Source organism: Serratia sp. TSO36, assembly GCF_057808395.1.
Genome location: NZ_JBJZOU010000015.1, coordinates 1 through 55,679, shown reverse-complemented (window position 1 = coordinate 55,679; position 55,679 = coordinate 1). Strand labels below are relative to the sequence as shown.

Annotated in this window: 55 protein-coding genes (1 of these 55 running past the window's edge); 29 read left to right on the top strand and 26 right to left on the bottom strand. The window is 59.4% G+C overall.

All coding sequences use genetic code 11. The features are described from left to right. On the top strand, nucleotides 1–390 hold the final stretch of the coding sequence (dacD, locus tag ACK3CV_RS13730; protein WP_033634700.1) for a serine-type D-Ala-D-Ala carboxypeptidase DacD. Its footprint begins 780 nt before the window's first position; only the last 390 of its 1,170 coding nucleotides appear in the window; the start codon falls outside the window, past its left edge; the stop codon is at nucleotides 388–390. A 64-nt stretch (nucleotides 391–454) separates the two neighbouring features. Next, entirely contained in the window at nucleotides 455–1,360 is a 906-nt protein-coding gene (locus ACK3CV_RS13725; RefSeq protein WP_033634699.1) for a LysR family transcriptional regulator, read from the top strand. Nucleotides 1,361–1,448: 88 nt separating this feature from the next. Here the strand turns inward: ACK3CV_RS13725 and ACK3CV_RS13720 are convergent, their stop codons facing one another. The 7 genes from ACK3CV_RS13720 to sapA form a co-directional block, all read right to left on the bottom strand. Continuing rightward, complete coding sequence (locus ACK3CV_RS13720; RefSeq protein ID WP_164040391.1) at nucleotides 1,449–1,997, bottom strand: inclusion body family protein; 549 nt, start codon at nucleotides 1,995–1,997, stop codon at nucleotides 1,449–1,451. A gap of 455 nt (nucleotides 1,998–2,452) precedes the next feature. Continuing rightward, nucleotides 2,453–3,637 carry a CMD domain-containing protein gene (locus ACK3CV_RS13715; protein ID WP_164040394.1) on the bottom strand — a complete coding sequence of 395 codons (1,185 nt, stop codon included), beginning with the start codon at nucleotides 3,635–3,637 and terminating at the stop codon, nucleotides 2,453–2,455. A gap of 424 nt (nucleotides 3,638–4,061) precedes the next feature. Next, complete coding sequence (gene sapF, locus ACK3CV_RS13710; protein WP_033634693.1) at nucleotides 4,062–4,874, bottom strand: putrescine export ABC transporter ATP-binding protein SapF; 813 nt, start codon at nucleotides 4,872–4,874, stop codon at nucleotides 4,062–4,064. Nucleotide 4,875: 1 nt separating this feature from the next. Beyond that, entirely contained in the window at nucleotides 4,876–5,868 is a 993-nt protein-coding gene (sapD, locus tag ACK3CV_RS13705; protein ID WP_004930587.1) for a putrescine export ABC transporter ATP-binding protein SapD, read from the bottom strand. Beyond that, complete coding sequence (gene sapC / locus ACK3CV_RS13700) at nucleotides 5,868–6,758, bottom strand: putrescine export ABC transporter permease SapC (RefSeq protein WP_004930580.1); 891 nt, start codon at nucleotides 6,756–6,758, stop codon at nucleotides 5,868–5,870. Before sapC ends, sapD begins: the two co-directional genes overlap by 1 nt. Next, nucleotides 6,745–7,710, bottom strand: coding sequence for a putrescine export ABC transporter permease SapB (sapB, locus tag ACK3CV_RS13695; RefSeq protein WP_004930575.1), 966 nt, complete (start codon nucleotides 7,708–7,710; stop codon nucleotides 6,745–6,747). The genes sapC and sapB overlap by 14 nt, the downstream gene beginning before the upstream one ends. Continuing rightward, entirely contained in the window at nucleotides 7,707–9,356 is a 1,650-nt protein-coding gene (gene sapA / locus ACK3CV_RS13690) for an ABC transporter substrate-binding protein SapA (protein ID WP_033648454.1), read from the bottom strand. Before sapA ends, sapB begins: the two co-directional genes overlap by 4 nt. 204 nt (nucleotides 9,357–9,560) lie before the next feature. Here sapA and folE2 point away from each other — a divergent pair, with 204 nt between their 5' ends. Genes folE2 through zigA form a run of 3 tightly spaced genes read left to right on the top strand, consistent with a single transcriptional unit; the run spans nucleotide 9,561 to nucleotide 12,235 of the window. After that, nucleotides 9,561–10,487 carry a GTP cyclohydrolase FolE2 gene (folE2, locus tag ACK3CV_RS13685; protein WP_086579916.1) on the top strand — a complete coding sequence of 309 codons (927 nt, stop codon included), beginning with the start codon at nucleotides 9,561–9,563 and terminating at the stop codon, nucleotides 10,485–10,487. After that, on the top strand, nucleotides 10,477–11,037 hold the full coding sequence (locus ACK3CV_RS13680; RefSeq protein ID WP_025303003.1) for an LbetaH domain-containing protein: 561 nt from the start codon (nucleotides 10,477–10,479) through the stop codon (nucleotides 11,035–11,037). The genes folE2 and ACK3CV_RS13680 overlap by 11 nt, the downstream gene beginning before the upstream one ends. Before the next feature lie 10 nt (nucleotides 11,038–11,047). Further along, the gene (gene zigA / locus ACK3CV_RS13675; RefSeq protein WP_164040396.1) at nucleotides 11,048–12,235 is read left to right on the top strand and encodes a zinc metallochaperone GTPase ZigA; all 1,188 of its coding nucleotides are present in this window, start codon (nucleotides 11,048–11,050) and stop codon (nucleotides 12,233–12,235) included. Between the two features lie 47 nt (nucleotides 12,236–12,282). Here the strand turns inward: zigA and ACK3CV_RS13670 are convergent, their stop codons facing one another. Next, entirely contained in the window at nucleotides 12,283–12,516 is a 234-nt protein-coding gene (locus ACK3CV_RS13670) for a hypothetical protein (protein WP_164040399.1), read from the bottom strand. 93 nt (nucleotides 12,517–12,609) lie between these two features. Between ACK3CV_RS13670 and ACK3CV_RS13665 the strand changes: the two genes are divergently transcribed. Both ACK3CV_RS13665 and ACK3CV_RS13660 read left to right on the top strand, forming a co-directional pair. Beyond that, nucleotides 12,610–13,569, top strand: coding sequence for an SDR family NAD(P)-dependent oxidoreductase (locus ACK3CV_RS13665; protein WP_033653049.1), 960 nt, complete (start codon nucleotides 12,610–12,612; stop codon nucleotides 13,567–13,569). 31 nt (nucleotides 13,570–13,600) lie between these two features. After that, nucleotides 13,601–14,731: an MFS transporter gene (locus tag ACK3CV_RS13660; RefSeq protein ID WP_049234348.1), complete on the top strand. Its 1,131-nt coding sequence runs from the start codon at nucleotides 13,601–13,603 to the stop codon at nucleotides 14,729–14,731. 157 nt (nucleotides 14,732–14,888) lie between these two features. On the opposite strand, the gene pspF is transcribed toward ACK3CV_RS13660, so the two are convergent. Beyond that, complete coding sequence (pspF, locus tag ACK3CV_RS13655; protein ID WP_164040401.1) at nucleotides 14,889–15,896, bottom strand: phage shock protein operon transcriptional activator; 1,008 nt, start codon at nucleotides 15,894–15,896, stop codon at nucleotides 14,889–14,891. A gap of 184 nt (nucleotides 15,897–16,080) precedes the next feature. On the opposite strand from pspF, the gene pspA reads away from it, so the two are divergent. The 7 genes from pspA (at nucleotide 16,081) to tyrR (ending at nucleotide 22,080) form a co-directional block, all read left to right on the top strand. Then, nucleotides 16,081–16,746 (top strand): phage shock protein PspA, encoded by a 666-nt coding sequence (pspA, locus tag ACK3CV_RS13650; protein ID WP_033634686.1) that lies wholly within the window; start codon nucleotides 16,081–16,083, stop codon nucleotides 16,744–16,746. A gap of 63 nt (nucleotides 16,747–16,809) precedes the next feature. Beyond that, nucleotides 16,810–17,037, top strand: a complete 228-nt coding sequence (pspB, locus tag ACK3CV_RS13645) for an envelope stress response membrane protein PspB (RefSeq protein ID WP_004930553.1) — start codon at nucleotides 16,810–16,812, stop codon at nucleotides 17,035–17,037. Next, nucleotides 17,037–17,396 (top strand): envelope stress response membrane protein PspC, encoded by a 360-nt coding sequence (gene pspC, locus ACK3CV_RS13640; RefSeq protein WP_033643233.1) that lies wholly within the window; start codon nucleotides 17,037–17,039, stop codon nucleotides 17,394–17,396. The genes pspB and pspC overlap by 1 nt, the downstream gene beginning before the upstream one ends. Before the next feature lie 97 nt (nucleotides 17,397–17,493). Beyond that, complete coding sequence (gene pspD / locus ACK3CV_RS13635; protein ID WP_031299672.1) at nucleotides 17,494–17,760, top strand: phage shock protein PspD; 267 nt, start codon at nucleotides 17,494–17,496, stop codon at nucleotides 17,758–17,760. Continuing rightward, the gene (locus ACK3CV_RS13630; RefSeq protein WP_033653054.1) at nucleotides 17,741–19,138 is read left to right on the top strand and encodes a YcjX family GTP-binding protein; all 1,398 of its coding nucleotides are present in this window, start codon (nucleotides 17,741–17,743) and stop codon (nucleotides 19,136–19,138) included. Before pspD ends, ACK3CV_RS13630 begins: the two co-directional genes overlap by 20 nt. Beyond that, nucleotides 19,135–20,196: a YcjF family protein gene (locus ACK3CV_RS13625; RefSeq protein WP_004930545.1), complete on the top strand. Its 1,062-nt coding sequence runs from the start codon at nucleotides 19,135–19,137 to the stop codon at nucleotides 20,194–20,196. The genes ACK3CV_RS13630 and ACK3CV_RS13625 overlap by 4 nt, the downstream gene beginning before the upstream one ends. A 312-nt stretch (nucleotides 20,197–20,508) precedes the next feature. Further along, a complete protein-coding gene (gene tyrR, locus ACK3CV_RS13620; RefSeq protein WP_033648446.1) occupies nucleotides 20,509–22,080 on the top strand; it encodes a transcriptional regulator TyrR in 1,572 nt (523 codons plus the stop codon). Between the two features lie 57 nt (nucleotides 22,081–22,137). On the opposite strand, the gene tpx is transcribed toward tyrR, so the two are convergent. Continuing rightward, nucleotides 22,138–22,641 (bottom strand): thiol peroxidase, encoded by a 504-nt coding sequence (gene tpx / locus ACK3CV_RS13615; RefSeq protein WP_004930536.1) that lies wholly within the window; start codon nucleotides 22,639–22,641, stop codon nucleotides 22,138–22,140. A gap of 225 nt (nucleotides 22,642–22,866) precedes the next feature. Between tpx and ycjG the strand changes: the two genes are divergently transcribed. Next, complete coding sequence (gene ycjG, locus ACK3CV_RS13610) at nucleotides 22,867–23,841, top strand: L-Ala-D/L-Glu epimerase (RefSeq protein WP_103773618.1); 975 nt, start codon at nucleotides 22,867–22,869, stop codon at nucleotides 23,839–23,841. Nucleotides 23,842–23,844: 3 nt separating this feature from the next. Here the strand turns inward: ycjG and mpaA are convergent, their stop codons facing one another. Beyond that, on the bottom strand, nucleotides 23,845–24,552 hold the full coding sequence (gene mpaA / locus ACK3CV_RS13605; protein WP_033648445.1) for a murein tripeptide amidase MpaA: 708 nt from the start codon (nucleotides 24,550–24,552) through the stop codon (nucleotides 23,845–23,847). Between the two features lie 206 nt (nucleotides 24,553–24,758). On the opposite strand from mpaA, the gene ACK3CV_RS13600 reads away from it, so the two are divergent. Together ACK3CV_RS13600 and ACK3CV_RS13595 are read left to right on the top strand one after the other, a co-directional pair. Further along, nucleotides 24,759–25,109 carry a hypothetical protein gene (locus ACK3CV_RS13600; RefSeq protein ID WP_015378006.1) on the top strand — a complete coding sequence of 117 codons (351 nt, stop codon included), beginning with the start codon at nucleotides 24,759–24,761 and terminating at the stop codon, nucleotides 25,107–25,109. Between the two features lie 157 nt (nucleotides 25,110–25,266). Beyond that, the gene (locus ACK3CV_RS13595; protein WP_033648444.1) at nucleotides 25,267–26,901 is read left to right on the top strand and encodes a peptide ABC transporter substrate-binding protein; all 1,635 of its coding nucleotides are present in this window, start codon (nucleotides 25,267–25,269) and stop codon (nucleotides 26,899–26,901) included. Nucleotides 26,902–27,059: 158 nt separating this feature from the next. Here the strand turns inward: ACK3CV_RS13595 and ACK3CV_RS13590 are convergent, their stop codons facing one another. From ACK3CV_RS13590 to ACK3CV_RS13580, 3 genes are all read right to left on the bottom strand, one after another. Beyond that, a complete protein-coding gene (locus ACK3CV_RS13590) occupies nucleotides 27,060–27,308 on the bottom strand; it encodes a hypothetical protein (protein ID WP_077038575.1) in 249 nt (82 codons plus the stop codon). A 194-nt stretch (nucleotides 27,309–27,502) separates the two neighbouring features. Next, entirely contained in the window at nucleotides 27,503–28,540 is a 1,038-nt protein-coding gene (locus ACK3CV_RS13585) for a hypothetical protein (RefSeq protein ID WP_424540214.1), read from the bottom strand. 5 nt (nucleotides 28,541–28,545) lie between these two features. Beyond that, nucleotides 28,546–29,355, bottom strand: a complete 810-nt coding sequence (locus ACK3CV_RS13580) for a hypothetical protein (RefSeq protein ID WP_239504655.1) — start codon at nucleotides 29,353–29,355, stop codon at nucleotides 28,546–28,548. 50 nt (nucleotides 29,356–29,405) lie between these two features. Between ACK3CV_RS13580 and zntB the strand changes: the two genes are divergently transcribed. Next, a complete protein-coding gene (gene zntB, locus ACK3CV_RS13575; protein WP_033634675.1) occupies nucleotides 29,406–30,389 on the top strand; it encodes a zinc transporter ZntB in 984 nt (327 codons plus the stop codon). Between the two features lie 219 nt (nucleotides 30,390–30,608). Here the strand turns inward: zntB and ACK3CV_RS13570 are convergent, their stop codons facing one another. The 3 genes from ACK3CV_RS13570 to nifJ form a co-directional block, all read right to left on the bottom strand. Next, a complete protein-coding gene (locus tag ACK3CV_RS13570; protein WP_164040405.1) occupies nucleotides 30,609–31,007 on the bottom strand; it encodes a VOC family protein in 399 nt (132 codons plus the stop codon). 146 nt (nucleotides 31,008–31,153) lie between these two features. Continuing rightward, nucleotides 31,154–32,092 carry a tRNA 2-thiocytidine(32) synthetase TtcA gene (gene ttcA / locus ACK3CV_RS13565; RefSeq protein WP_164040407.1) on the bottom strand — a complete coding sequence of 313 codons (939 nt, stop codon included), beginning with the start codon at nucleotides 32,090–32,092 and terminating at the stop codon, nucleotides 31,154–31,156. Nucleotides 32,093–32,318: 226 nt separating this feature from the next. Continuing rightward, a complete protein-coding gene (gene nifJ / locus ACK3CV_RS13560) occupies nucleotides 32,319–35,852 on the bottom strand; it encodes a pyruvate:ferredoxin (flavodoxin) oxidoreductase (protein ID WP_164040538.1) in 3,534 nt (1,177 codons plus the stop codon). 238 nt (nucleotides 35,853–36,090) lie between these two features. Here nifJ and ssmE point away from each other — a divergent pair, with 238 nt between their 5' ends. Together ssmE and ACK3CV_RS13550 are read left to right on the top strand one after the other, a co-directional pair. Continuing rightward, a complete protein-coding gene (gene ssmE, locus ACK3CV_RS13555) occupies nucleotides 36,091–36,423 on the top strand; it encodes a multidrug efflux SMR transporter SsmE (RefSeq protein WP_033634669.1) in 333 nt (110 codons plus the stop codon). A gap of 499 nt (nucleotides 36,424–36,922) precedes the next feature. Then, entirely contained in the window at nucleotides 36,923–37,177 is a 255-nt protein-coding gene (locus ACK3CV_RS13550; protein ID WP_015377999.1) for a DUF333 domain-containing protein, read from the top strand. A 29-nt stretch (nucleotides 37,178–37,206) separates the two neighbouring features. Here ACK3CV_RS13550 and hslJ read toward each other — a convergent pair whose 3' ends face one another. The 3 genes from hslJ to ACK3CV_RS13535 all read right to left on the bottom strand — a co-directional run bounded on the left by hslJ (nucleotide 37,207) and on the right by ACK3CV_RS13535 (nucleotide 39,111). Continuing rightward, complete coding sequence (gene hslJ / locus ACK3CV_RS13545; protein ID WP_039565951.1) at nucleotides 37,207–37,635, bottom strand: heat shock protein HslJ; 429 nt, start codon at nucleotides 37,633–37,635, stop codon at nucleotides 37,207–37,209. Between the two features lie 50 nt (nucleotides 37,636–37,685). After that, nucleotides 37,686–38,678 (bottom strand): 2-hydroxyacid dehydrogenase, encoded by a 993-nt coding sequence (locus tag ACK3CV_RS13540; protein ID WP_016927571.1) that lies wholly within the window; start codon nucleotides 38,676–38,678, stop codon nucleotides 37,686–37,688. 142 nt (nucleotides 38,679–38,820) lie between these two features. Beyond that, complete coding sequence (locus ACK3CV_RS13535; protein ID WP_033648435.1) at nucleotides 38,821–39,111, bottom strand: putative quinol monooxygenase; 291 nt, start codon at nucleotides 39,109–39,111, stop codon at nucleotides 38,821–38,823. A gap of 139 nt (nucleotides 39,112–39,250) precedes the next feature. Between ACK3CV_RS13535 and ACK3CV_RS13530 the strand changes: the two genes are divergently transcribed. The 5 genes from ACK3CV_RS13530 (at nucleotide 39,251) to ACK3CV_RS13510 (ending at nucleotide 43,659) form a co-directional block, all read left to right on the top strand. Then, the gene (locus ACK3CV_RS13530) at nucleotides 39,251–40,081 is read left to right on the top strand and encodes a LysR family transcriptional regulator (RefSeq protein ID WP_060438613.1); all 831 of its coding nucleotides are present in this window, start codon (nucleotides 39,251–39,253) and stop codon (nucleotides 40,079–40,081) included. Between the two features lie 317 nt (nucleotides 40,082–40,398). Further along, nucleotides 40,399–43,008 (top strand): YdbH family protein, encoded by a 2,610-nt coding sequence (locus tag ACK3CV_RS13525; protein WP_074025893.1) that lies wholly within the window; start codon nucleotides 40,399–40,401, stop codon nucleotides 43,006–43,008. After that, a complete protein-coding gene (locus tag ACK3CV_RS13520; RefSeq protein WP_025302979.1) occupies nucleotides 43,008–43,205 on the top strand; it encodes a YnbE family lipoprotein in 198 nt (65 codons plus the stop codon). Before ACK3CV_RS13525 ends, ACK3CV_RS13520 begins: the two co-directional genes overlap by 1 nt. Before the next feature lie 8 nt (nucleotides 43,206–43,213). Beyond that, nucleotides 43,214–43,537 carry a YdbL family probable chaperone protein gene (locus ACK3CV_RS13515; RefSeq protein WP_033634662.1) on the top strand — a complete coding sequence of 108 codons (324 nt, stop codon included), beginning with the start codon at nucleotides 43,214–43,216 and terminating at the stop codon, nucleotides 43,535–43,537. Further along, complete coding sequence (locus tag ACK3CV_RS13510; RefSeq protein ID WP_107685448.1) at nucleotides 43,522–43,659, top strand: hypothetical protein; 138 nt, start codon at nucleotides 43,522–43,524, stop codon at nucleotides 43,657–43,659. The genes ACK3CV_RS13515 and ACK3CV_RS13510 overlap by 16 nt, the downstream gene beginning before the upstream one ends. Here the strand turns inward: ACK3CV_RS13510 and azoR are convergent. Beyond that, nucleotides 43,656–44,261, bottom strand: coding sequence for an FMN-dependent NADH-azoreductase (gene azoR, locus ACK3CV_RS13505; RefSeq protein WP_033634661.1), 606 nt, complete (start codon nucleotides 44,259–44,261; stop codon nucleotides 43,656–43,658). The two genes, ACK3CV_RS13510 and azoR, sit on opposite strands and share 4 nt — an antisense overlap. Before the next feature lie 269 nt (nucleotides 44,262–44,530). Here azoR and hrpA point away from each other — a divergent pair, with 269 nt between their 5' ends. Then, a complete protein-coding gene (gene hrpA, locus ACK3CV_RS13500; protein WP_164040536.1) occupies nucleotides 44,531–48,418 on the top strand; it encodes an ATP-dependent RNA helicase HrpA in 3,888 nt (1,295 codons plus the stop codon). A gap of 362 nt (nucleotides 48,419–48,780) precedes the next feature. Here hrpA and ACK3CV_RS13495 read toward each other — a convergent pair whose 3' ends face one another. Continuing rightward, nucleotides 48,781–49,404 carry a TetR/AcrR family transcriptional regulator gene (locus ACK3CV_RS13495; protein ID WP_164040534.1) on the bottom strand — a complete coding sequence of 208 codons (624 nt, stop codon included), beginning with the start codon at nucleotides 49,402–49,404 and terminating at the stop codon, nucleotides 48,781–48,783. A 243-nt stretch (nucleotides 49,405–49,647) separates the two neighbouring features. Between ACK3CV_RS13495 and ACK3CV_RS13490 the strand changes: the two genes are divergently transcribed. Continuing rightward, on the top strand, nucleotides 49,648–50,313 hold the full coding sequence (locus tag ACK3CV_RS13490) for a DUF3313 domain-containing protein (RefSeq protein WP_047567285.1): 666 nt from the start codon (nucleotides 49,648–49,650) through the stop codon (nucleotides 50,311–50,313). 604 nt (nucleotides 50,314–50,917) lie between these two features. After that, nucleotides 50,918–52,414: an aldehyde dehydrogenase family protein gene (locus tag ACK3CV_RS13485; RefSeq protein WP_204280381.1), complete on the top strand. Its 1,497-nt coding sequence runs from the start codon at nucleotides 50,918–50,920 to the stop codon at nucleotides 52,412–52,414. Between the two features lie 293 nt (nucleotides 52,415–52,707). Here the strand turns inward: ACK3CV_RS13485 and ACK3CV_RS13480 are convergent, their stop codons facing one another. From ACK3CV_RS13480 to asr, 3 genes are all read right to left on the bottom strand, one after another. After that, nucleotides 52,708–53,520, bottom strand: a complete 813-nt coding sequence (locus ACK3CV_RS13480; RefSeq protein ID WP_033634660.1) for a trypsin-like serine peptidase — start codon at nucleotides 53,518–53,520, stop codon at nucleotides 52,708–52,710. A gap of 127 nt (nucleotides 53,521–53,647) precedes the next feature. Further along, nucleotides 53,648–53,728, bottom strand: a complete 81-nt coding sequence (gene ydgU, locus ACK3CV_RS13475) for a small membrane protein YdgU (RefSeq protein WP_455677416.1) — start codon at nucleotides 53,726–53,728, stop codon at nucleotides 53,648–53,650. An 85-nt stretch (nucleotides 53,729–53,813) separates the two neighbouring features. Further along, nucleotides 53,814–54,089, bottom strand: coding sequence for an acid resistance repetitive basic protein Asr (asr, locus tag ACK3CV_RS13470; protein WP_033634659.1), 276 nt, complete (start codon nucleotides 54,087–54,089; stop codon nucleotides 53,814–53,816). A gap of 185 nt (nucleotides 54,090–54,274) precedes the next feature. On the opposite strand from asr, the gene ACK3CV_RS13465 reads away from it, so the two are divergent. Then, nucleotides 54,275–55,180: an alpha/beta fold hydrolase gene (locus ACK3CV_RS13465; protein ID WP_164040532.1), complete on the top strand. Its 906-nt coding sequence runs from the start codon at nucleotides 54,275–54,277 to the stop codon at nucleotides 55,178–55,180. Nucleotides 55,181–55,364: 184 nt separating this feature from the next. Here ACK3CV_RS13465 and ACK3CV_RS13460 read toward each other — a convergent pair. Then, on the bottom strand, nucleotides 55,365–55,679 hold a 315-nt coding region (locus ACK3CV_RS13460), incomplete at its 5' end, for a transposase (protein WP_489009864.1).

Genomic DNA, 55,679 nt, shown 5'->3' with positions numbered 1-55,679 from the left:
GGCGGCAAAAGCGCTAAGGGGCGTGAGGAGCAGGCGCGTAAGCTGTTGACCTGGGGGCTGCGCGACTTTACCACCGTACACCTGTTCAGCGCCGGGCAGAGCCTGGGGGAAGAGCCGGTCTGGTACGGCGAGGATCACCGCTTGCCGGTCGGCAGCGCGCAGAACCAGTCGCTCAGCCTGCCAAAAAACGAAGCGGACAAGCTGAAGGCGCAGTACGTGATCACTGCCGCGCGGCTGGAAGCGCCGATAGGCAAAGGGCAGACCGTCGGCGAGATCCGCATCAGCGACAATGGCCAGGTGGTGAAAACCCTGCCGCTGGTGGCGCTGCAGGCGGTGCCGCAGGGCGGCGTGTTCTCGCGCCTGGCGGATTACGTGAAGCTGAAGCTCTGACTCGCCGGGCGGGCGACGGCGCCCGGTGGTATACTGATGCGAATGCCGATCATTGAGCCGCGCTATGGATATTAAACAACTGATTTATTTGTGTAATTTAGAACGGGAACGCCACTTCGGCCGGGCGGCGGAAGCCAGCTTCGTTAGCCAGCCGACGCTATCCATGCGATTGAAAAATCTGGAGAAAGAGCTGGGCGTTTCGCTGATTAACCGCGGCAACCATTTCGGCGGTTTTACCGCCGAAGGCGAGCGGGTGCTGGCGTGGGCGCGTGAGATCGTCTCGGTCTACCAGGGGCTGAAGCTGGAGGTGGAGTCGCTCAAGCACGGCTTGCACGGCACGCTGCGCCTTGGCGTGGTGCCGCAGTGCAGTATCTCGGTATCGGAAATGCTCAAGGCGGTCAGCGAGCGTTACCCGCATCTCGATTACCGGCTGGCGGTGCTGAGCGCCGATCAGCTGCTGGAGGCGCTGACGGCGCATACCGTCGACATCGGCATCGGCTTTTTCGAGCTGTCGACCTTAAAGGAACTGCATTTCCAATCGCAACCGCTGGTGGAAACCGGCGTCGAGCTGGTATTTCATCCGCAACACTTCCCTAAGCTGGTGGGCGACACGCCGTTGCCGCTGGAGGCGGTGGCCGCCTTGCCGCTGTGCCTGGCCGAGCCGACGCGTTATTTCCGCCGCTATCTCGATCAACACTTCCGCGACGCCGGGTTGACGCTGCACACGCGGCTGGAAACTGCCTCGATCTTCCAACTGCTGGAGGGAATTTTCGTCGGCCTGGGCTGCGGGCTGTTCCCGCGCGGCCAGCTGCAATCGCCGCTGATGCCGGCGTTGCAGCGGCGCCCGGTGGCCATCGGCGCCATGCCGCGTCATGCGGCGGTGGTGGTCGATATGGCGGAGCGCGCCACGCCGTTGGCGCAAAAATTCTTCGACGCCGCCAGCGAGTGGCTGCGTCGGCAAAATGAATAGAGACGTTTAAGTTTACCCGATGTTTCCGCAACGATTATGGCCCCATGGGGCCATAATCATGTGGTGCCTAACGGTCGACGGAATAAGGTTAATTGCTGATGGTAATGGTCGGATCCCAATAGAAATAACCCAGTAATTTCTGATCGCCGCCGTTTGGCCGATAATAAAGGCCAAATTGGATGCAATAATTTTCCGTGCCGGTATTGCTGATGTCCGCCTGGATGAACCAATAGGTTTGGTTGGTGAAGGTGACGGGGAACACGGTATTTTGCGCCGGCATCATCGAGCAGCGGGTGTACATTTTGAAGGTCGGGTTGGAAAAGACCTGGGTGCCGCTGCCGAACTGCGGCAGCCCGTAGATCAGCACGCCGGCGTCGAAATTGGCGGATTCTGAGGTGCCGGTCCAGCGAATGACGTCGCCGACATTGGCTTTAAAGTTCAAGTCCGCCGTGCCGGAGCCGCCGATCACCTGCTCGGAGGTGACGACCATATAAGCGTATTGATGGCCGATACCTGTTGGGTTGCCGGAGTCCTGACTGGGGTTGTTATTCTCGAATGCTTCTATCAGAGCATCGGTATCGATGACGACAATCACGTTAACGATACTGTTGCTGGATTTAAGTTCTTGCTCAGACATGGGGTTACCTCACAATATTTTTTTGCTGTGATGGAAAATCAAAAAATAATGGGGTTGACGGCGAGCGTTTATTTTTAGTGAATATTTGAAATGGAAATCACAACGTCGCTATCGGCTTAATCATAGAAACTAAACAGCAAGGCCACCACTGCTGAAAAGTTAGAGGCGTTAATGTGTTTCTCTATTAATTAGCAGGGTTAAAACCTTGTTTTACTGCTTCTGCGATGAGAACGGTTACATAATTGAGCGAGGGCGCAATCTTTCTATTGCTTTGTTTGCAGACATAATTTTGACGAGTCGTTATTTTCGCGAACGGCAGGAAAAAACGAATTATAATTCTCACAAATATTACTTTTTCGGATTTTTACTTTATCAGTTCATCTTTTGGCGAAGTTTTTAGCCAAAATAGATCAAAGAGAGTTAACGGCGAAATTAGCCGTCAACTCAGTGATAGGTCACTGCGCCGGCTGTGCCGGCTCCGCATCGCCCAGCGTTTGGCGCAGGCGGTTTTCCCAGGCGTAGAGCGCGGCGGTGAGGATCACTTCCAGCGCCTGCGCCTGGTTCAGGCCGCTGTTGAACAACGGCTGCACGCTCTGCGGGGTGAATTTCTCCGGAGCGCGCGTCAGCTCGGCGGCGGTGTGGATCACCGCGCGTTTAACGGCATCCTCGGTAAAAGCCAGCCCCTGAGGCAGCCCGGCGAACAGCGCCTGGGCCAGCCCGTCGTCCTGTAGCTCTTGCGCCACCGTAGCCGCGCAGTAGCGGCTGCCGTTGATGCGCGAGACCGCCAGCGTCGCCAGCGCTTTCAATCGGCTCGATAACCCATATCCTTCGGCATTGATGCCGTTAAACACGCCGTTACGCTCGCGCAGCGCGGCGGCATCATGCGCCAACAGCAAATAATAAGATTCGGCGCGCGCCTGCGGGTGGCTCTGATCCAGCACGTCAAGCTGTTCGGCGGCGGCGGCTTCCGTGTCGATTGTCGGCAGACGCGCAGCCCAGCTCAACTCGTCGGCGCTGAAAGCGACGCCATCGGCGTCTTCGACGTTCGGGAAGCCGGGCACCACCACCGCCGGGCGGCCGGCCAACGCCGCCACACCCGCCACTACACGCGCCTGATAGCTGACAAAACCGATCGTCTGAGAGAAGGTTACGATATCCGCCGGGCTCAGCCCGACGTCGCCGAGCTGTTGCAGCGCCCTGCGGCAAATCAGCGTGGGCTGGCTGGCGAGCTGGCGGGCATATTGGGTGATCTGAGCAAGGCGGATATTGCTTTCCCGGGAGGCGTCCGGGCTGTGCAGCGGGGCGAGGCGGGCGGCGTAGTGGCTACAAAGCGATTGCACGCCCGTCACCTGAGCGACGGTCAACGCGGTGCTGAGGCGATCGTAGGGTGACAATGTCACGTATCGTGACAGCGACACCTGGTCGGGAAACAGCGCGTGGTAACCGGCCAGCGAGGCGTTGAATACCCCGGCGCGGGCGCTGAGCGCAGCATTTAGCGCTTCGTCGGCGAAGGCGCCCAGCCCCAGCAGAAAACGATCGCGCAGGGTGGCCGCCTGCGGCTCCAGCGGCGCATCGCCCCGTACGCTGCTTTGGGTTTCGTGATACCACTGGGCATTATGTTGTCGACGGAGTCGTTCCATAGGGTCAATCCTTAATCGTGATCAACAGCCAACGCTGCGTACGGCAGCGGCGGCTGGACAAAGAGGCAACATGCCCGCTGGCGGGGCGAAAGGTGGATTCAGCGCAGCTCATCGCAGCACAGCGCGTGGCCGTAAACAGAGAAACCGGCGGCCAGCGTAAGCAGAAACTGCGAGAGGCGGCGATGGCGAAGGCTGTTCATCAGTGCGATATCCTGTCGTATGAGAGGCTCAACGTAGGGGATATCCTCACCGATCGCCCTGGCGAGATAAAATAATGTTACGGACTAATCAATAACTGAAAGGAATAAAATATAAGGATATATAACAAGAATGTAATTTGTATTTGCGTTTTCTGGCGTAGCGGCAGGCGCGTGCGGCAATAAAAAACCCGCCGCAGCGGGTTTATTGCAGGCCAGGACGGGCCTCAAAAACGGCCGCCGTCGCGCCGCCAGGCGTCGGCGGTCAGCGCCTCGCCGAAATGGCTGGCGATAAGGCGCTTGGTCAATTCGTGCAGCGGCGCCGCCAATACCTCGGCGGTGCTGCCGCGTTCGACGATTTCCCCTTCGTGCATCACCAGCACCTGGTCGCTGATATGCTTCATCATGCCGAGGTGCTGAGTGACGTAGATATAGGAAATACCGTGTTTTTCCTGCAGTTCCAGCATCAGGTTGATGATTTGCGAGCGCATCGACATGTCCAGCGAGGCCAGCGCCTCATCGGCGACGATCACCTTCGGCTGCAGGATCAGCGCACGCGCCAATGCGACGCGCTGTTTCTGCCCGGAAGCCAGCATGTGCGGATAGTAGTAGGCGTGATCCGGCAACATGCCGACCTGGCGCAGCGTCTGGTTGATGCGCTGCTCGCGTTCGGCGGGTTCCAGACTGGTGTTCAGCCGCAGCGGCGCGTCCAGCAGTTGGCCGATGCGCTGGCGCGGGTTGAGCGAGGTGCTCGGATCCTGAAAAATCATGCGAATGCGCTGGCTGCGGTAGCGATAATCGCCGAATTCCAGCGGATGATCGTCGATCAGCAGTTCACCGCCGGTCGGTTCCACCATGCCGGAGAGCATCTTCGCCAGCGTGGATTTGCCGGAGCCGTTCTCGCCGATCACCGCCAGCGTCTGGCCTTCGCGCAGGGTAAAGCTGACGGATTTCACCGCCTCGACGTGCTGACGGCGGAACAGCCCGGTGCGGTAGCGGTAGGTTTTGCTCAGGTTGCGCACTTCCAACAGCGTTTCCATGTTATTGCTCCTCCATGTTCAGCGGGAAGTGGCAGGCGAAGAAGTGGTTTTTGACCGGGCGCAGGCGCGGCGTTTCGATGCACTTCTTCTGCGCGTAAGGGCAGCGCGGCCCCAGACGGCAGCCGATCGGCAGGTGTTCCAGCGAAGGAATGGCGCCCGGCAGCGTGTTCAACCGGCTCTTGTGCGGCAGCGAGCGGCCGAAGTCCGGCATGGCGCGGATCAGCGCCTGGGTGTAAGGGTGGTGCGGCGCCGCCAGCAGCTCTTCGCACTGGGCGCTTTCCACCGTTTGCCCGCAGTACAGCACGTTCACCCGGTCGGCCCATTTACTCATCATCTGCAAATCGTGGCTGATCAGCAGGATGGTGGTGTTGTTGTTCTGATTGAGGCGCGCCAACAGGCGGAAAATCTGCGCCTGGGTGGTCGGCTCCATGGCGTTGGTCGGCTCATCGGCGATCAGCAGGCGCGGCTGGTTGGCCAGCGCGATGGCGATCATCACTTTCTGACACTCGCCTTCGGTCAGCTCGTACGGGAAGCTGCCCATGATGTCGTCGTGATCCTTGATGCCGACGCGGTGCAGCAATTCGATGGCGCGGCGTTTGCGCCAGTTGAAGCGCTGCCACCAGTGGCCTTTATAAGTCCAGCCCGGGATCGCCTGCGCCAGCTGGCGGCCGATGCTCTCGGAAGGATCGAGACAGGACTGCGGCTCCTGGAAAATCATCGAGACGTTGTGGCCCACCAGCCTGCGCCGCTCGCGCGGGCTCAGCTGCAGCAGATCGATGTCGTCGAAGCGGAAACGGTCGGCGGTGACGCGCCAGTTGTCTTTGGTTACGCCGCAGATGGCCTTGGCGATCAGGCTCTTGCCGGAGCCCGATTCACCCACCAGGCCGCGCACCTCGCCCTCGGTCAGCGTCATGCTGACGCGATCGACCGCCTTGACCGGCCCTTCGGCGGTCATAAATTCAATCGTCAGATTGCGGATATCGAGTAACGGCATTATTCCACCCCGGCATTGATTGCGCGGCGCATACCGTCGCCTAACAGGTTAACCAGCAGCACGCTGACGAGGATGGCCGCGCCGGGCAGCATCACCGTCCAGGGGGCGACGTACACCAGCTCGAGCGAATCGCCAAGCATCGCTCCCCATTCCGGCGAAGGCAGCTGCGCGCCGAGATCGAGGAAGCCGAGTGCGGCGATGTCCAAAATGGCCATCGACAACGCGCGGGTGAACTCGGTCACCAGCACCGCGGCGATGTTCGGCATGACGGCGTACCACAGGATCTGCAGCGTGGAAGCGCCGTCGAGCCGCGCCGCCACCACGTACTCTTTCTCCAGCTCGTCGTGCACCGCGCTGTAGATGGTGCGCACCATGCGCGGCAGCAAGGCGAGCCACACCGCCAGCATGGCGTGTTCAAGTTTGGGGCCGATAAACGCCACCACCACGATCGCCAGCAGCAGCGAGGGAATGGACAGCAGGGTATCGAGGATGTGGTTGAGCACCGCCGAGCGCAGCCCGTGGGTGACGCCGGCGAACACGCCGAGGATCACTCCGCAGAACGCCGCGGCCAGCGTCACCGCCAGCGCCGAGCCGAAGGTGGCGGCAGTGCCGGTCAACAGGCGGCTGAGGATGTCGCGCCCGAGATCGTCGGTGCCGAGAAAGAACGACACGTTGCCGTAGCGTGACCAGGACGGCGGCAGCAGCTGATAGCCGAGGAACTGCTGATCCAGCGCGTAGGGCGCCAGCAGGCTGCCGAACAGCGACAGCAGCAGCAGGGCGATCACGCCGTAAAAACCGATCATCGCCAGCGCGTCGCCGTAGAAAATCCGCCAGGTGTAGCGCAGCGGGCTCGGCATTTTTTTCTCGCGGTATACGTTATCGAAGGGCATACCATTCCTTATGTTTCAGCGGGTTGGTTGCCGCACCCAGAATGTCGGCCAGGACGTTAATGGTGATCACCAGCGTGCCGACCACCATGACGCCGGCGGAGATCGCCGCATAGTCCTGCTGGCGAATGGCGTTGATCAGCCAGCGGCCGAGGCCCGGCCAGCTGAACACCACTTCGGTGATCATCGCCAGCGTGAGCATGGTGGAGAACTGCAGCCCCAGTTTGGGCACGATCGGCGGCAGCGCGTTGTGCAACACGTGGCGGCGAATGATGGTGAAGCGCGACAGACCGCGGGTGGCGGCGGCCTTGATGTAGTTTTGGCTCAGCACGTCGTCGGTGCTGATGCGCATCAGGCGCACCACTTCGGTGGTGGGCGCCACCGCCAGCGCGGCGATCGGCAGGATCATGTGGCGCAGGGCGCTGCCGATCATCTCGGCGCGGTACGGCGAGTCCGACAGCCAGGCGTCAATCAGCGCGAAACCGGTGATCGGCTTCACCTGATACAGCAGGTCGAAACGGCCGGAAACCGGCAGCCAGCCCAGGTGCAGCGAGAAGAACAGCATCAGCAGCAGCGCCAGCCAGAACACCGGCATCGAAAAGCCCAGCAGCGCGAAGGTGCTGATGGCGGTGTCCTGCCATTTGCCGCGCAGCACGCCGGCGATGATGCCCAGCGGAATGCCGATAAACAGCGCCAGGGCGAAGGCCAGCAGGCACAGTTCCATGGTGGCCGGGAACACTTCGCGCAGCTGTTCGCTGATCGCCTGGCCGTTGATGCTGGAGACGCCGAAGTCCCAGTGCAGCAGGCTGACGAAGTAGAACTGATAGGCGTCCAGCAGGGCGGCGCCGTTCAGCGGCGCGCGCGGCGTGAAATAGCTCAGGCTGAAGCTGACCAGCGTCAAGAAGAACAGCGTGATCAGCAGCAGCAGAATGCGGCGCAGGGTAAAGATAATCACTTTTTCACCTCCGGCGCGGATTCACGGTACACCCCGGCGAACGAGGCGTTGCCGAACGGGCTCAGCACCAATCCCTTGATGTCGTAGCGGTAGGCCTGCAGCCGCAGGGAAGAGGCCAGCGGCAGCACCGGCAATTGCTGCTCGAGGATCTTCTGCGCCTTGCGGTAGTTGTCGATGCGCTGAGACAGCTGCTGCGACAGCAGCGCGTTCTGCAGCACTTCGTCGAAGCCCGGGTCACACCAGTGAGCATAGTTGGTTTGTGAACGGATTGCCGCGCAGCTCAGCAGCGGCCGGAAGAAGCTGTCCGGGTCGTTGCTGTCGGTGGCCCAGCCGGTCAGGGTCAGATCGTGGTTCATCTCCATCAGGCGCGCTTCCTGGAAGCGGCCTTCCACCGGCACAATGGTGACGTTGATGCCCACCTGGCCGAGATCGGCCTGGATCAGCTCGGCGGTCTTCAGCGGGCTCGGGTTGTAAGACTGCGAGGCGGTCGGCACCCACAGCTTCAGGTTCAGCTGGCCGACGCCGGCCTGCCGCAGCATTTCGCGCGATTTGGCCGGATCGTACTCGGTGACGTGCGCGTCGTTGTCATAGGCCCAGGAGGCGCGCGGCAGGATCGAGGCGGCGGTTTCCGCCGTGCCGTAATAGATCGATTGCATCAACCGCTGGTTGTTGATCGCCAGCGAGATCGCCTGGCGCACGTTGAGGTTGTCGAGCGGCGGTTTGCGGGTGTTGAACGCCAGATAGGCGATGTTCATCCCCGGGCGCAGCGTCAGGCGCAGGCGCGGATCGTCGCGCAGGATAGACAACTGGCTGGCCGCCGGATAGGCCAGCACGTCGCATTCGCCGGTCAGCAGCTTGGAGAGGCGGCCGGTACCACCTGCGCCCAGATCGATCACCACCTGCGGCATGCGCGGCAGGCCTTTCCAGTAGGCGGCGTTGCGCGCCAGGCGAATATATTGCCCCGAGCGGTATTCATTGAGCAGGAACGGGCCGCTGCCGACCGGCTCGCGGTCGATCAGCTCCTGGTGGCCTTCGCGCGTCAGCGTGTCGGCGTATTCGGCGGACAGCACCGGCGCGTAGTGGGTCGCCAGGTGCCACAGGAACGAGGCGTCCGGCGACTGCAGGCGGATCTCCACCGTGTAGTCGTCGAGCTTTCTCACGCTCTGCACCGAATCGCCGAACTGCAGGCTGTCGAAATAGGGGTATTCGCCGCCGTTGACGTCGTGATACGGGTGTTTTTGGTCAAATACGCGCGCGAAGCTGAACACCACGTCGTCGGCGTTCATCTTGCGGGTGGGCGTGAACCAGGCGGTGGTCTGGAACGGCACGTCCTTGCGCAGATGGAAGCGGTAGGTGGCGCCGTTGTCCAGCACCTCCCAGCTTTGCGCCAGCTCGGGGATCAGCCGGTAGGTGTAGGGATCGACATCCAGCAGGCGATCGTACAGCTGGGCGGCCAGGGTATCCACCGTCAGGCCGCTGCTGGCCATTTGCGGGTTGAAGGTATTCAGTATGCCGCTGACGCAATAGACAAAGCCGCTCTGGCGAATGTCCGGCAGCGGCGCCGCGGCGGGCGCGGGCGGTGTTGTTGTGGCCAGGGCGGAGCCGGTAAAGCACAACGACACTATCCAAAGGGGTAAACCACGCATAGAGGCTCATGGGTTAATCAGCAATAGCGTTAGTGTATCGCACTCTGACCGGCAGCCCAATCCATTGAGCAAAATCGCTGAGTTTTCTGCGACTTGATTAACCAGCCCGTTCAGCGGCAAGAAAAAATTTTTTCATGTTATGTTATAATATAACAAAATCATGATACCGTTCCCCGGCAAAGTCACAATAACGCAAGGGGATGTATGAACGAAGTTGCGCTTCCACCACGCCGTTCGCTGCCAGACGCTCAGGCATGGCGCGGCGAAATGAGTGATGTCGGGCTCGATTGGGTCGGGATGCAAGGGATCGCGCTGCCGCTTGAGCTGGCCGGCAAGCCACTGATGGCCAAGGTCGACGCCGGCATCAACCTGCGCGCCGAAGCGGCGGGCGAACGCGGCATTCACATGTCGCGGCTGTATCTGGCGCTGGACGAATTGACGCAGGGCGAGCTGACGCCGCAGCGCCTCGGCCGAACGCTGCAGGCCTTTCTGGATTCGCAGCCGGAACACAGCGATCGCGCCAGCCTGACGCTCAGCGGCGAGCTGCTGCTGTCGCGCCCGGCGTTGCTGTCGCCGCAGCGCGGCTGGAAGGCTTACCCGCTGCGCATCGAGGCCACCCTGACGGACAGGCTGACGCTGGCGCTGACCGTCGGCGTACCTTACTCCTCGACCTGCCCGAGTTCGGCGGCGCTCAGCCGCCAGCTGGCGCAGCAACAGTTTCAGTTTGATTTCGAACAGGCGGCGGAGCGGATCAGCCAACGGCAGGTGAGCGAGTGGCTGTTGGAGCAGGGAATGCCGGCTACCCCCCACAGCCAGCGCAGCTGGGCCTGGGTCACCGTAACGCCCGAGAATGAACGGGCGTTCGAACCGGTGAAATTGATCGACCGCATCGAACACGCGCTGGGCACGCCGGTACAAACGCTGGTGAAACGCCGCGACGAACAGGCCTTCGCGCTGGCCAACGGTCAGAACCTGATGTTTTGCGAGGACGCGGCGCGGCGTCTGTATCGCATGCTGCGCAGCCAGTGTGATTACCGCACCTTCTCGCTGCGCGTCGAGCATCAGGAGAGCCTGCATGCCCACAATGCGGTGGCGGAGCTGAGCTGGCGGGGAGAAAATCATGCTGCGTAAAAATCCCAGCGGCCACCTGCCGCAGGTCTCGCCGCTGGCCTACATCGATCCCACCGCCATTATTTGCGGCCGGGTGATCGTCGAAGATTTCGTTTACGTCGGCCCGTATGCGGTGATCCGCGCCGACGAGTTGAACGCCGCCGGCGACATGGAGCCGATCGTCATCGGCTCGCACTCCAATATTCAGGACGGCGTGGTGATCCACTCCAAGAGCGGGGCGGCGGTCACCATTGGCCGTTACAGCTCGATCGCCCACCGCGCCATCGTCCACGGCCCGTGTCGCATCGACGATCGGGTGTTTATCGGTTTCAACAGCGTGCTGTTCAACTGCCACATCCAGTCCGGCTGCGTGGTGCGTTACAACGCGGTGGTGGACGGCGTGACGCTGCCGGAAAACCGCTATATCCCCTCGACCGAGCGCGTAGGGCCGGACAGCGACCTGTCGCGCTATCGCCAGGTCGATCGCGGCGCGCTGCAGTTTTCGGAAGAAGTGGCCGCCACCAACGTCGAGCTGGTGCGCGGCTATCAGGCATTACGCAATGAATTTTAATGAGGCTCCCATGAAACAACTTCCCGTGACCGTGCTTTCCGGCTTTCTCGGCGCCGGCAAGACTACGGTGCTGAACCACATCCTGAACAACCGGCAGGGCATGCGCGTGGCGGTGATCGTCAACGACATGAGCGAAGTGAACATCGACGCCGCGCTGGTGGAAAATGCCGTGCATCTCGATCGCCAGGAAGAGAAGCTGGTGGAGATGAGCAACGGCTGCATTTGCTGCACGCTGCGCGAAGACCTGCTGGTATCGGTGCGCGAGCTGGCGCAGGACGGGCGCTTTGATTATCTGTTGATCGAATCGAGCGGCATCTCCGAGCCGCTGCCGGTGGCGGAAACCTTTACCTTCGAGGATGAACAAGGGGAAAGCCTGTCGCAGTTCGCCCGGCTGGATACCCTGGTGACGGTGGTCGACGGGGTGAATTTCATCCAGCAGTACCAGCAGGCGCAAAGCCTGCAGGAGGCCGGCCAAAGCCTGGGCGAGGACGATCTGCGCAGCGTGGCGGATCTACTGATTGAGCAAATTGAGTTCTGCGACGTGATCCTGGTCAGCAAGACCGATCTGTTGACGCCAGCCCAGCAGGGCGAAGTGATGGCGCTGTTGGCCAGCCTGAACCCCGATGCCCGCATTGTGCCGATCGCGCCGGGTAAGCTGCCGCTGGAGGCGGTGCTGAATACCGGCAGCTTCAGCTTTGAAAAGGCGCAGCAGGCGCCCGGCTGGCTGAAAGAGCTGCGCGGCGAACACGTGCCGGAAACGGAAAACTACGGCATCAGCAGCTTCGTCTATCAGGCGCGGCGGCCGTTTGCGCCTGACAAGTTTTACCGCGTGATCAACGGCGACTGGGGCGGCGGCAAGCTGCTGCGCTCGAAAGGCTTTTTCTGGCTGGCGACGCGGCCGCGCCAGGCCGGACAGTGGAGCCAGGCCGGCGGCATCGCCCACTACGGCCTGGCGGGCACCTTTTGGCGCGCCATCCCGCAAAAGAACTGGCCGCAGGATCCCGAAGCGCGGGCGCATATTCAGGAAAAATGGGTGGAGCCGTTCGGCGACATGCGCCAGGAGCTGGTGTTTATCGGCCAGCATCTGCAGCAGGCGACGATCGTGCGTTTGTTGGACGACTGCCTGCTGAGCGACGATGAAATGGCCGCCGGCGTGGACTACTGGCTGGATATGGCTGACCCGTTCCCTGAGTGGTAATTGCGCAATCTTCGTGTGGAAATGAGAAAAATTCTCAACAAAGTGCTTTACAGACGATACTGATAACTATTATCATCGCCTGGCAGTTCACGGAAGGCCACAGTTTGCGGCTCTGATGTGGAAGGCACGACATTGCTCACATTGCTTCCAGTGTTTTTTAAGCCAGCTCGGGTGCTGGCTTTTTTTTTGCCTGCCTCAGACCGGAAACCTCGCCAGGCAAACAGCATATCCGCACTCTGCTGTTCAACCTGGACGATCTCGACAGAAGTTCGGGCTTTCATACATTCACAGTCCCGCGACGGAATTTCATACTCCTCCTCATCGACGCGCCGGCTGCGTTTGGCCTGCCACTGTTAACCGCGAGGAGAAAGCCTGTGATTATCCAACAAACCCCCATCAACTCAGGATTCGGGCCCAAAACGACCGCCGGCGAGGTGCTAACGGGCCTGGATCTGTCAGGCACTCAGGCCATCGTCACCGGTGGTCATTCAGGTCTCGGTCTGGAGACGACGCTGGCGCTGGCCGACGCCGGCGCACGGGTCATCGTCGCTTGCCGGGCACCGGCGGCAGCCAAAGAGGTGTTAGGGCAGAGCGCCGGCGTCGAGATCGCCGAACTCGATCTCGCCGATTTAAACAGCGTGCGCCGATTCGCCGCAGACTTTACCGCATCGAGCCTACGGGCGGATATTGTCATCAACAACGCCGGAGTGATGGCATGCCCGGAGGCGCGGGTGGGGCGCGGTTGGGAAAGGCAGTTCGCCACCAACCATCTCGGCCACTATGCGCTGACCAATTTGCTGTGGCCGGCCATTGCCGATGGCGGGCGGGTGGTCAGCGTTTCCTCCGCCGGGCATCACCATTCGGCGATCCGCTGGGAAGATGTGCAGTTCGAACGCGGTTACGACAAGTGGCTGGCGTACGGTCAGTCGAAGACGGCGAATGCCCTGTTTGCCGTCCGGTTGGATCTTCTTGGCCGCTCGCGGGGGATCCGCGCATTTAGCCTGCATCCTGGCAGCATCGCCACGCCGCTGCAGCGGCACATATCGAGAGAAGAGATGATAGCCCTAGGCTGGATGGACGAAGACGGCAATCCGGCCGATCCCGACGCCCTTAAAACGCCTCAGCAGGGGGCCGCGACTCAGGTGTGGGCCGCCACCTCACCGCAGTTGCAGGGTTTGGGAGGACTTTACTGTGAGGATGGCGATATTGCCGGTATCGCCGCACACGACAGTCAGGCGCTGGTCGGCGTGAAGGAATACGCGATCGATCCGGAACAGGCGCAGCGTCTGTGGGCGCTTTCGGCGTCGCTGACCGGTGTCGATGCCTTCGCCTGAGCAGGCCGCTAATCGGATAAGAGGAGCGTCCATGATGTCGATGATGAAAGAAAAAAACCTGGCGATATCCAGCATGTTTTTCATGCTGGGGTTGTGTTTCGGCAGTTTGAGCTCAAGGATGGCGACGATCAAGGGAGGGCTCGCGTTGTCTGACGGCGTATTCGGCAGCGTACTGTTCGCCATGTCGGCCGGGGTGGTCTTGTCGCTGCCGATATCGGGATGGGCGATCGCCAAACTCGGCAGCAGGATGGTCGGCGTCGCGGCCATTCTGATCAACGCCATGCTTTTGCTTCTGGTGCCCTTTGCCGCGACGGTCCCTCAATTGGCGGCGTTGCTGTTTTTCTCCGGGTTCGCTTACAGCGCGGTCAATGTCTCTAACAACATGCAGGCCAGTATCGCCGAGGCGGTCAGCGGTAAAACGCGGCTGCCGTTCTTTCACGGTATATGGGGCGTGGCCGGGTTCGTCGGCGCAGGGATCGGGGCGCTAATGATCGGTCGGGATGTCGCCTTGCCGCTGCACTTTACTGGCATAGCGGCGGTGGCTCTGGTGTCCGCCTTGCTGTGTCGGCGGGCATTGTTCGACAAACCGGAGTTGGAACAGACCGGGCGCGCTTTCGCCATCCCGGACCGCTCGCTGTTCAACTATGGCCTGATCGTTTTCTGCTCGATGGCTTGTGAGGGCATCATGTATGACTGGAGCGTCGTTTATTTTCAGAATGTCGTCTCGGTCGATCGAAAATACATCGGCCTGGGTTTTACGGTATTTATGGCGGCCATGACGATCGGTCGGCTCATGTTGAACCGGTTCGTTGATCGGATCGGAGTGAGAAGAACGTTGCAGTGGGGCGGAATGCTGGCGTTCACCGGCATGACGCTAACGACCTGGTTGCCGGGGTTGGTGACATCGATAATCGGTTTTTTCCTGGTTGGGCTTGGCATTTGCGTCATTATTCCGCTGGTTGCGGGGGCGGCCGCAAGGTCTTCTTCCATGGCGCCAAGCGCCGCCATCGCGGCGGTGTTGACCATCGGCTTTCTGGGCACGCTGATCGGGCCGCCGTTAATCGGGTTCTTATCCGAAACTGTCGGTCTGCGCTATGCCTTTCTGGTCTGCGTCGCGTTGTCGCTCGGCGTCATTTATCGGGCAGGGAAAATACCGCAGTGATCTTGCAAGAAGGTGATTCATCGGCGGGAAAATCCCGCGCAGTGAAGTGACCGTCGGGAAAGGCCGACATCTCCAGGCGGCCGTCCTCAGGCCACATCTCCCAACCTGGGGCTAATAGCTGACGGCCGGGAAAGACCGGCACCCAATCCCTGCGTTACTAATCCTCGTCTTGCTCGCCGTTTTGCAGCAGCGCATGTTTTTTCAGCATGCCGCGCAGCTGATGATAGGTGAGCCCCAGCAGCTGCGCCGCCTTGCGCTGGTTGAAACGCCCCTGCTGCAGCGCCGCTTCGATCAATACCTTCTCCTGCTCCAGCTGCCAGTTTTTCAAATCCAGCGGCAGCGCCGGTAACGCGCAGACGCCTTCAGGGGCGGGCGCGACCGGCGCCGCCTCACGCGGCGCAAACGGGTTGATGACGATCTCATCCAGCGGGCTGTCGCTGTCGCCGTGACGATAGACCGAACGTTCGACCACGTTTTTCAGTTCACGCACGTTGCCCGGCCAGCCATATTCGAGCAACGTTTGCCTGGCGCGTTCGGTAAAGCCGGGAAACAGCGGCAGCGCCAGTTCGCGGCACATTTGAATGGCGAAATGCTCGGCCAGCAGCATGATATCGGGCCGCCGTTGGCGCAGCGGCGGCAGCTGCACCACGTCGAACGCCAGCCGATCCAGCAGATCGGCGCGGAACTTGCCCGCCGCCGCCAGCGCCGGCAGATCGTCGTTGGTGGCGCACACCAGGCGCACATCCACCCGTAGCGGCTGGCTGCCGCCCACGCGCTCCAGCTGGCCGTATTCGATCACCCGCAGCAGCTTCTCCTGCACCAGCATCGGCGCGGTCGCCAGCTCATCGAGAAACAGCGTGCCGCCATCGGCGCGCTCGAAGCGCCCCAGATGGCGTTTTTGCGCGCCGGTAAAGGCGCCGGCCTCGTGGCCGAACAGTTCGGAATCCAGCAGGTTTTCATTCAGCGCCGCGCAGTTGAGCGAGATGAACGGCCCTTGCCAACGGTTGGAAAGGTAGTGCAGGCGGTGGGCGATCAGCTCCTTGCCGGTACCGCGCTCGCCGATCACCAGCACCGGTTTGTTAAGCTTTGCCACCTGGGAGACTTGCTCCAATACGTCGACAAAGGCGTTTGCCTCGCCCAACAAATTCTCTGGCTGCTCGTTCATGATGAAATTCGCCAATGTTTGGTGAAAATAATCACTCTACAGCAAGCACGCAGAGAGTCAAAAAATAATATCCATTATTTATCAATGATATAAAAGTTGGCACGGGTTTTGATTATATCTTCAGGCAAGCTGTACGACTTAACGCGGCGCTTCAGACGCCATCAGAACCAAGAGGAAGTGAATTATGGGTATTTTTTCTCGTTTTGCCGACATCGTGAACGCCAACATCAACACCCTGCTGGACAAGGCGGAAGATCCGCAGAAGCTGGTGCGGTTGATGATCCAAGAGATGGAAGACACGCTGGTTGAAGTTCGCTCTACGTCGGCGCGTGCGCTGGCGGAGAAAAAGCAGCTGCTGCGTCGCATTGAGCAGGGCGAAAGCCAGGTAGGCGACTGGCAGGAAAAAGCCGAACTGGCGCTGCGCAAAGATAAAGAAGATTTGGCCCGTGCGGCGCTGATCGAAAAACAAAAGGTGGCCGATCTGATCGCCACGCTGACGCAAGAAGTGGCGACCGTAGAAGAAACGCTGGCGCGCATGAAGAGCGAAATCGGCGAGCTGGAAAACAAGCTGACCGAAACCCGCGCGCGGCAGCAGGCGCTGGCGCTGCGTCATCAGGCCGCGTCTTCCTCCCGTGAAGTGCGCCGCCAGCTCGACAGCGGCAAGCTGGATGAAGCGATGGCGCGTTTCGAACAGTTTGAGCGCCGCATCGACCATATGGAAGCCGAAGCGGAAAGCATCAGCATCGGTAAAAAGAAGTCGCTGGATCAAGAGTTTGCCGAGCTGAAAGCCGACGACGCCATCAGTGAGCAGCTGGCGGCGCTGAAAGCCAAGATGAACCGCTCCGAGTAAGGTGAACCGCGGCCACACGTCGGAGGTGGCCGCCTATCCAGGACCCGATAAGAAGGAATAACAATGAGTGCTTTATTACTTGCCATTCCGCTGACAATTTTCGTGTTGTTTGTCGCGCCGATTTGGCTTTGGCTGCATTACAGCAATCGGCAACAGACCGGCATCCAGCTGAGTCAGCAAGAAATGCAGCGCCTGGCGCAGCTGGCGGAAGACGCCAAACGCATGCGTGAACGCATTCAGGCGCTGGAAGAGATCCTTGATGCGGAACACCCGAACTGGAGACAGTCCTGATGAGCATGACGCTGGGCAGTAAAAAGCTTTATCGCGTTCCCGAAGAAGGCATGGTGAAAGGCGTCTGCGCCGGGTTGGCCCACTATTTCGACGTGCCGGTGCGCCTGATCCGCGTGATGGTGGTGCTGTCGCTGTTCTTTGGGCTGTTTTTCTTCACGCTGGTGGCCTATATCGCGCTGGTGTTCGTGTTGGACGAAGCGCCGGCCAGCCGTTTCGAAGGCGAGCATCAGAAGACGCCGCGCCAGCTGCTCGATCAGCTGGAATATGAGTTGGGCAGCGGCGAGCAGCAGCTGCGTCAGGTCGAGCGGTACGTAACGTCCGATACCTTCGGCGTGCAGAGCCGTTTCCGCAAGCTGTAACCCTTCTTGCGATGCCCGGCCTGCGCAGGCCGGGCATCTTCGCCGCCGTTATCCCGTTGAATGTGAAATTAATCGTCTTGTGCCGGAGGGCATTGTCATGAATAAAATCGATGTTGCGAACACCGCCAGAACGGGTGGATTTAAACGAGGAGCGGCGGCAATGTTGAAGACATTGGCTAAAGTCATCATCATAGCGTTATTGAACTATGGCCCGGCGGGCGCCGCCGGCTGGCTGTTGAAGACCGTCGGCCGCAAACCGGTGCGCTTCGTGCTGGCGCTGGTGCTGGAACCGCTGTTCCGTAAAGGCCTGAACAAGGCATTCGGGCGTTACGTCAAGGAGAGCAATGAAACGACTGCAAAATGAGTTAACCTCGCTGGTCAACCGCGGAATGGATCGCCATCTGCGCCTGGCGGTGACCGGCCTGAGCCGCAGCGGCAAAACCGCCTTTATCACCGCCTTCGTCAACCAACTGCTGCATGTGCACAGCGGCGCGCGCATGCCGCTGTTTTCACCGGCGCGCGAAGAGCGCCTGCTGGGCGTCAAACGCATCCCGCAGCGCGATCTCGGCATCCAGCGTTTCACCTATGACGAAGGGCTGGCGCAGCTTTACGGTACGCCGCCGGCCTGGCCGACGCCGACGCGCGGCGTCAGCGAAATTCGTCTGGCGCTGCGCTACCGCTCCAACGACTCGCTGCTGCGCCACTTCAAAGACACCTCCACGCTGTACCTGGAGATCGTCGATTATCCCGGAGAATGGTTGCTGGATCTGCCGATGCTCGAGCAGGATTACCTGGCCTGGTCGCGCCAGATGGCCGGGCTGCTGCAGGGCGAACGCGCAGAATGGGCCAAACCCTGGCTTGAGTTGTGCAAAGCCTGTGATCCGCTGGCCCCGGCCGACGAAAACCGCCTGGCGGCGATCGCCCAGGCCTACACCGATTATCTGCTGCGCTGCAAAAGCGAAGGGCTGCACTTCATTCAGCCGGGGCGTTTCGTGCTGCCGGGCGACATGGCCGGCGCGCCGGCGCTGCAGTTTTTCCCGTGGCCCGACGTGGCCGCGATCGGCGAATCTAAGCTGGCGCAGGCCGACAAACACACCAACATCGGCATGTTGCGCGCTCGCTTCAACTACTATTGCCAGTCGATCGTCAAAAACTTCTACAAAGAACATTTCGTCCGTTTCGATCGGCAAATCGTGCTGGTCGACTGCCTGCAGCCGCTCAACAGCGGCCCGCAGGCGTTCAACGACATGCGTCTGGCGCTGACCCAACTGATGCAGAGCTTCCATTACGGCAAGCGCACGCTGTTTCGCCGCTTGTTCTCGCCGACCATCGACAAACTGATGTTCGCCGCCACCAAGGCGGATCATATCACCGCCGATCAGCACGCCAATCTGGTGTCGTTGCTGCAACAGCTGGTGCAGGAGGCGTGGCAGAACGCGGCGTTCGAGGGCATCAGCATGGATTGCGTCGGCCTGGCCTCGGTGCAGGCGACCGAGAGCGGCATCGTCGATCATCAGGGGCAACGCATTCCGGCGCTGAAGGGCAACCGCCTCGGTGACGGCGCGCCGCTGACGGTGTTCCCCGGCGAAGTGCCCGCGCGCCTGCCGGGGCCGGCGTTCTGGCAGAGCCAGGGGTTCCACTTCGATGAATTTCGTCCACGCGCCATGAGCGTGGACAGTCCGTTGCCGCACATCCGTCTGGATGCGGTGATGGAGTTTTTATTGGGAGACAAATTGCGATGAGCGAGCCGATCAAACCGCGTATCGATTTTGACGAGCCGCTGCAGCCGCCGCAGGAGCCGGCGTTGCGCGCCGGCGTCGCGTTCGATGCCGAACAGGCGGAAAGCTTTTTCCCGGCTGCGCCGGAGCTGCAGCAGGAAGAGGAAGAAGGGCGCGCCGAAGGCATCATTAACGCCGCGCTGAAACCGAAACGCAGCCTGTGGCGCAAAATGGTCACCGCTGGCCTGGCGCTGTTCGGCGTCAGCGTGGTGGCACAGGGCGTGCAGTGGGTGCATACCGCCTGGGTGCAGCAGGACTGGATCGCCATGGGCGGCGGCGTGGCCGGCGGCCTGATCGTGTTCGCCGGCGTCGGTTCGGTGGTCACCGAGTGGCGGCGTTTGTATCGGCTGCGCCAGCGCGCGGAAGAGCGCGACGTGGCGCGCGAGCTGTTGCACAGTCACGGGCTGGGCCAGGGGCGCGAATTCTGCGAGAAGCTGGCGCGTCAGGCCGGGCTGGATCAGGGGCATCCGGCGCTGCAGCGCTGGCAGGCCTCGCTGCATGAAACGCAAAACGATCGTGAAGTGGTGGAGCTGTACGCCAAACTGGTGCAGCCGGTGCTCGACAACCAGGCGCGGCGCGAAATCAGCCGCTCCGCCGCCGAATCGACGCTGATGATCGCCGTCAGCCCGTTGGCGCTGGTGGATATGGCGTTTATCGCCTGGCGCAACATCCGTTTGATCAACCGCATCGCCGCGCTGTACGGCATCGAGCTGGGCTACTTCAGCCGCATTCGTCTGTTCCGGCTGGTGCTGTTGAACATCGCCTTCGCCGGCGCTTCCGAGCTGGTGCGTGAAGTGGGCATGGACTGGATGTCGCAGGATCTGGCGGCGCGGCTGTCGGCGCGCGCGGCGCAGGGCATCGGCGCCGGCTTGCTGACCGCGCGGCTGGGCATCAAGGCGATGGAACTGTGCCGCCCGCTGCCGTGGCTGGAAGGGGAAAAGCCGAAGCTTGGCGATTTCCGCAGCCAGCTGATCGGCCAGTTGAAAGACACGCTGAAAAAGAGCGACGGCAAGGCCAAATAATCCCGCACGGCGCTCTGAGGAGCGCCGCTTTCTCAATGGCGCCGACGCCGGACGTAATCGAGACTTGACGACAGTCGATCCCCCTGCGAGTGCGTGATAAATCTCTGCAAAATTAATTCTGGTTGTGATAACTCTCTGTTTGTAGTCTAAAATGACGCCGATGCTGTTATTCGCTTGCGTTTAAAATCAGCAACCACGGCAATAAATCAGAGTTCTGTCAACTTTTGCTGACAGATCGCTTCTACCGCCCGGTGCGAGGGAGTATCATCATCGTCAACGATCCCCGCACCTGCAGAGATAAGGCCAACACTGATGCGTTTGGAAGTATTTTGCGAAGACCGCCTCGGTCTCACTCGAGAATTACTCGATCTTTTGGTATCGCGCAGCATTGACTTACGTGGCATCGAGATCGATCCCATCGGCCGCATTTACCTCAATTTCTCCCAGCTGGAGTTCGATACTTTCCGCGCGCTGATGGCGGAGATCCGCCGCATCGCCGGCGTGACCGACGTGCGCACCGTCAGCTTTATGCCTTCCGAACGCGAGCACCGCGCGCTGCGCGCGCTGCTGGAATCGATGCCGGAACCGGTGTTCTCGATCGACATGAAGGGCAAGGTCGAGCTGGCCAACCCGGCAGCGCAGGCGCTGTTCAGCCTGAACGAAGACAAGATCCGCAACCAGACCGCCGGGGCGCTGATCGGCGGCTATAACTTCAGCCGCTGGCTGGAGAGCGAGCATACGGCGCCGCACTCGGAGCGGGTGGTGATCCGCAGCCAGGACTTCCTGATGGACATCACGCCCATCTATCTGGAAGACGAACAGCAGCAGCCGGCCGCGGTCGGCGCGGTGGTGATGCTGAAGTCCACCGCGCGCATGGGCCGCCAGCTGCAAAATCTGTCGGTGAACGACGATACCGAATTCGACCACATCGTTGCGGTAAGCGCCAAGATGCGTCACGTGCTGGAGCAGGCGCGCAAGCTGGCGATGCTCGATGCGCCGCTGCTGATCGTCGGCGATACAGGTACCGGCAAAGATATTCTGGCCCGCGCCTGCCATTTGCGCAGCCCGCGCGGCAAACAGCCGTTCCTGGCGCTGAACTGCGCTGCACTGCCGGATGACGTGGTGGAGAGCGAGCTGTTCGGCCATGCGCCGGGCGCTTATCCCAACGCGCTGGAAGGCAAGAAGGGCTTCTTCGAGCAGGCCAACGGCGGCTCGGTGCTGCTGGATGAGATCGGCGAAATGTCGCCGCGCATGCAGACTAAATTGCTGCGTTTCCTCAACGACGGCACCTTCCGCCGGGTCGGCGAAGAGCATGAGGTGCACGTCGACGTACGCGTGATCTGCGCCACCCAGAAAAACCTCACCGAGCTGGTGCAGCGCGGAGAATTCCGCGAAGATCTCTATTATCGCCTCAACGTGCTGACCATCACCATCCCGCCGCTGCGCGAACGTCCGCAGGACATCATGCCGCTGACCGAGCTGTTCGTGGCGCGCTTCGCCGATGAGCAGGGCGTGGCGCGGCCCAAACTGGCGAGCGATTTGGGCGGCTTCCTCAGCAAGTACGGCTGGCCGGGCAACGTGCGCCAGCTGAAAAACGCCATCTACCGCGCGCTGACGCAAACCGAAGGCTACGAACTGCGGCCACAGGATATCGTGTTGCCGGAGTTCGAGGTGGAGATGTCGCTGGGCGACGAGGTGCTGGACGGCTCGCTGGACGACATCAGCAAGCGTTTCGAGCGCTCGGTGCTGACGCGTCTGTATCGCACCTATCCCAGCACCCGCAAGCTGGCGAAGCGCCTGGGCGTTTCCCACACCGCCATCGCCAACAAGCTGCGCGAGTATGGCCTGAGCAGCCGCAAAGGCGGCGCCGAGGGCGAAGAATAAGAAAGGCGCCTTGCGGCGCCTTTAATGGGTATCCAAAGCCGGCGTTCGCCGGCTTTATTATTTCAGCGCAGCCAGCGCCGCGTCGTAGTCCGGCTCGGTGGTGATTTCGTTCACCAGCTCGCTGTACAGCACGTTGTCCTGGCCATCCAGCACCACGACTGCACGCGCGGTCAGGCCCGCCAACGGGCCTTCGGCGATTTCGACGCCGTACGCCTGCTTGAACTCGGCGCCGCGCAGGGTGGACAGGGTGACCACGTTGCTCAGGCCTTCCGCGCCGCAGAAGCGAGACTGCGCGAACGGCAGATCGGCGGAGATGCACAGCACCACGGTGTTATCCAGGCCGCTGGCCAGCTGGTTGAATTTACGCACCGACGTCGCGCAGACGCCGGTATCGATGCTTGGGAAGATGTTCAGGACTTTGCGTTTACCCGCGAAGCTGCTCAGCGCTACGTCTGACAGGTCTTTGGCAACCAGTGAGAAGGCCTTGGCCTGTTCGCCCTGCTGTGGCAGTTTGCCCGCTACGCTGACCGGATTGCCTTGAAAATGTACTGTCTGAGTCATTGCTAGATTCCTTTTACAGGTGTTTATACAAAGGGTATGAACCTGATGAAACGGCGCACCGGCAACGGCATTTAACATCAGGTTCACACCCTGGCGCCAGTTTATGACAACCGGGGCGGATTGGATATCAAAGTTTGCTAAATAGTTGTATATATTAGGCTGTTCTATAAAACATCACCGGCGCATCAGCCTGGCTGAATGCGCAGTTTTCGCTCAGGAGCCGTTATGAGAGACATGCGTTTTTACCCGGAAGCCTGGCCGCTGCATACCGCCTTCGTGATTGCGCGCGGCAGCCGCACCGAAGCCCGGGTGGTGGTGGTCGAAATCGAACAGCAGGGCGTGCGCGGCACCGGTGAATGCACGCCGTACCCGCGTTACGGCGAGAGCGAGGAATCGGTGATGGCGCAGCTGGCAGAGATGGCGCCGGCGATCGCACAAGGCATAACCCGCGAGCAGCTGCTGGCGCAGATGCCGGCGGGTGCCGCCCGCAACGCGCTGGATTCGGCACTGTGGGATCTGGAGTGCCGCCTGCACGGGCAGAGCCTGTGGCAGCGCAGCGGCGTGGCGGCTCCGGCGCATATCCGTATGGCGCAGACCGTCAGCATCGGCACGCCGGAAGCGATGGCCTTCGCCGCGCGCGAACTGGAGCGGCAGGGTGCCACGCTGCTGAAGATCAAACTCGACGATCACTATATCAGCGAACGACTGGTGGCGATCCGCGCTGCGGTGCCGCAGGCGACGCTGATCGTCGACGCCAATGAGTCCTGGCAGGCGGAAGGGCTGGCGGCGCGCTGCCAGCTGCTGGCCGATCTCGGCGTGGCGATGCTGGAGCAGCCGCTGCCGGCCGGTGACGACGCCGCGCTGGAGCACTTTATTCATCCGCTGCCGATCTGCGCCGATGAAAGCTGCCACACCCGCGCCGATCTGCCGCAGCTGGCGCAGCGTTATCAGATGGTCAACATCAAACTGGACAAAACCGGCGGCTTGACCGAGGCGTTGGCGCTGGCGCAGGCCGCGCGCGAACAAGGGTTCGACATCATGCTCGGCTGCATGTTGTGCACGTCGCGGGCGATATCCGCCGCCTTGCCGCTGGCGCCGGCGGCGCGCTTCGTCGATCTGGACGGCCCGACCTGGCTGGCGCGTGACGTCGAGCCAGGCCTGGCGTTCGAATGCGGGGCGATCGTCGATATCGCCCCGTAAGGATTAATTCGGGTAGGTCAGCAGCTCGGTCATCGCGTCGATGTAGCGCTCGCTGGCGGCATCGGCGGAGATCGGCGGGAATTCGGCGGTGATGCACGGCAGCGACAGATCCGCGCACCAGCTGCCGAACGAACCGGGCGTTTCATAACCGACGCTGGTCACCAGTGGCAGTTCGAACTTGTGCGCCAGCCAAACGCCGAGCCGCGAGCTGGCGGGATCTTCGATGCAGGCCAGCGGCTCATGGAACGACACCACCCAGTGGGGCTTCAGGCGATGGATCAGGTGACACAGCGCCTGGGTTTCCGGTTCGGAACCGGGGCGCCCGCCGGTGGAGAGCTTGACGTCGCGCACCGGCGCCGCGCTGTTCCAGCGGTAGACGGTGTCGCCGGAACGCCAGTTGGCGGCCGGGAAGTTGCGGTTCAGATCGACGCCGTTGGCATTGGCGCGCAACCCCAGCTGGCAGCCGTCGGGGTTGACCGCCAGCACCACGTGATGCCGCAGCCGCTCGGGGGCGATGCTGCGCAGCGCGCAGGACAGGGTCACGATGGCGGCGCTCTCATCGCCGTGGGTGCCGGCGATGATCAGCCCGGTCTGCGGGCCGCTGCTCGCCGCCGGGAAATAGAGCAGCGGCGCGCCCAGCAGCGAGCTGCCGTAGTTCTCTCCTGCGATGGCCAACTGGCCACGTTCACTGCGTGGTCGATGTTCGGTCATGGTGTTGTCCCTGGATTAAAGGTCGAGAGTCATTGTCATTTTATTCAGTGTATTACGCTTTGAGACATCTTTCCCATCGCAATTGTGCGGCGTTTGCGCGATCTGTGACGCGGCGGCGGCGAAAACGCCAATTAAACCGCACCTGGCCTGACGCTGTTGTTATACTAACGGCAGTGCTAAGCCAATCACCCGCAAGAGGATTTAACATGCCAGTAGCCAGAATCATCGCCAGCTATAGCGAAAATGAAAATGACACCATCACGCTGCTGTGCGGCGTGGACGCTGAAAACCAGATCCGCCAGGGGGAGTGGTTCGGCGTGGTGAAAAACGACGACGGGCGCGGGGATGAATCGAACTATCCGTTCACCCTGCATATCGATTACCAGAAAGATGCCTTCTACCTCGATTACGGCTACGACGACGCCGACGCGCGCCAGCTGCAAAAAACCGATATCTCGGCCCGTCCGCTGGCCGAGAAAGGCTTTTTCACCGTGTTCGATGAAGAAGAGGGCGAAGAGTTCAGCTACCGCATCAACAGCATCCACCTGTACGACTGACGGTCGCCGCTGCAAACACTGCCCGTGCCGCCCCGCGCCGCACGGGTTTTTTATCGCCTGAATCGCACTTTTTGCAACTTCTCGGCCGTGAGCGCTAGGCCGGACGGATCTTGTGCTATATGATAAAAAATTCAGACGGTTAACGGGGAAAATCATAATGACGGGAAGAAAAATGCAACGGGGTTTTCGTTTGGCGCTTTGCGCAGCGGCGATCGGCGCCTGTATGAGCAGCGCCATGGCGGCGCAGGTTCCCCCGGGCACCGCGCTGGCGGCCAAACAGGAAATCGTGCGCCACATTAAAGACGAACCGGCCTCGCTCGATCCGATCAAAGCGGTTGGCCTGCCGGAGGCCCAGCTGGCGCGCGATCTGTTCGAAGGGCTGGTCAATCAGGACGCCAACGGGAAAGTGATCCCCGGCGTGGCCACGCGCTGGCAGACCAGCGACAACCAGACTTACATTTTCCATCTGCGTAAAGACGCGCGGTGGTCAAACGGTGACCCTGTCACGGCGAAGGATTTCGTCTACAGCTGGCAGCGGCTGGTCGAGCCGAAAAACCTGTCGCCGTTCGCCTGGTTCGCGCAGCTGGCGGGGATCCAGAACGCCGAGCAGATCATCAGCGGCAAATTGCCGGCCGATCGCTTGGGCGTGTCGGCGCCGGACGACTACACGCTAAAAGTGCAGCTGGACAAACCGGTGCCTTATTTCGTCAGCCTGACGGCCAACTTCAGCCTGTTCCCGGTGAATCAGGCAGTGGTGGAAAAATACGGCAACGACTGGACCAAGGTCGGCAATCTGGTGGGAAACGGCGCGTTCAAACTGCAGGAGCGGGTGGTGAACGAGAAGCTGGTACTGACGCCTAACGATCATTACTGGGATCATGCGCATACCGTGCTGACCAAAGTGACCTTCGTACCCATCAACCAGGAATCCAACGCTACCAAGCGTTACCTGGCAGGTGACATCGATATCACCGAATCCTTCCCGAAAAACATGTATCAGAAGCTGCTGAAAGACATTCCGGGGCAGGTGTATACGCCGGATCAGCTGGGCACCTATTACTACGCGTTCAACACCCAGCGCGCGCCGACCAACGACGTGCGGGTGCGCCAGGCCTTGTCCTATGCCATCGATCGCAAGATTATCGCCGAAAAAGTGCTGGGCACCGGCGAAAAACCGGCCTATCACTTCACGCCGGACGTGACCGCCGGGTTTAAACCGGAAGTGAGCTTGCTGCAACAGCAATCGCAGGCGGAGTTGGACGCGCAGGCCAAGGCGTTGCTGCAGGCGGCCGGTTACGGCCCGAACAACCCGCTGAAGCTGACGCTGCTGTATAACACCTCGGAAAGCCACCAGAAGATCGCCATCGCCGTGGCCTCGATGTGGAAGAAGAAGCTGGGGATTGACGTCAAGCTGCAGAACCAGGAATGGAAAACCTACATCGACAGCCGCAACACCGGCAATTTCGACGTGATCCGCGCCTCCTGGGTAGGTGACTATAACGAAGCGTCGACCTTCCTGTCGCTGCTGACCTCAACCCACAGCGGCAACATCGCCAAGTTCAAGAACGCGGACTATGACAAGCTGCTGGCGCAGGCGGGGAGGGAAACCAATCCGGCGGCGGTGACCGCCGATTACAACAAGATGGAGCAGATCATTGCCGACCAGGCGCCGATCGCGCCGATTTACCAGTACACCAACGGCCGCCTGATCAAACCATGGGTAAAAGGCTACCCGATCACCAACCCGGAAGACGTGGCCTACAGCCAGACGATGTATATCATCAAACACTGAGTCGATTTATTTATCGCCCCCGTCTAATGCGGGGGCTTTATTTTTTTCGACGATGAAACTAAGAAGGTAATTAATTATCCCACGCGATAAACCCCGTTTAATAATAAACAGGGTTGCCATCATCACAGTATTTTTGCTATTTCAGAGAATGGTTATGCTTATAGACAGTCCCGCATGGCATCCACCACCACCCGGCCGCTCATGTCGGTTTGAGTGATGCGGTAACTGGTGGGATAGGAGCGACGGGTGCTGAAACGATCGTGGACGGAGACCTTGCCAATCAGCAGGCCGGCGGCGTTCTTCACCACAAACTCACTGATCTCTTCCTGGCCCTGGTTTTGCAAATGGATATTGCTGATTTTTTCCAGCGTATCGCTGGCGTTTATTTTTAAATGGTCGCGTAACATAACTACCTCCTCGTAGTGAGAAAAGTATATGCCCCTAAAATTTGCGCTGAAACAGCTTTGTGTTGATTTATTATTATCATTTTGAATTAAAATTGATAGCAATATGTTAAGTCATAATAATAACGGCATTGCCAGCGCTTTATCGGCGATATTGTCTGATTTATCGGCAAGGGTTTATTTCATTGCCGTTATTATTAGTCTGCATTAATGGGGAAAAGCGCCTGCCTGGCCGCCGGGGCGGGAAATACGCAGGCGACGTTGTGCCCGCAGCCGGGAACGATCGTTAACCGATGCGGCTTCTCCGGCGCCAGGTAACGCCGATCGTAGTCGGCGTAGGCCAGGGCGCGCTGCAATCGATAGGGGCCCTGCAGCTGGGCGGTGCAGGATTTGTCGAGGATCCGATAGTAGGCACCCGGCGCGGTGCCGGTATCACCGGCGGCGGCCAGGTAGGAGATATCGGCGGCGGCGTAACGCCGGCGGGCCGCGTCGGCGGTGCGCTGCAGGTGAGCGGGCAGCGCTTCCAGGCCGTATTTCCACCGGTTGGCCTGCGGACAATGGCCGGCGTCCAGCGTTTGCCAGCGAAAACGGCAGGTTTCTTCACTGCTGCAGTTTCCCCAACTGGTGGGCAGAGGGCGCAGGCGATCAAAATAGAGCCAGCTGCCGGGATCGGCCACCACATAGCGCAGACGCACTCCGCGTGGCGGCTGGGCAAAGCCGACATAATGCTGCACGAACTGGGCGCCGGCGGAAAAACCGGCCACGGTTATCGACTGCAGCGACGGCCAGCGCCGTTTCAAATCGGCCAGCAGGTTATCCATGGCGTTGAACGAACCGGTCTTCCCGCCATTATCCAAGCCGCCCTCGACCCAGGAGCCGCAGCGCCACAGGGCGTCGCCGTCTTGCGGCTGGGGCAGACCGGCGGAATGGCAGTGGGCGGCGAGTTTTACCGGTACCTGAAACAGCGGGGCGACCAGCAAGCTGCTGTCTCCTGCTCCCTGCGCGGCGTCGATCGCCGCTTGCAACGTTCTGGCGGCGTCGCGTGGGTGGCCGTGCATCACCACCAGTGCGCTACGCGGCTGGGGGGATCGGGCGTGAGCGACAAAATAAGGCAGGGAACCGGCCGCCGTCGGCGCGCGATAGGGCGTGGCGAGGCGCTCCAACACCGGCTCTGCACGAACCGATTGGCCGAACAGCAGCAGGGCGGCCATTGCGATGCACCGCAGGCGGCGCATTCTCGTCAGACTCGGCGCAGCGCAGTGCGCATTTGTCTCAGGACTTCCCGGCATCGTTGTTCCTCACGCGCTCGTTGGTAGTAGCGATAAAAGGCGCGTTCCGAGCTGAGGTTACCCGCGCGTTCCAGCTGTCTGAAGGTCAGGTATGCCAGGCTGAGCATAATGATAATAAATAATAAGCCGGGGAACAGCAGCTGCCAGCCGTCGGTGATGCGCGCATTAGGCAGATAGCTGAGTGAATGGGGCGTAATCAATACCCCTGACTGTTGCAGTCCCCATTGAGTCAACGCGGGGAACAGTACCAGCAGCGTGACGAACAGCAAATACAGCAAAAAATAGCGGCACGAAAGCAGGAAACGTTTGAAAGCGTTATTGGCGTTTGGCCGCAAAACGAAGCCCGCGGACGTGGCGCGCAAGATTTGCTGGCGGCCACCGGTGAAGCGATAACGCTCCAGCGCCGCTACGCTGTCCGGCAATGCCAGCAGCAGTTGCAGCGCAGTAAGGCCGGCGCTGCTATTGCCGAGATAGTCGCGAAATCGCAACAGGCGTATGGGGGCGCTCTGGCGCTTCTCGACGGATTCGAGCAGGTTCAGCAGCTTATCGCGGTTTTCCCGCCGAATGCGAAAAGGGGTTTTGACGACGGCGATAAACAGCGTAATGACGGTCGGTAAGACGATTTTCAAAATATCCGCGGCGCTGATTTGTAACATGCGAGTCTCCTCTCGGGCTGTCTTGCGTTCCTTGCGGCAGAAGTATAGACCACGCTTGCGGGACAACGTGAAAACTGGCGTTACAGCTTGGCCTTTGATCTCCAAGGCGTTAACGCTAGACTCAGCAACATAAGCAAGACTGAGGGGATAAATGAATGGATGTGATTGAGGGGAGCGAGCTGCAGATCGCCGATGCGGTTTACGCCTACCAGCTGGACGGCAAGGGCGGCGTCACGCCGATCGAGCAGGGTGACAAGATCACCTGCGACGCGCCGTGCTGGCTGCATCTTGATTACGCGCACCCGGCCAGCGCCGAATGGCTGAGCACCACGCCGCTGCTGCCGGACTCGGTGCGCGAAGCGCTCTCCGGCGAAAGCTCACGGCCGCGCGTCAGCCGCCAGGGCGAAGGCACCATGATCACCCTGCGCAGCATCAACTTCAACGCCAATTCCCGGCCGGACCAGCTGGTCACCATTCGCGTGTACATCACCGATAAACTGATTGTCTCTACCCGACACCGCAAGGTGTATTCCATCGATCAGGTGGTGAACGATCTGCAAAGCGGCGCCGGGCCGACCAACAGCGGCAGCTGGCTGGTGGATATTTCCGATGCGTTGACCGACCACACCAGCGAATTTATCGAGGATCTGCACGACAAGATCATCGATCTGGAGGACGCTTTGTTGGAGCAGCAGGTGCCGGAGCGCGGCCAGCTGGCGCTGATCCGTAAACAGCTGATCGTGCTGCGCCGCTATATGGCGCCGCAGCGCGACGTCTTCGCGCGGCTGGCCAGCGACCGCCTGCCGTGGATGAGCGACGACGATCGCCGCCGCATGCAGGACATCGCCGATCGCCTGGGGCGGGGATTGGACGATCTGGACGGCAGCATCGCGCGCACCGCCATCTTGTCCGACGAAATCACCACGGTGATGGCCGATGCGATGAACCGCCGCACTTACACCATGTCATTGTTGGCGATGGTATTTCTGCCTACCACCTTCCTGACCGGGTTGTTCGGGGTCAACCTTGGAGGCATTCCGGGCGGCGGCAATCCTCTCGGTTTTGCGGCGTTTTGCCTGATGCTGGGCGGGTTGGTACTTGGCGTCGCCTGGTGGCTGAAGCGCAGCCGCTGGCTGTAGGCAAAAATGACGAAAACCCGGTTAACATTGAGCAATATCAACATTTAGCCGGGGGAAATGGGGCATGATCTCTCTCGCAGGTGAATGCAACGTCAAGCGATGGGCGTTGCGCTCCATAATTGTCTTACTTTCTTATTTTTGAATTACTGCATAGCACATTTGATTCGTACAATGCCGGTTTAATCACCGGCATTTTTTTATTCGGCTTTCCTCGCTTCTTCAGGCCGCGCTTTCATCCCAGAAGCTGGCTTCAATCTTGTGCCCATCCAAATCACGGACAAAGCAGCCGTAGTAAGCCTCGCCGTAGTGCGGCCGCGAACCGGGCGCGCCTTCATCGGCGGCGCCGGCCAGCAGCGCCTGGCGATGGAATTCATCCACCTGTTGCTTGCTGGTGGCGAAAAAACCGACGTGCGTGCCGTTGCCGGGCGAGGCCCGCCGGCCGTCGATCGGCACCTGCAGCCAAAACTCCGGATAGTCGCGGCCGTAACCGATGGCGCCGGGATGCTCCAGCACGCGTCGGCAACCCAAGGCGGCCAGCGTGCGATCGTAAAAGGCGGCGGCGGCCTCGAAATCGTTGGAGCCCAGCGAGACGTGGGACAGGCAGGGGGTGATATTCATTGCGCGATCTCCATGTGACTGTATAAATAAACAGTATAGGGTAAAAACGGCACCGCCCAGTAAATTTTGCGCAAACTGTGAACAGGATCGAGATCGTCGAGAGAGGGGAATGTCGCCGCTTGCAGAGGGCAAGCGGCGAGAGGGGCTTATTTGATTTCCAGCACGTTCAACCGCTCTGGCGCTGGCACCGCGTCGTCTGAGTCTTCCGGCTGCCAACCGACGGGCTGCATCGGGATGTCTTCGCGATCGAAGGCCAAATCGCCGCCGTCCACCACGGCGCTACCGTGGTGAATGCCTTTGAAATCGAACAGATTGATGTCGCTCAGGTGCGAAGGCACCACGTTTTGCATGGCGCTGAACATGGTTTCCAACCGACCAGGGTAACGCTTGTCCCAGTCGCGCAGCATATCGCCGATCACCTGGCGCTGCAGGTTAGGCTGCGAGCCGCACAGGTTGCACGGAATGATCGGGAAGGCTTTGGCGATAGAGAAACGTTCGATGTCTTTCTCGCGGCAGTAGGCCAGCGGGCGGATCACCACGTGCTTGCCGTCGTCGCTCATCAGCTTGGGCGGCATGCCTTTCATCTTGCCGCCGTAGAACATGTTGAGGAACAGCGTCTGCAGAATGTCGTCGCGGTGGTGGCCCAGCGCGATCTTGGTGGCACCCAGTTCGGTGGCGGTGCGGTACAAAATGCCGCGGCGCAGGCGCGAGCACAGTGAACAGGTGGTTTTGCCTTCCGGGATCTTGTCTTTAACGATGCTGTAGGTGTTCTCTTCGACGATCTTGTACTCCACCCCCAGGCTTTCCAGGTAGGCGGGCAGAATATGCTCCGGGAAGCCGGGCTGCTTCTGATCGAGGTTCACCGCCACCAGGGAGAAGTTGACCGGCGCGCTCTGCTGCAGATTGCGCAGGATCTCCAGCATGGTGTAGCTGTCTTTACCGCCGGACAGACAGACCATGATGCGGTCGCCTTCTTCAATCATATTGAAATCGGCGATCGCTTCGCCCACGTTGCGGCGCAGGCGTTTTTGCAATTTGTTGAGGTTGTATTGCTCTTTTTGGCTAACGGATTGCTTTTCTGACATTTAAATCGTGCTCATTCTCAATGGGGGGCACTAGGGGCATGGCGTTGTAGCCGCGAGTTTACCATTCAACTGGCCGCTTTTGATCATTATTCATCATCCTGCTGCCACGCGCCCGACGCGAGGCCTGTATGGTACGGATTGCGCGCAGGAATGCCAGCGGGTTTTTGCTGCGGCTGACGCCGGCGGTAAAAGAACAGGGCGCGAATCGCTCGCGCCCTGAGGGAGGTTACTCTGCGGCAGATTTTTCCGCCTTGCCGGCCAGCAGGCTGAGGAAATCGTATTTCTCCTGCAGCTCTTTCTCGGCGGCCTGATACAGCGCGCTGGCCACTTCCGGCTGCTGCGCGTTCAGGCGGCGGAAACGCTGTTCTTTCAGCAGCGTTTCCGACAGGCTGCTGTTCGGCGGCCGCGAATCCAGCGCCAATGCGGCCTTGCCCTCGGCGCTGCGGCGCGGATCGAAGCGGTACAGCGGCCAGAAGCCGGTGGCGGTCAGCTGTTTCATCTGATCGTGGCTGAGCGCCAGATCGTAGCCGTGCTCTTCGCACGGGCTGTAGGCGATGATCAGCGACGGCCCCGGATAGGCCTCGGCCTCCTGAATTGCTTTCACCGTTTGGTTGAGCTGCGCCCCCAGCGAGATCTGCGCCACGTAGACATGGCCGTACATCATCATGCTGACGCCCAAATCCTTGCGCGCCTTGCGCTTGCCGTGTTCGCCGAACTTGGTCACCGCGCCGAGCGGCGTGGCCTTCGACTGCTGGCCGCCGGTGTTGGAGTAGCACTGGGTGTCGAGCACCAGCACGTTGACGTTCTCCGTCAGGCTGAGCACGTGATCCAAACCGCCGAAGCCGATGTCGTAGGCCCAGCCGTCACCGCCGATCAGCCAGATGGATTTATCCACCAAGTAGTCGGCGCCGGCCGCCAGCTGGCGCGCGTCTTCGCCTTCGAGATTGGCCAACAGCGTGCGCAGTTCGGCGATCTGCTTACGGCGCGGCTCCGGCGCCACGTCGACCATCTGCAGGGCATTGACCAACCGCTCCGGCAGCTGCGGCGCCAGAGCATTCAGCAGGCGCAGCACTCGTGCGCGATGTTGATCGACCGTTAAACGGAAGCCCAGGCCGAATTCGGCGTTGTCTTCGAACAGCGAGTTGGCCCACGCCGGGCCGCGACCTTCGGCGTTGGTGGTGTAAGGCGTGGTCGGCAGGTTACCGCCGTAGATCGACGAGCAGCCGGTGGCGTTGGCGATCAGCAAGCGGTCGCCATAGAGCTGGGTCAACAGCTTGATGTACGGCGTTTCGCCGCAGCCGGAGCAGGCGCCGGAGTACTCGAACAGCGGCGTGATCAGCTGCGAAGTGCGAATGTCGATGCGCTCCAGCTGCGCCGGATCGATTTCCGGCAGCTGCAGGAAGAAGTCGTAGTTGTCTTTCTCCGCCGTCAGATTATCGAGGCGCGAAGCCATGTTGATGGCCTTGATCTCCGGGTTCTGGCGATCTTTCGCCGGGCAGACCTCGACGCACAGGTTACAGCCGGTGCAATCCTCCGGCGCTACCTGCAGCACGTATTTCTGGCCGCGCATATCGCGCGCTTTGACATCCAGCGACTGCAGGGAGGCGGGGGCGTGCTCCATCTCCGCCGGCTGAACCACCTTGGCGCGAATGGCGGAGTGCGGGCAGGCGGCGACGCAGTGGTTGCACTGGGTACACAGGTCGGGCTGCCAGACCGGGATCGCTTCGGCGATGTTGCGCTTTTCCCATTGGGTGGTGCCCACCGGCCAGGTGCCGTCCGGCGGGAAGGCGGAAACCGGTAGCGCATCGCCCAGCCCGGCCAGCATCGCGGCGGTGACGGTTTTGACGAAGTCCGGCGCGGCGTCCGAGACCACCGGCGGGCGCATCGGGCTGCTGGCGTCGACCGGCTGCAGCGGGATCTCGGTCAGCGCGGCGCGGGTGGCACCCAGCGCCTGCCAGTTGCGCTCGACGATCTCCTGGCCCTTGCTGCTGTAGCTGCGGGCGATGGCGTCCTGCAGCTGTTGCAGCGCCACGTCGCTCGGCAGGATCTGCGTCAGGTGGAAGAACGCCATCTGCATTACGGTATTGATGCGCGCGCCGAGCCGGCATTCGCGTGCCAGCTTGGCGGCGTTGATGATATAGAAACGCGCCTGGCGTTGGTGCAACAGCGTCTGAACCTCCTGCGGCAGGCGCGACCAGACCTCGTCGGCACCGTAAGGGGTATTGAGCAGGAAGGTGCCGCCGGTCTTCAGGCGTTCGACCATTTGGTACTTATCGATAAACTGCAGCTGGTGGCAGCCGACGAAGTCCGCGCGGCTGACCAGGTAGGCCGAGTTGATCGGCTGCTCGCTGACGCGCAGGTGCGACACCGTCAGGCCGCCGGCCTTTTTGGAGTCGTAGACGAAATAGCCCTGGGCATACAGCGGCGTGGCGTTGCCGATGATCTTGATGTTGTTCTTGGTGGCCGAGACCGAGCCGTCGCTGCCCAAACCGTAGAACAGCGCTTCCAGCGAGGCGCGCTGCGGCAGGATTTCGTCGCTTAGCGGCAGCGAAAGGCCGGTGACATCATCGAAGATGCCGACGGTGAAACGCGGGCGCGGCTGCGGCTGGGCCAGCTCGCGGAACACCGCCAGCGCGCAGTCGGGGCCGAACTCTTTCGACGACAGGCCGTAACGGCCGCCGATCACCCGCGGCAGCGTGGCGCGCTCACCCCGGCTGTAGGCTTCCGCCAGCGCGGTCATCACGTCCAGATACAGCGGCTCGGCCAGCGCGCCCGGTTCTTTGGTGCGATCGAGCACCGCGACGCTGCGCACGCTGTCCGGCAGCGCGTCGAGCAGGTATTTGGCGGAGAACGGCCGGAACAGCCGGACTTTCAGCACGCCGACTTTCTCGCCGCGGGCCAGCAGGGTGTCGATCACCTCTTCGCAGGTGCCGGCGGCGGAGCCCATCACCACCACCACGCGTTCGGCCTGCGGGTGGCCGTAATAGTCGAACGGCCGATAGTGGCGGCCGGTGAGGGCGGCGAAGGCTGCCATGGCGTCGATCACGTGCTGGCCGGTGGCGTCATACCACGGGTTGGTGGCTTCGCGCGACTGGAAATAGGTGTCCGGGTTGGCGGAAGTGCCGCGCACCACCGGATGATCCGGCGACAGCGCCCGGCTGCGGTGAACGTCGATCGCCGCCTGCGGCAGCATTTGCCGCAGCGTATCGTCGCTGAGCGGTACGATCTTGTTGATTTCGTGCGAGGTGCGGAAGCCGTCGAAGAAATGGATAAACGGCACGCGCGCGTTGAGGGTGGCGGTCTGCGAGATCAGCGCGAAGTCCTGCGCCTCCTGCACGCTGCCGGCGCACAGCATGGCGCAGCCGGTCTGGCGCACCGCCATCACGTCCGAGTGGTCACCGAAGATGGACAGCGCGTGCGTGGCTACGGTGCGCGCGGCCACGTGCAGCACAAACGGCGTCAGCTCGCCGGCCAGTTTGTACAGCGTCGGGATCATCAGCAGCAGACCCTGCGATGACGTGAACGAGGTCGACAGCGCGCCGGTTTGCAACGCGCCGTGCACGGTGGCGATCGCGCCGCCTTCCGACTGCATTTCCACTACCCGGGGGATATCGCCCCAGATGTTTTGCCGGCCATCGCCGGACCAGGCATCCGCCTGCTCCGCCATGGTGGAACTCGGCGTGATAGGGTAGATGGCAATCACTTCGTTGGTGCGATAGGCCACGGAAGCGACTGCATTATTACCATCTGTAGTTATCATCGGCGTTACCTTTTCATTGCTCTCAAAGCCGCGAAAGCGCACTTTCGCAGTAATGGAAAAAAGTCTAACAGAGGGTTTGAACGCGGCTTTATCGTGTTTGTGTGGCGGGTGACAAATCGTCAAAGGCCTATTTCCTCGTCGATTGGGGGCCGGCGGCAATAAATTGTTTTCATCGTTTAAAGACAATTTATTTCCGGCGCGTCATAATTGCGCACCGGCAAACTGACAGAAGAAAATCATGAGCGCATTTATGTATTTGACGATGGCGATAGTCGCGGAAGTGATCGCCACCACCATGTTGAAAGCCTCCGAGGGCTTTACCCGCCTGTGGCCGTCGCTGCTGGTGGTGCTGGGCTACGGCGTGGCATTTTGGGGGCTGTCGATGGTGGTCAAGAGTATGCCGCTGGGCATCGTGTATGCGATTTGGTCAGGCATGGGGATCGTGCTGGTGTCGGTCGCCGCGGTATTTGTTTATCAGCAAAAATTGGATTGGCCGGCGATCGTCGGCATGGGATTAATTATTGCCGGCGTGCTGGTGATTAATTTACTGTCGAAAGCCACGGTGCACTGAGTGTTATTTTAATGTGAAAAAAGGCCGGCGCGACAGCAAGTCGCGCCGGTTGAAGAATTCAGCCATCATTCACTGAAAATAGTGGAATGCTAATTACTTAGCGCCGCCAGCATAGACGCAAATATCGTCCTCTCCGGTAGCAAAAAATGCGCCGTTTCACTGAAAGCACGCGAAGATAATGAATAGCGATATCGCCGGAAAAACTTCCTGGTCGGCAGCGGTGACGTTATCACTTTCTGCGTGCGGCCGAAGCCTGGCAGCGGGTGGCGCCGTCACGTTTGGCACCGCGCGCCGGTGCGGAAATATTCTGCAAACAAAATAAATGTCCGGCCGACGCAAAAAAACGACAAATAATGGCTGGAATATATTTTCATTATTTATATATCGAGCTAGATTAAACAAGTTTGCATCAAAGATAGCGAAACGTGTCCGCCAAGTGACGCGCGTTATCAGCAATGGCGATTTTACACAGCGCAGTTCCGGGTTCAGGAGTGGGATAATGACGACATCAAAATGGCTGCTTGCCAGCGCCGTGCTGCTTTTAGCCGCCTGCAGCAGCAATAACGAAGAGCCAGTACAGCAGGGCAACAGTGCCAGAATCAATACGTTGCAGACCAGCGCCGGTTGCGCGGCGGTCGGCGGCGTCACCACCATCGCGCACAACCTGAACGGTGAAGCGCTGCGCATGTGCCAAATGCCGAACGGCAAGCAGTGCGAAGAACGCACGCTGGGCCTGGGCAGCTGCGCCGGGTAAGCCCGCAGCGCCAGGCCTGGCGCGCAGGATCAATACACCCAATCGCGCAGGGTGTAGATAAGCGTGTGGCCGCTGCCGTTGAGCGTCAGCTGCTGGGCGCTTAGCGTCACTTCGGCGCCGTTTTCCAGCACGGTGCCGATCACTTGATCCCAGCGGTTGCGCTGTTCATCAGGGCACAGTCTGCGCGTCGTGGCCAGCGGTTTCACCGTCAGCACGCCGTCGCGTAATTGCCCCTGGCCGAAGAAGCGGTTGCACATCGCGCCGGAGACATGCAGGTTCTCGCCGAACTCCAGATTGAGCAGGCCGCCGCCCGCCGGTGGTTTCGCCGTTTCGCCATCCACGCTCTGCAACACGAAGTTGTGATGCAGCAGATCGCCTGGCGTGACGGCCGTATGTGGTTTCATGCTGCACCCCGCTAAAGCCAGCGCCGCAAGGGCGGCTACCGTGGTTTTTCTCATCGCGTTCTCTCAAATAAACAGGGCGCCGCAAGGGCGCCCCGAGGTGACGCTCAGGCGTTCAACTGGTTCGGGCAGGCTTCGCCGCGATCCAACTGGCTGATGTTCTGCAGCGTGGTTTGCGAAATGCTGGTCAGCGCCTCTTCGGTCAGGAAAGCCTGATGGCCGGTAAACAGCACGTTGTGGCAGGCCGAGAGGCGGCGGAACACGTCGTCCTGAATCACGTCGTTAGACTTGTCTTCAAAGAACAGATCGCGTTCGTTCTCGTAAACGTCCATTCCCAGCGCGCCGATTTTCTGCTGCTTCAGCGCGTCGATGGCGGCGGTGGAGTCGATCAGCGCGCCGCGGCTGGTGTTGATCACCATCACGCCGTTTTTCATCATCGCGAAGGCGTCGGCATTCAGCAGATGGTGGTTTTCCGGCGTCAGCGGGCAGTGCAGGGTGATCACGTCGGACTGCGCGTACAGCGTTTTCAGGTCGACATACTCCGCGCCCAGTTCCAGCGCCTGTTCGCTCGGGAACGGATCGTAAGCCAGCAGCTTCATACCGAAGCCTTTCAGAATGCGCATCGTCGCCACGCCGATTTTACCGGTGCCGATCACGCCGGCGGTGCGGTTGTGCATGTTAAAGCCGATCAGCCCTTCCAGCGAGAAATTGGCGTCGCGGGTGCGTTGATAGGCGCGGTGAATACGGCGGTTCAGGCACATCATCATGCCTACCGCGTGCTCCGCCACGGCTTCCGGTGAGTAGGCCGGCACGCGCACCACCTTGATGCCCAGTTCTTTGGCGGCGTCCAGATCGACATTATTGAAACCGGCGCAGCGCAGGGCGAGAATTTCGACGCCCAGCGCCGCCAGTTCTTCGAGCACTTCACGGCTGCCGTCGTCGTTGACGAAGATACACACCGCCTTGCAACCGGCGGCCGTTTTGGCGGTTTTTTTGCTGAGTAAAAAGTCGAAGAATTCCAGCTCATAGCCAAACTGCTGATTCACCAGTTCGAGATATTTACGGTCATACTGTTTGGTACTGTATATCGCCAATTTCATCGTGGTTTCTCCACCGTGATTTTGTGATCAATTTAACAGATTTTAGTAAATTCGACAATTGGTTAGCAGTTTGTCCCGCGCGGGGCTTGTTCTATCAGACAGGGGAGTGAAACCGGCCCGCATTGGGCCGGTTCACGCGGTTTTAACGAGCGATTTCCGTGTAATGATGCTCATCGTAATCATGGGTCAAATAACTGTTAACGACATCGTTAAAGGCGATCCAATGAGGCGTTTTCTGGTGTGCTGAAAGCGCCGCCTTATCGTCCCAGTTTTCGATCAGCGCGTAGCTGTTCTCATCGCTCTGGCATTGCCAAAGCTGGTAAAAAGAGCAGCCGGTTTCTTTATTGGATTCCTGCACCATGGTGTTGAGCAGGCTCAGAAACGCTTGCCGCTTGGCCGGATTGACCTGAAAAAAGACGTTGAGCGTAATCATGATTGATTTCCTCGGTCGGTAATGAAACTGGATATCTCCAGGGGCAGCATTGTGCTGACAGCGAGGATTTTACGGACTTGATGGCTGACTAAAAGTGAAATAAAGTTCGTGAATCGTTCACTTTTGGTGAGGGCTTAAGATGTTTAAACGTGCCCAGTTAGCCACCTTTTGCATGGTGGTGGAGTCGGAGAGTCTCACGGCCGCGGCGGAGCGGCTGTTTTGCGTGCCCTCTAACGTGACCAAGAAATTAAAAGAGCTGGAAATGGCGTGCGGCGTCACGCTGTTCGAGCGTGAGCGCAATCGGCTGTCGCTCACGCCGGAAGGCCGGGCGCTTTACCATAAGGCCAAGCGCTTTTTGGCTATCGAAGAGCGGGCGCGAGCGCAGTTTGAACAGGATCCGGTGCAGGGCGAACTGAGGCTTGGCGCGCTGGATATCGCCTTGAGTCATCATTTGCCGCAAAAGTTGGCCCATTACCGTGCGCAGAATCGCCGCGTTCAGCTGAGTGTGGTGCAGGGATATTCGCTGGATCTGGAGTTTCAGCTGCAAAAAGGGGCGCTGGACGTGGTGTTTTCAGATGGGCCGCTCGAACATCCGCAGATGCAGAGCCGGCGCGCTTTCCAGGAGCGTTTGGTCTTCATTGGCGGGGCATGTCGGCCGGCGTTGTTGGCAAAAAGCGATCTCTATGTTTATTCGCGGCAATGCCACTATCGCCATCTGGTGGACGCCTGGCTGCAGAAGCAGCAAGTCATCCCCGCCGCGCTGCTGGAGGTGGAATGCTACGACGTGATATTTGCCTGCGTAACAGCGGGATTAGGCTATGCGTTTGTGCCCGAAAGCCTGGCGCGGCAGCGAAAGGTTGCATACATAGAATGCGGGAATGAAATGCGCAGCGATATTTATGCTATCTGGCGTAAAGCGAGCGACAGCCGCATATTGCACGATTTTATTGACGCCGTGATTCGGCATTAAGGCAAAAAAATCCCCACGGGGGTGTGGGGAATGGCTTCTCTAGTACACAGTTAGCTAGCAGCTGAACTTTTATTAGAATGGTTGCAAGACTATTAATCATCAATGGCAACGACAATAACAAAAGTCTGAAAACTGTCCTGTTTATGTGATGCATATGTAACGAAAATCTACAACTCCGCACACGTTTGCGCCAAAAAGGTGCAAATCGCCGCTGCGACCCCGCTCAGCTTCACCCTATGTCAAATTCATGCCATCATTATTGTCAATTCAGGCATAGACTTAACCAATGCCTAACTCAGGAACGAAGCAATCATTTAATGACCAGGCGATTAAAAGTATTCATAGGGACGGTGGCGGGCTGCGCAATTCTGGTGCTGGCGTTGTGGCAAACTTTGCCGCGCTGGCTGCCGGGCGTGTTATCGCATTGGTTGCCGGCGGGAAGCCGCCTGGAGTTGCAGGGCAAATTGCACTGGCGCCAGGGCGGCCTGGCGCTGGCGGGGGCGCGTTTCACCGCGCAAGATTGCCTGCTGGCCAACGTCGGGCCGACGCGGTTGGCTTACCGCCAGGGCCGCTGGCAGCTGTCGAGCGATAAGGTCAGCGTCGATAGCGCCTGTTTGTCAAAACTGCCGGGCGGCGACGCCAACAGCGCGCCGCTGGCGCTCGATCAGCTGCAGCAACAGCTGCCGCCGCTGGATCTCACCATTAATGACCTGACGCTGGTTCCCTGGCAGCGTTATGCCGGCAAGCTGCAGCTTTCCTCCGGCCCTGACGGGCAACGCCTGCATTATCAGGGGCCGAATCTCAGCGCCGAGGCGCAACTGGATGAAAAACAGCAGCTGACGTTGCAGAGCCTGACCGTCGTCCCGCCCAACAGCGCGCAACCGCTGCGTCTCGCCGGCAAGATAACCATTCCGCTGGATCTGGCCAGCCTGCCGACGCAGGGCGCGCTGCAGGGGGAAATGCAGACCGCCTATCTGGAAAAACCGGTATTGCTGGACATGCGCTGGCAACAGCGGCAGGGTGTGTTGACGGTAAGCGAAAAAGGCGACGATCGGCCGCTGGCGGTGCTGCCGTGGGAAGTCGCGCCGCAGCGGGTCAGCATCAGGCAGGGCGAGTGGCGTTGGCCGTACAGCGGGCAGCCGTTGAACGGCGGCCTGAGCGTTGCGCTGCACGACTGGAGCAAAGGGTGGGATGAAACGGAGATCAGCGCGCGGCTGAACGTGATCACCGCCGGCCACAACGGCAAGGGCAATGCGGTGCTCACCCTCGGGCCGGGCAAGGTAGGGTTGACCGACAGCGATCTGCGCTTCCAATTGACCGGTCAGGCCAATCTGGCCGACTTCTCCGCCACCGCGTCGATTCCGGGCGTGATCGGCGGCAGCATTCTCAACCCGACGCTGGTGCTGCAGCCAGGGGCGCTGTTGCGCCTGTGGGGCAAGGTGACGCCGGAAATGACGCTGGAAGAGGCGCGTTTGCCGCTGGCGGGCGTGAAGGTGACCGCCGCCGGTATCACCGGCCGCCTGCAGGCGATTCTGAACGCCAGCGACAGCTATTGGGGGCGCTTCAAGCTGCACCTGGACGGCCAGGCGCAGGATTTCTGGCCGGACAAGGGCGACTGGCAGTGGCGTTACTGGGGCAACGGCCGGTTGCCGCCGCTGCAGGCCGCCTGGGACGTCGCCGGCAGCGGGCGCTGGCAGGACAGCGAGCTGGTGCTCGACAAGCTCTCCACCGGTTTCGATAAATTGAAGTATGGTTTGGTGACGGTCGCCGCGCCGCGCCTGAGCCTCAACCGGCCGCTGCGCTGGCGGCGTGATGAACAAAGCCCGCAGTTCAACGGCGAGCTGCAACTGGCGGCGGATAAGGTCAGCTTCAGCGACGGCGGCCATCTGCCGGCACCGGTGCTGGCGCTGCAGGTGAACGGCCTTTCGCCGGACAGTTTCCAGCTGCAGGGCAAACTGCAGGCGCAGCAGATCGGGCCGATCGCGCTGCGCGGCCGTTGGGACGGCGAACGCCTGCGCGGTGAAGCCTGGTGGCCGAAACAGTCGCTGAAGGTCTTCCAGCCGCTGCTCGCGCCGGATCTCAATCTCACGCTGCGCGACGGCGAGTTTTATGCGCAGTCGGCGTTTTCCGCCGCCCGCGAGCAGGGCTTCGAGGCCGGCGGCCACTGGGTGGTGAAAAACGGCGGCATGTGGCTGAAAGACGGCGAAATGAGCGGCCTGGACTTTATCCTGTCGTACCGGTTCAAGCAGCATCAATGGCTGCTGGGGGCCAAACAGCCGGTGTCGCTGCGCATCAAGTCTTTCAGCAACCTGTTCGAGATGCAGAACATTTCCGCCGATCTGCAGGGCACCTATCCTTATAGCGAAGGGCAGCCGCTGACGTTGAGCAACGTCGGCGTGGACATGCTCAACGGGCATATCAGCCTGTCGGCGCTGCGGTTGCCGCAGCATGACGCCGCGGTGCTGAAGCTGGACAAGGTCGATCTCAGCGCGCTGTTTACCGCCCTGAAGCCGAAGCAGTTCGCCATGTCCGGCCGGGTCGACGGTGAGCTGCCGCTGTTCCTGAACCACCCGAAATGGCTGGTGCAGAACGGCTGGATCGCCAACGCCGGCACCCTGACGCTGCGGCTGGACAAAGACATGGCCGACGCCATCGGCAGCAACAACCTGGCGACCGGCGCGGCGATCGACTGGCTGCGCTACATGGAAATCAACCGTTCGCACGCCCGGGTCGATCTCGACAACCTGGGCGAGCTGACGCTGAGCGCGCGTATCGACGGCATCAACCCGCAGAAGAACGCCAAGCGCGAGGTGATCCTGAACTATCGGCATCAGGAAAACGTGTTTCAGCTGTGGCGCAGTTTGCGCTTCGGCGACAATTTACAGGAGTGGCTGGAGCAGGCCCTCTCACAACCTGGGGAGCAATAATGAAAATCATGAGTGTGTCGACGCTGGCAGCGGTGCTGTGCGTTTCGCTGCTGAGCGGCTGCGTGCCGCGCATCGAGGTGGCGACGCCGAAGGATCCGATCACCATCAATATGAACGTCAAGATCGAGCATGAAATTCATATCAAGGTGGATAAGGACGTCGAAAACCTGCTGAAAACCCAAAGCGGTCTGTTCTAGGAGCCGACATGAAAAAACGTTATTTGTGGCTGGCCGGCGCCGCCTGGTTGTTCAGCGGCGTGGCGATGGCGTTGACGCTGGATGAGGCGAAGCAGCAAGGGCGGGTGGGCGAAACCCTGAGCGGCTATATCGCCCCGGTGAAGCAGGACGCGGAAACGCTGGCGCTGGTGAAGCGCATCAACGCCGGCCGCGCCGAGAAGTATCAGGAAGTGGCGGACGGCAACCATATCGCCGTCGACGAAGTGGCGCGCATGGCCGGGCAGAAGCTGGTGACGCGGGCGCAGAGCGGCGAGTATGTGCGCGGCATCAACGGCCAGTGGCTGAAGAAATAAAAAAAGCGCGCCGTCTGGCGCGCCAAGAGATACGGATAGATGATTATTATGAGGGTAGTGCAGGTTTGACAGGACTTGCTTCTTGTCCGGCAGGGGCGCGGCGCCCCTGCGCAGGATCTTAGGCAGACACCACCTGAGACAGGGCCGCCTTGGCGTCTTCCTGTGCTTTGGTCGCCACTTCCGGGCCGTAGGCGATGCCTTCCGCGAAGACGAACTCCACGTCGGTGATGCCGATGAAGCCCAGGAACAGACGCAGGTAAGGTTCCACCAGGTCGGTTGGGGTGCCTTTATGAATGCCGCCGCGGCTGGTCAGGATCACCGCGCGTTTGTTTTTCACCAGGCCTTCCGGACCGTTTTCGGTGTAACGGAAGGTCACGCCGGCGCGGGCAACCAGGTCGAAATAGTTTTTCAGCTGGGTCGGGATGTTGAAGTTGTACATCGGCGCGGCAATCACGATGACGTCATTGGCCTGCAGCTCGGCGATCAGCTCGTCCGACAGGGCCAGCGCTTCTTGTTGACGCGGGGTCAACGGAGCATCGGAAGGACGCAGCGCGCCGACCAGTTCACCGTCCAGCACCGGGATGGGCTGTGCGGCCAGATCGCGCACGGTGATGGTGTCGCCGCTGTGGGCGTTGCTCCATTGCTCTACGAAGAAATCGGCCAGTTGGTTAGACTGAGAGTAGGTCGCCAGGATGCTTGATTTCAGAACCAATACGTTGCTCATCGATAATTCCTTACGTTGTGACAGTGACATCAGGACTCAGCGTCCCTTGCATGGAGTACATGCTATTCACATTCCTCCAACAGTGATAGCGCAATATTTCGAGATCTTCGTTCGATTTTATTGAATGACATGGCGAGGCTTTACTCGCGGAAGTAGGGGGAGAAAGCCGTTTGTGATAGGCTGTGCGGCTAAAGCAAAAAAATCGCTAAAAAAACATCAAACCGTTGCCAAGCCTGGCCTTGGCGGCGAAGAAACAAGGAACACCGAACGTGAAATCTCCGCTCGAGGCACTGCCGGCCCAACTGGGTGAGCTGATGCTCCGCGATCAACAACGTCTGCGTCGTCGCCTGCAGGGCGCACGAAAAATCAAAAATCCCGATGCCCAGCTGGCGGTGGCCGCCGAAGTAGAAAGCGACATCGCGGCGGCGCGGCAAAAAGTGCAGGCGCGCGCCGCGTCTTGCCCGCGCATTACCTATCCGGAAAGCCTGCCGGTCAGCCAAAAAAAACAGGACATATTAAACGCCGTCCGCGATCACCAGGTGGTGATTGTCGCCGGGGAGACCGGCTCGGGGAAAACCACCCAGCTGCCGAAGATCTGCCTGGAACTGGGGCGCGGGGTGAAAGGGCTGATCGGCCATACCCAGCCGCGCCGCCTGGCGGCCCGCACCGTCGCCAACCGCATCGCCGACGAGCTGGAAACCCCGCTCGGCGGCAGCGTCGGCTACAAGGTGCGCTTCAACGATCAGGTGGGAGAAAATACCCTGGTCAAGCTGATGACCGACGGTATCTTGCTGGCGGAAATTCAGCAGGACCGCCTGCTGATGCAGTACGACACGCTGATCATCGATGAAGCGCACGAGCGCAGCCTCAACATCGACTTTATTCTCGGCTACCTGCGCGAACTGCTGCCGAAGCGCCCGGATCTCAAGGTGATCATCACCTCGGCGACCATCGATCCGCAGCGCTTCTCGCGCCATTTCAACAATGCGCCAATCATCGAGGTTTCCGGCCGCACCTACCCGGTGGAGGTGCGCTACCGCCCGGTGGTCGACGACGGCGACGATACCGATCGCGACCAGCTGCAGGCGATTTTCGATGCGGTGGACGAGCTTGGCCGCGAAGGGCCGGGCGACATTCTGATCTTCATGAGTGGCGAGCGCGAGATCCGCGATACCGCCGACGCCCTGAACCGCCTCAATCTGCCGCACACCGAGGTGCTGCCGCTGTATGCACGCCTGTCGAACAGCGAGCAGAACCGGGTGTTCCAGTCGCACCACGGCCGCCGCATCGTGCTGGCCACCAACGTGGCGGAAACCTCGCTGACGGTGCCGGGCATCAAGTACGTCATCGATCCGGGCACCGCGCGCATCAGCCGCTACAGTTTCCGCACCAAGGTGCAGCGCCTGCCGATCGAACCGGTGTCGCAGGCCTCTGCCAACCAGCGTAAAGGGCGCTGCGGCCGCGTGTCGGAAGGGGTGTGCATCCGTCTGTACTCCGAGCAGGATTTCCTGTCGCGGCCGGCGTTTACCGATCCGGAAATTCTGCGCACCAACCTGGCGTCGGTCATTCTGCAGATGACCTCGCTGGGGCTGGGCGACATCGCCGCGTTTCCGTTCGTCGAGGCGCCGGACAAGCGCAACATTCAGGATGGCGTGCGCCTGCTGGAAGAGCTGGGGGCGATCGCCACCGCCGACAACGGCCACTATCAGCTGACGCCGCAGGGCCGCCAGCTGGCGCAGTTGCCGATCGACCCGCGTCTGGCGCGCATGGTGCTGGAAGCGCAGAAGAGCGGCAGCGTGCGCGAGGTGATGATCATCACCGCCGCGCTGTCGATTCAGGATCCGCGTGAGCGCCCGATGGACAAGCAGCAGGCCTCGGATGAAAAACACCGCCGCTTCGCCGACAAGGACTCGGACTTCCTGGCGTTCGTCAACCTGTGGGATTATCTGCAGGAGCAGCAAAAGGCGAACTCCTCCAGCCAGTTCCGCCGGCTATGCCGCAACGATTTCCTCAACTACCTGCGGGTGCGCGAGTGGCAGGATATCTACACCCAGCTGCGCCAGGTGGTGAAAGAGCTGGGGCTGCCGATCAACAGCACGCCTTCCGACTACCGCAGCGTGCACACCGCGCTGCTGACCGGCCTGCTGTCGCACATTGGCCAGAAGGATGCGGACAAGCAGGAATACACCGGCGCGCGCAACGCCCGTTTCTCCATCTTCCCCGGCTCCGGCCTGTTCAAGAAGCCGCCGAAGTGGACCATGGTGGCCGAACTGGTGGAAACCAGCCGCCTGTGGGGGCGCATCGCTGCGCGCATCGAACCGGAATGGATCGAGCCGCTGGCTCAGCACCTGGTGAAACACAGCTACAGCGAACCGCACTGGTCGAAGTCGCAGGGGGCGGTGATGGCCAGCGAAAAGGTCACGCTGTTCGGCCTGCCGATCGTCGCGGCGCGCCAGGTCAATTACGGCTCCATTGATCCGCTGCTGTGCCGTGAGCTGTTTATTCGCCATGCGCTGGTGGAGGGCGACTGGCAGACGCGCCACGCCTTCTTCCGCGACAACCAAAAGCTGCGCGCCGAAGTGGAGGAGCTGGAGCATAAATCACGCCGCCGCGACATCCTGGTGGATGACGAAACGCTGTTCGGCTTCTACGATCGCCGTCTCCCCAACGACGTGGTTTCCGGCCGTCATTTCGACAGCTGGTGGAGGAGCGCGGCCAAACAGCAGCCGGATCTGCTGAACTTCGAAAAAGAGATGCTGATCAAGGACGGCGCCAACAAGATCAGCGCGCTCGATTACCCGAACTTTTGGCATCAGGGCAACCTCAAGCTGCGGCTGAGCTACCAGTTTGAACCGGGCACTGACGCCGACGGCGTGACGGTGCACATTCCGCTGCCGATCCTCAACCAGGTGGAGGAGCAGGGCTTCGAATGGCAGATCCCCGGCATCCGCCGCGAGCTGGTGATTGCGCTGATCAAATCGTTGCCGAAACCGGTGCGCCGCAACTTCGTGCCGGCGCCGAACTACGCCGAGGCGTTCCTTGGCCGCGTCACTGCGCTGGAATTGCCGCTGCTGGACGCGCTGGAGCGCGAGCTGCGGCGCATGACTGGCGTGACCGTGTCACGTGATGACTGGCAGTGGGATCAGGTACCCGATCACCTGAAGATGACCTTCCGCGTGGTGGGCGAGAAAAATCAGACGCTGCGCGAAGGCAAAGACCTGGCCGCGTTGCGCCTGCAGCTGAAAGAGAAGGTGCAGGAGACGCTGTCGGCGGTGGCCGACGATGGGCTGGAGCAGAGCAATCTGCATGTCTGGAGCTTTGGCCAACTGCCGGCGTTTTACGAGCAGAAGCGCGGCGGCTATTCGATGAAGGCTTACCCGGCGTTGGTGGATGAAAAGGACAGCGTGGCGATCCGCCTGTTCGACAGCGAAAGCGAGCAGCAACAGGCGATGTGGCAGGGCACGCGCCGCCTGCTGTTGTTGAATATTCCTTCGCCGATCAAATACCTGCATGAAAAACTGCCGAACAAGGCCAAGCTGGGGCTCTACTTCAACCCGTACGGCAAGGTGCTGGAGCTGATCGACGATTGCATTTCGTGCGGTATCGACAAGCTGATCGCCGAACACGGCGGCCCGGTCTGGCAAGAAGAAGGCTTTGCGCGCCTGCAGGAGCAGATCCGCGCCGAGCTGAACGACACGGTCGTCGAGGTGGCCAGGCAGGTTGAGCAGATCCTGACGGCGGTCTTCAACATCAACAAACGGCTGAAAGGCCGGGTGGATATGTCGTTGGCGCTGGCGTTGTCGGACATCAAAACCCAGCTTGGCGGCCTGGTCTACCGCGGTTTCGTCACCGGCAACGGCTGGAAACGCCTGCCGGACACGCTGCGCTACCTGCAGGCGATCGAACGCCGATTGGAAAAACTGGCCATCGATCCGCATCGCGATCGCGCGCAGATGCTGCGGGTGGAGCAGGTGCAGCAGGCCTGGCAGCAGTGGCTGAACAAGCTGCCGCCCAAGCGGCAGCAGGAGGAAGAGGTGAAAGCGGTGCGCTGGATGATCGAAGAGCTGCGCGTCAGCCTGTTCGCGCAGCAGCTGGGCACGCCGTACCCGATCTCCGACAAGCGCATTCTGCAAACTATCGAACAGCTTTCGGGCTAAGTTCGGGTGCGCCGGCCGGCGTCGAACGACAGACAGCACAACTGGCCGGGCAGAAGGTTTTGGGCCGCCGGGCGAGAGGGGGCACCGTGGAGGCATTCCCCTGGCATATTTCTGCCAGGGGGCGTTTGCCTGTCCAGGCTCGGCTCCGATGGCATGAAAGGCGAGCCGAACCCTCTTCGAGTGCGCTGGAGGCTGCATTACTGAGAGAACGGGGATGTTTCAGGTGCATGTTTGTCCCAAAGTTTGTTTCGAAAACCTTGAATACCAGATGCGTGACTACACTGAATTTAATGATTCAGCGTGATTTCAAACGAATTGTTAAAAGAAAAAATGAGGGATGCCTGAGGTACAGAGGCCTTTTTTCAGCCATTATCTCTGAATGCCGCTCCATTTAAAAACATGTGAACTGCATGGCAAACCATTTCCTGAATTTGCGGTGTACTTAGCGGGGTTAATTGGCGCTGGTACACACGCATATCAACCTCTGCGGTTAATAGCGACAAAAATTGTAAAGCTCTAAGGTGCGGATCTGCCAAATGCAGTTCCTTACGCTCCATCGCTATCGCCATGAGTTCCGAGAGTTTTGTTACACTTTCTCGTATTCCTGCATCATAAAATAGAGTGCCGATATCAGAATTACCAGACTCGGCAACCACCATCCGATAAACGGCGATTGCGCTATTATCGTTGGCAACAACCTGCAGCTTTCGCTCGGCAAAACGCATCAAAGTCTGTTCCAGCGTGAAAGTTTGCGCATCAATCATCAGTCCATCAGCGGCATCTGTGAGGTGCTGAGTTGCATGTTCACGAACAACGGCGACAAATAGCGCCTCTTTAGAAGGGAAATAACGGTAAAGAGTCGCTTTCGATCCGCCAATCCGCTTGACCAGTTCATTCATTGACGCTCGTTCATAGCCCATTTCTTGAAAAAGCAATGCCGCTTCTTCGACGATAGCGTCGCGGCGTGCTTTAGTACGTACTTTCATTAGCATTCCTTACCGTTAAAGCAATGGTTACATGACAAGAGGCTTTTTCTTGACACGCGATGAAACTATGATAAAAGTGTACCAAGTAGTACTGTTTTGATGTTTTTATGATCGCTCTTGGTTGTGTACACCACAATCCACCTAAAGAAAAAGTCTTGTTAAGCACCATATTTCGGTTGTTTTTCTGGGGAAAAACAATCAGTTAAAATCAGTATCGATGATATCTCTGGTCGGGAGTCTTAAATGTCTAATTACATCAACGCTTTTCTCTTGGTTGTTGCGGTACCTACCGTTATTTTGGCCGGATGTTCGGCAAAACCACCGGTACGGTATGCTAGCATTGATTCATCATCATTGCTCACTCCTAACACTGATGATAAATCCAACCGTATTCCTTACCGCTATGCCCCGCCAGTGGACTGGAGTAAATACACCAATATCATTATCGAACCGGTCGTTATTTATCAAGGGGGGGATCACCAGTTTGGCGATCTCTTACCGGAAGAGCGCAAGTTATTGGCGGATTATATGTATAACAAATTCAGCGAAAGTTTGCGTCCACACTTCCGGGAGGTCAGCACACCAATTTCCGGTACTATCCGATTAAAACTGACGCTAACAGGTGCTGATACGACGACGTCTTTTATCGGCACTATCACTAAGTTAGACCCTCTGGTGGGAGGGCCTTACAATATTGTGCAATCTATCCGTGGTGAGGAAGGATTATTCAACGGCTCAGTGAATTACGTTGTGGAGCTTTATGATGCTTCTAACCATAGCCTTCTCAACGCCTACGTGGCCAGACAGTATCCGAATGCTATGAATATCGGTGCAAGTATCGGCTCGCTCAACGCGGCCGAGGTGGGAATTGACAAAGGTGCGGAAGAACTGGCTGAGATGTTGAATTAATTATGCTCAATGTGCTGATGGTGAAGCTGAATTACCGCCCTTAATAGCGAAAAGATATTTTACCAGAGCCGCCGACAGATAAATATGAGTGAGTCAAGTGGGTATATTAATCTACAACGGAGACAGTGCAATAGCATACATCGGCTATCAGAGAACATATGTTTGAGCGCACTGGAAGGAGGGATGATGACGGTGGGTCGGTTTATAGTGATATTTACAATCATAGACATTTCATTTCTTGTGTTTGTTGTCTTACTGATTTTGTAAACGACACTGATATTTATAATTGGCAATGGATAGCTCAGCGGGTTTTTCCGGATGCATTATGGGAATACGGCATTTTTGCCTTATGCTCCACACAGCGGCGCCTATTCTGAAGAGGTCGCGCATCAGTATTTGAAAGCGGAATGAGATGTTATCTGGCTGTTTTTATAAAAACGGTCAGTCGCCAACTTTTTGATGAACGCGTTGGCGGAAAGCAAAGCAAGGCAAACCACAGTTACTGATAGATTTAACCCTCTCATCTGAGAAGATAGGGCATCATAATCACAGTGATATTTGATGAGTTATTTAAATGATAAATTTGTATAGGAGTAGCTTAATTATGGCAGATGAATATAGTATGCAATCGCAAGCGTCCTCTTGGCAGAGCGTATTACCCATTTCCCGTAATCTGTATTATGGCGGAAATTGGCATGCTCCCGTCGGAGGTGAAGTCAGAGCAGTGAATAGCCCAGGAAGCGGAACGGAGTTATGCAAAGTTGCAGAAGCTGACGAACGCGATGTATCTTCCGTTATTGACGCCGCCAGAAATGGATTTCAGCTGTGGCGTCAAGTCAAGCCACTCGAAAGAGCAAAAACACTTCGAAAAATGGCTGCTGTAATCCGCAGCAATTTACGCGAGCTGGCGTTGCTTGATGCCATTGACTGCGGAAACCCTGTGCAGATGTTATATGGGGATGTGGCTGCGGCGGCAGAACTGCTGGACTTCTTTGCGGGACTTGTCACCGAGATGAAAGGAAGCTCAATCCCAATGGGAGTCGGGACCGTTAATTTTTCGACACGGGAGCCCTATGGTGTTGTTGCGCGAATAATTCCTTTCAACCACCCACTCCTGACGTGTGCGGGGAAAATAGCTGCGCCGTTGGCGGCGGGAAATGCCGTTATAATTAAACCCTCAGAGCAAAGTCCGCTCTCGGCGCTGAGACTGGCTGAGCTCTTTCACGAACTGTTGCCGCCAGGGGTCTTCAATGTGGTGACAGGAGGGAAGGCCGTTGGCGCTGCACTCTCGCAGCATCCAGGCGTTTCAATGATCACTGTAGTCGGAAGCATACCTACGGGGCGGGCGGTAATGCGTGCAGCCGCGGAAACGATAAAACCGGTGCTGCTTGAGTTAGGTGGAAAAAATGCCCTCATTGCCTTCTCTGATACTCATCCAGATCAAGTTGCTGATGCTGTGATACGTGGTATGAATTTTGAGTGGTGCGGGCAATCATGTGGTTCAACAAGCCGGGCATACATTCATAGCGATATATATGAGGATGTTATCGAAAAGGTTGCATCGCGCGTGACTCGATTTAAACCAGGCATACCGTCAGACCCTGAAACCACCATGGGGGCATTGATTTCTCAGGCTCAATTAAGCCGCGTGGAATCTTATGTTGAGCAGGCAAAGCTCGCTGGGGCACGGCTTATTGCCGGAGGCTCAAGGCCCGCACATGAATCACTAAAGAACGGCTGTTTTTTTGAAGCAACTGTATTTGCTGATGTAACCATGGATATGGATATTGCACAGGAAGAAATTTTTGGTCCCGTGTTGTCCATTATAAAATGGGATGACAAGGAAAGTCTTATTCAACAAGTGAATCAGTTGGATCTTGGGCTAACTTGTTCTATATGGACTGACAGCCTGCAAGACGCGAATCAATTGGCTCAGGATGTTGAGGCAGGGTTTGTGTGGATAAATGATGTGGCTAAACATTTTCTTGGTGCTCCATTTGGTGGTGTAAAACAGTCTGGGATTGGCCGAGAAGAGTGTTTGGGTGAGCTTTTGGCCTTTACCAGGGAAAAGAATATACATATCAATTTCACACCCAAATAAGTTGATTTGATACGGCATCGATTTTATGTAAAGGGAAATATAAGGAGTTTTCACGATGAGATTTCTGAGCATTTTATTAGAACCAAAAAGATAGAGTTATTTATATGTCATTATTGCCTCAGATTATTCCCCCAGAGCATGGCAATATTTTCAATCATTGGCATGACACAAAGAACTGTCGGGTTTTAATCAAGGCGATAATGGCATGTTTCTTAACATTAAAACCCTCTTTCTCTCGGATTAAACGCTGGTTAAGGGAGATCGCCTGAAACCAGCGCTTGTGGAGATAAAGGCTATTTGCCCGCCGCCAGGGCGTCCAGTGCTTCGCGGATGCCGGGCACCGCCAGGGCGCGGTTATCGGCGCGGTAGCGATCTTTCGCCGCCGGCGCCGAGCTTTGGATGGCGATCAACTGCCAGCCGTCGGCGGTTTTCAACAGCAGCGGTGAGCCGCTGTCGCCGGGCAGGGTATCACACTGGTGCGACAGTACGCCTTGCTGGGCCCAGCCGGTGACCTTGCAGTTTTGGTGGCTGTAGAGGTCATCCAGATGATCCTCCGGGTAACCCGCCTGAGTAATCAACCGCTTGGCCTGTTTCAGGGCCTGGGTCAGCGCCTTGCTGTCGCCTTGCCACAGCGGCAACGGTGCGATCGGCAGCGGCTTTTTGTCTTTCAGACGGATCAGCGCAAAGTCATAAGCGGCGGCGGCGGGCGGCACGATCCAGCCATCGCCGTCCGGCTTCAGCTTTTTGCCCAGCTTGCTGTCGACCAGAGTTTCGATATTGTCGGTTTGATATCGCCAGGATTTATCGCCCGCCACGAAGCGCAGGGCGATGGCTTTATCCAGTTGCCCCGGCGGCGCCAGCACGCAGTGGCCGGCGGTCAACGCCAGGTGTGGGGAGATCAGCGTGGCGGTACACAGATTGCCGCTGGCGGTTTCGACCTGGCCGATGGCCTGCCAGGGCTGGGCGGTGGTATCCGTGACCTTGATGCGTTCATCTTTGCCGAAAAACAGACGCGTTTGCTCGGCCTTGGACGGGCCGTCGGCGCGTGCCGCCTGAGCAGCGATGAGCGGGAGTGAGCACAGCAACAGTAAAACGGATTTGCGCATAGATCTCTTGCCTGACAAATACGGATCATCCATAAACACACTGAATGCTAACTATAGACTGATTTAGCATCCGTGTGGATGGGCAATAATTGATTTTTCAATAATTTCCCGCCGGCGATGCGGCAGGCTACAGGTAAAAAAAGACGGCGATCAGTCCGCAAAGGATCAGGGCGGTCAGAACGATCTCGAACAGGTAGCGGCGCAGCATCAATGCGAACCCCCGATGAAAAAACACCCGGCGAACCGGGTGTTGTACACGTCAAGCCTGAAACGGTGAGGGGATCCTCACGTTGTTACGCCTTTTTGTGGCTGGCTTTCTTGTGGTGTTTTTTAGCCGCCTGGGCTTTTTGGGCCGGGGCTTTCGCACCGGCTTTTTTGTGATGCTTTTTGGCCGCCTGAGCTTTCTGAACCGGGGCTTTCTTGCCGTGGTGTTTCACCTGGGCTTTAGCCGGCGCAGCGGTGGCGGTGGTTGAGCTAGCCGCAGGTACGGTGGTGGCAGCCTCGGCAGCGAAAGCCACGGAAGACAGACCCATTGCAGCGGCAACAACCAGAGCTAATACTTTTTTCATCGCGGAATCCTCAATATGGCTTTTGGGTATCAACCCCACTGCGGGGCCGTTGAAATGATAGTAGGCAAACGGCGTCCGCCTTTCCGTGAGTGATTGGTTTCGGCATGTAACCTAATGTACAGGGCGGCGGTGGGGAGTGGGATTGCTGTTATAATGACCGCCAGGCACGGTAAAAAGGATTTAACATGAACGAGATATCAATTCGTTGTGGCGTGACCGAACAGGGCGAGGTGCCGCTGGCCTATGAGGATTGGGGCGATGAGGCGCACCCGCCGCTGCTGCTCATCATGGGTATCGGCGCACAGCTTTTGCTGTGGCCTGACGACTTCTGCCGCGCCCTGGTGGCCAAGGGATTTCGGGTGATCCGCTATGACAACCGAGACGTCGGCCTTTCCGGCAAAACGCAGGCACAACGTACGCAGCCGTTGTGGCTGCTGATGTTGCGCGCCCAGCTCGGTTGGCAAACGCCGGTGCCTTATACCCTGGCGGACATGGCGGCGGACGCGGCGCATCTGCTCGATCATTTACGCATTCCGCAGGCTCACGTACTGGGCGCTTCGATGGGGGGGATGATCGCCCAGGTGCTGGCCGCCGAATACCCGCAGCGCGTCGCCTCGTTATGCATCTTGTTCTCCAGCACCAATCAACCGCTGTTACCGCCGCCGGCCCCTTCGCTGCTATGGCTGTTGGCGCGCCGGCCTGCGGCCGATTTGACGCTGCAGCAGCGCCACGAGGGGATGAAAACCTTCCTGCGCGCGCTCGGCACCCGATTTTATCCGCCGGAGGAGGCGGAGCTGGATACGCTGGTGGCGTGGTTGCTGAAGCGGGGCGTGGATCCGGAAGGCATGCAGCGGCAACTTTCCGCGTTGCTCGGCAGCGGCGATCTGCGTCGTTATAGCCGGCGCATAGCCGCGCCGACGCTGGTCATTCACGGCGATCGCGATCGGCTGGTGCGCAAGGCGGGTGGGGTTGCGATCGCCCGTGCGGTCGCCAACGCCAAATTGCATATCATGCCGGGCATGGGGCATGACCTGCCCGCGCCATTGAGGCCGCAGCTGGCGGCGATGATCGCCCGTCATGCGCTGGGATGAGAGGCCGGCAAGCCCGGCGTTTTTTGCCATTTTAGTTACAACATACTTATGGTGAGTAGCCAGCCGCCACTCTGTGGCCAAAGCGTTGTCGGCAAGGAATGCGCGCTATGAAACATTATCCGGTCATGCAGGCGGGAAAAGGGCGCGGCCGTGAACTGACCCCCAGAAGTTGGACAATGTAAATTCAGGCGGCCTTCATGGCCTGGGTTCGATACTCTACCGGACTCAGGCCTTTTAGTTTCTCTCTGAGGCGGCGGTGGTTATAGTAATCAATGTAGTTCTCTATTTCTTTTGCCAAGTGTTCTACGTTATCAAAGCGTTGTAAGTAATACAGTTCCGCTTTCAGATGGCCGAAGAAGTTCTCCATCACTGCATTATCCAGGCAGTTCCCTTTGCGAGACATGCTCTGTTTTATTCCTTTTTCCCGTAACTGATGTTGGTAAGCCGCCATCCGGTAATGCCAGCCCTGGTCGCTGTGCAACACCGGTTGTTCGTCTGG

Bases quoted from the DNA above. Each gene is read 5' to 3' on its own strand.
- ACK3CV_RS13725 (WP_033634699.1), top strand. From the start codon at position 455: ATGGATATTAAACAACTGATTTATTTGTGTAATTTAGAACGGGAACGC.
- ACK3CV_RS13720 (WP_164040391.1), bottom strand. From the start codon at position 1,997: ATGTCTGAGCAAGAACTTAAATCCAGCAACAGTATCGTTAACGTGATT.
- ACK3CV_RS13715 (WP_164040394.1), bottom strand. From the start codon at position 3,637: ATGGAACGACTCCGTCGACAACATAATGCCCAGTGGTATCACGAAACC.
- sapF (WP_033634693.1), bottom strand. From the start codon at position 4,874: ATGGAAACGCTGTTGGAAGTGCGCAACCTGAGCAAAACCTACCGCTAC.
- sapD (WP_004930587.1), bottom strand. From the start codon at position 5,868: ATGCCGTTACTCGATATCCGCAATCTGACGATTGAATTTATGACCGCC.
- sapC (WP_004930580.1), bottom strand. From the start codon at position 6,758: ATGCCCTTCGATAACGTATACCGCGAGAAAAAAATGCCGAGCCCGCTG.
- sapA (WP_033648454.1), bottom strand. From the start codon at position 9,356: ATGCGTGGTTTACCCCTTTGGATAGTGTCGTTGTGCTTTACCGGCTCC.
- folE2 (WP_086579916.1), top strand. From the start codon at position 9,561: ATGAACGAAGTTGCGCTTCCACCACGCCGTTCGCTGCCAGACGCTCAG.
- ACK3CV_RS13680 (WP_025303003.1), top strand. From the start codon at position 10,477: ATGCTGCGTAAAAATCCCAGCGGCCACCTGCCGCAGGTCTCGCCGCTG.
- zigA (WP_164040396.1), top strand. From the start codon at position 11,048: ATGAAACAACTTCCCGTGACCGTGCTTTCCGGCTTTCTCGGCGCCGGC.
- ACK3CV_RS13670 (WP_164040399.1), bottom strand. From the start codon at position 12,516: ATGAAAGCCCGAACTTCTGTCGAGATCGTCCAGGTTGAACAGCAGAGT.
- ACK3CV_RS13660 (WP_049234348.1), top strand. From the start codon at position 13,601: ATGATGTCGATGATGAAAGAAAAAAACCTGGCGATATCCAGCATGTTT.
- pspF (WP_164040401.1), bottom strand. From the start codon at position 15,896: ATGAACGAGCAGCCAGAGAATTTGTTGGGCGAGGCAAACGCCTTTGTC.
- pspA (WP_033634686.1), top strand. From the start codon at position 16,081: ATGGGTATTTTTTCTCGTTTTGCCGACATCGTGAACGCCAACATCAAC.
- pspB (WP_004930553.1), top strand. From the start codon at position 16,810: ATGAGTGCTTTATTACTTGCCATTCCGCTGACAATTTTCGTGTTGTTT.
- pspC (WP_033643233.1), top strand. From the start codon at position 17,037: ATGAGCATGACGCTGGGCAGTAAAAAGCTTTATCGCGTTCCCGAAGAA.
- pspD (WP_031299672.1), top strand. From the start codon at position 17,494: ATGAATAAAATCGATGTTGCGAACACCGCCAGAACGGGTGGATTTAAA.
- ACK3CV_RS13630 (WP_033653054.1), top strand. From the start codon at position 17,741: ATGAAACGACTGCAAAATGAGTTAACCTCGCTGGTCAACCGCGGAATG.
- ACK3CV_RS13625 (WP_004930545.1), top strand. From the start codon at position 19,135: ATGAGCGAGCCGATCAAACCGCGTATCGATTTTGACGAGCCGCTGCAG.
- tyrR (WP_033648446.1), top strand. From the start codon at position 20,509: ATGCGTTTGGAAGTATTTTGCGAAGACCGCCTCGGTCTCACTCGAGAA.
- tpx (WP_004930536.1), bottom strand. From the start codon at position 22,641: ATGACTCAGACAGTACATTTTCAAGGCAATCCGGTCAGCGTAGCGGGC.
- ycjG (WP_103773618.1), top strand. From the start codon at position 22,867: ATGAGAGACATGCGTTTTTACCCGGAAGCCTGGCCGCTGCATACCGCC.
- mpaA (WP_033648445.1), bottom strand. From the start codon at position 24,552: ATGACCGAACATCGACCACGCAGTGAACGTGGCCAGTTGGCCATCGCA.
- ACK3CV_RS13600 (WP_015378006.1), top strand. From the start codon at position 24,759: ATGCCAGTAGCCAGAATCATCGCCAGCTATAGCGAAAATGAAAATGAC.
- ACK3CV_RS13595 (WP_033648444.1), top strand. From the start codon at position 25,267: ATGACGGGAAGAAAAATGCAACGGGGTTTTCGTTTGGCGCTTTGCGCA.
- ACK3CV_RS13590 (WP_077038575.1), bottom strand. From the start codon at position 27,308: ATGTTACGCGACCATTTAAAAATAAACGCCAGCGATACGCTGGAAAAA.
- ACK3CV_RS13585 (WP_424540214.1), bottom strand. From the start codon at position 28,540: ATGCGCCGCCTGCGGTGCATCGCAATGGCCGCCCTGCTGCTGTTCGGC.
- zntB (WP_033634675.1), top strand. From the start codon at position 29,406: ATGGATGTGATTGAGGGGAGCGAGCTGCAGATCGCCGATGCGGTTTAC.
- ACK3CV_RS13570 (WP_164040405.1), bottom strand. From the start codon at position 31,007: ATGAATATCACCCCCTGCCTGTCCCACGTCTCGCTGGGCTCCAACGAT.
- ttcA (WP_164040407.1), bottom strand. From the start codon at position 32,092: ATGTCAGAAAAGCAATCCGTTAGCCAAAAAGAGCAATACAACCTCAAC.
- nifJ (WP_164040538.1), bottom strand. From the start codon at position 35,852: ATGATAACTACAGATGGTAATAATGCAGTCGCTTCCGTGGCCTATCGC.
- ssmE (WP_033634669.1), top strand. From the start codon at position 36,091: ATGAGCGCATTTATGTATTTGACGATGGCGATAGTCGCGGAAGTGATC.
- ACK3CV_RS13550 (WP_015377999.1), top strand. From the start codon at position 36,923: ATGACGACATCAAAATGGCTGCTTGCCAGCGCCGTGCTGCTTTTAGCC.
- hslJ (WP_039565951.1), bottom strand. From the start codon at position 37,635: ATGAGAAAAACCACGGTAGCCGCCCTTGCGGCGCTGGCTTTAGCGGGG.
- ACK3CV_RS13540 (WP_016927571.1), bottom strand. From the start codon at position 38,678: ATGAAATTGGCGATATACAGTACCAAACAGTATGACCGTAAATATCTC.
- ACK3CV_RS13535 (WP_033648435.1), bottom strand. From the start codon at position 39,111: ATGATTACGCTCAACGTCTTTTTTCAGGTCAATCCGGCCAAGCGGCAA.
- ACK3CV_RS13530 (WP_060438613.1), top strand. From the start codon at position 39,251: ATGTTTAAACGTGCCCAGTTAGCCACCTTTTGCATGGTGGTGGAGTCG.
- ACK3CV_RS13525 (WP_074025893.1), top strand. From the start codon at position 40,399: ATGACCAGGCGATTAAAAGTATTCATAGGGACGGTGGCGGGCTGCGCA.
- ACK3CV_RS13520 (WP_025302979.1), top strand. From the start codon at position 43,008: ATGAAAATCATGAGTGTGTCGACGCTGGCAGCGGTGCTGTGCGTTTCG.
- ACK3CV_RS13515 (WP_033634662.1), top strand. From the start codon at position 43,214: ATGAAAAAACGTTATTTGTGGCTGGCCGGCGCCGCCTGGTTGTTCAGC.
- azoR (WP_033634661.1), bottom strand. From the start codon at position 44,261: ATGAGCAACGTATTGGTTCTGAAATCAAGCATCCTGGCGACCTACTCT.
- ACK3CV_RS13495 (WP_164040534.1), bottom strand. From the start codon at position 49,404: ATGAAAGTACGTACTAAAGCACGCCGCGACGCTATCGTCGAAGAAGCG.
- ACK3CV_RS13490 (WP_047567285.1), top strand. From the start codon at position 49,648: ATGTCTAATTACATCAACGCTTTTCTCTTGGTTGTTGCGGTACCTACC.
- ACK3CV_RS13485 (WP_204280381.1), top strand. From the start codon at position 50,918: ATGGCAGATGAATATAGTATGCAATCGCAAGCGTCCTCTTGGCAGAGC.
- ACK3CV_RS13480 (WP_033634660.1), bottom strand. From the start codon at position 53,520: ATGCGCAAATCCGTTTTACTGTTGCTGTGCTCACTCCCGCTCATCGCT.
- ydgU (WP_455677416.1), bottom strand. From the start codon at position 53,728: ATGCTGCGCCGCTACCTGTTCGAGATCGTTCTGACCGCCCTGATCCTT.
- asr (WP_033634659.1), bottom strand. From the start codon at position 54,089: ATGAAAAAAGTATTAGCTCTGGTTGTTGCCGCTGCAATGGGTCTGTCT.
- ACK3CV_RS13465 (WP_164040532.1), top strand. From the start codon at position 54,275: ATGAACGAGATATCAATTCGTTGTGGCGTGACCGAACAGGGCGAGGTG.